The sequence below is a fragment of the Mesorhizobium sp. WSM4887 genome, from assembly GCF_029625865.1.
In the GTDB taxonomy this organism is placed as follows: Bacteria; Pseudomonadota; Alphaproteobacteria; order Rhizobiales; family Rhizobiaceae; genus Mesorhizobium.
The window spans coordinates 955421-1012572 of record NZ_JARTVP010000002.1 but is presented as its reverse complement, the minus strand read 5'-3'; the positions used below and the strand labels follow the sequence as shown (position 1 = coordinate 1012572).

General features: G+C 65.3%; 49 protein-coding genes and 1 pseudogene (1 of these 50 cut by a window edge). 21 read left to right on the top strand and 29 right to left on the bottom strand.

Annotation, left to right across the window (positions count from 1 at the left end; all coding sequences use genetic code 11):
- The first annotated feature begins 291 nt into the window (after positions 1 to 291).
- From P9230_RS13160 to P9230_RS13150, 3 genes are read left to right on the top strand one after another with little or no spacing between them, the layout of a single operon-like run.
- Entirely contained in the window at positions 292 to 1770 is a 1479-nt protein-coding gene (locus tag P9230_RS13160) for an efflux RND transporter periplasmic adaptor subunit (RefSeq protein WP_278119369.1), read from the top strand.
- 29 nt (positions 1771 to 1799) lie between these two features.
- Positions 1800 to 4901: a multidrug efflux RND transporter permease subunit gene (locus tag P9230_RS13155; RefSeq protein WP_278119484.1), complete on the top strand. Its 3102-nt coding sequence runs from the start codon at positions 1800 to 1802 to the stop codon at positions 4899 to 4901.
- Complete coding sequence (locus tag P9230_RS13150) at positions 4898 to 8116, top strand: efflux RND transporter permease subunit (protein WP_278119367.1); 3219 nt, start codon at positions 4898 to 4900, stop codon at positions 8114 to 8116. The genes P9230_RS13155 and P9230_RS13150 overlap by 4 nt, the downstream gene beginning before the upstream one ends.
- Before the next feature lie 298 nt (positions 8117 to 8414).
- Here the strand turns inward: P9230_RS13150 and P9230_RS13145 are convergent, their stop codons facing one another.
- The gene (locus P9230_RS13145; protein WP_278119365.1) at positions 8415 to 8705 is read right to left on the bottom strand and encodes a muconolactone Delta-isomerase family protein; all 291 of its coding nucleotides are present in this window, start codon (positions 8703 to 8705) and stop codon (positions 8415 to 8417) included.
- A gap of 116 nt (positions 8706 to 8821) precedes the next feature.
- Here P9230_RS13145 and P9230_RS13140 point away from each other — a divergent pair, with 116 nt between their 5' ends.
- The gene (locus P9230_RS13140; protein ID WP_278112012.1) at positions 8822 to 9712 is read left to right on the top strand and encodes a LysR substrate-binding domain-containing protein; all 891 of its coding nucleotides are present in this window, start codon (positions 8822 to 8824) and stop codon (positions 9710 to 9712) included.
- A 70-nt stretch (positions 9713 to 9782) separates the two neighbouring features.
- On the opposite strand, the gene P9230_RS13135 is transcribed toward P9230_RS13140, so the two are convergent.
- Positions 9783 to 10394, bottom strand: coding sequence for a TIGR00730 family Rossman fold protein (locus P9230_RS13135; protein ID WP_066997348.1), 612 nt, complete (start codon positions 10392 to 10394; stop codon positions 9783 to 9785).
- Positions 10395 to 10510: 116 nt separating this feature from the next.
- Here P9230_RS13135 and P9230_RS13130 point away from each other — a divergent pair, with 116 nt between their 5' ends.
- The 4 genes from P9230_RS13130 (at position 10511) to P9230_RS13115 (ending at position 14943) form a co-directional block, all read left to right on the top strand.
- Positions 10511 to 12106, top strand: a complete 1596-nt coding sequence (locus tag P9230_RS13130; protein WP_278119363.1) for a LysM peptidoglycan-binding domain-containing protein — start codon at positions 10511 to 10513, stop codon at positions 12104 to 12106.
- A 125-nt stretch (positions 12107 to 12231) separates the two neighbouring features.
- Positions 12232 to 12579 (top strand): metalloregulator ArsR/SmtB family transcription factor, encoded by a 348-nt coding sequence (locus tag P9230_RS13125; RefSeq protein WP_067321203.1) that lies wholly within the window; start codon positions 12232 to 12234, stop codon positions 12577 to 12579.
- A gap of 7 nt (positions 12580 to 12586) precedes the next feature.
- A complete protein-coding gene (locus tag P9230_RS13120; RefSeq protein ID WP_278056420.1) occupies positions 12587 to 14470 on the top strand; it encodes an ABC transporter ATP-binding protein/permease in 1884 nt (627 codons plus the stop codon).
- Positions 14471 to 14601: 131 nt separating this feature from the next.
- Entirely contained in the window at positions 14602 to 14943 is a 342-nt protein-coding gene (locus P9230_RS13115) for an antibiotic biosynthesis monooxygenase (RefSeq protein ID WP_127215985.1), read from the top strand.
- On the opposite strand, the gene P9230_RS13110 is transcribed toward P9230_RS13115, so the two are convergent.
- Positions 14922 to 15080 carry a hypothetical protein gene (locus P9230_RS13110; protein ID WP_245457090.1) on the bottom strand — a complete coding sequence of 53 codons (159 nt, stop codon included), beginning with the start codon at positions 15078 to 15080 and terminating at the stop codon, positions 14922 to 14924. The genes P9230_RS13115 and P9230_RS13110 overlap by 22 nt on opposite strands.
- A gap of 90 nt (positions 15081 to 15170) precedes the next feature.
- On the opposite strand from P9230_RS13110, the gene P9230_RS13105 reads away from it, so the two are divergent.
- Positions 15171 to 15968: a phosphatidylserine decarboxylase gene (locus P9230_RS13105; RefSeq protein WP_082953739.1), complete on the top strand. Its 798-nt coding sequence runs from the start codon at positions 15171 to 15173 to the stop codon at positions 15966 to 15968.
- A 75-nt stretch (positions 15969 to 16043) separates the two neighbouring features.
- A complete protein-coding gene (locus tag P9230_RS13100; RefSeq protein ID WP_245457363.1) occupies positions 16044 to 16787 on the top strand; it encodes a phosphatidylcholine/phosphatidylserine synthase in 744 nt (247 codons plus the stop codon).
- Positions 16788 to 17031: 244 nt separating this feature from the next.
- On the opposite strand, the gene P9230_RS13095 is transcribed toward P9230_RS13100, so the two are convergent.
- The gene (locus tag P9230_RS13095) at positions 17032 to 19254 is read right to left on the bottom strand and encodes an AMP-binding protein (RefSeq protein ID WP_127325461.1); all 2223 of its coding nucleotides are present in this window, start codon (positions 19252 to 19254) and stop codon (positions 17032 to 17034) included.
- Positions 19255 to 19558: 304 nt separating this feature from the next.
- Positions 19559 to 19966: a 4-oxalocrotonate tautomerase family protein gene (locus tag P9230_RS13090; protein ID WP_066997323.1), complete on the bottom strand. Its 408-nt coding sequence runs from the start codon at positions 19964 to 19966 to the stop codon at positions 19559 to 19561.
- Between the two features lie 114 nt (positions 19967 to 20080).
- Here P9230_RS13090 and P9230_RS13085 point away from each other — a divergent pair, with 114 nt between their 5' ends.
- Positions 20081 to 20935 (top strand): LysR substrate-binding domain-containing protein, encoded by an 855-nt coding sequence (locus P9230_RS13085; RefSeq protein ID WP_127325460.1) that lies wholly within the window; start codon positions 20081 to 20083, stop codon positions 20933 to 20935.
- A 147-nt stretch (positions 20936 to 21082) separates the two neighbouring features.
- Here P9230_RS13085 and P9230_RS13080 read toward each other — a convergent pair whose 3' ends face one another.
- From P9230_RS13080 to P9230_RS13065, 4 genes are all read right to left on the bottom strand, one after another.
- A complete protein-coding gene (locus tag P9230_RS13080) occupies positions 21083 to 21982 on the bottom strand; it encodes a DMT family transporter (RefSeq protein WP_082954141.1) in 900 nt (299 codons plus the stop codon).
- A 55-nt stretch (positions 21983 to 22037) separates the two neighbouring features.
- Positions 22038 to 22934 (bottom strand): DMT family transporter, encoded by an 897-nt coding sequence (locus P9230_RS13075; protein WP_095800088.1) that lies wholly within the window; start codon positions 22932 to 22934, stop codon positions 22038 to 22040.
- A gap of 141 nt (positions 22935 to 23075) precedes the next feature.
- A complete protein-coding gene (locus P9230_RS13070) occupies positions 23076 to 24578 on the bottom strand; it encodes a peptidase S10 (protein WP_095800087.1) in 1503 nt (500 codons plus the stop codon).
- A 118-nt stretch (positions 24579 to 24696) separates the two neighbouring features.
- A complete protein-coding gene (locus P9230_RS13065) occupies positions 24697 to 25173 on the bottom strand; it encodes a VOC family protein (RefSeq protein WP_278119357.1) in 477 nt (158 codons plus the stop codon).
- A gap of 186 nt (positions 25174 to 25359) precedes the next feature.
- Here P9230_RS13065 and P9230_RS13060 point away from each other — a divergent pair.
- A pseudogene (locus P9230_RS13060) lies at positions 25360 to 25511 on the top strand (OsmC family peroxiredoxin); the annotation flags it as partial.
- 89 nt (positions 25512 to 25600) lie between these two features.
- Here P9230_RS13060 and P9230_RS13055 read toward each other — a convergent pair.
- The 14 genes from P9230_RS13055 to P9230_RS12990 form a co-directional block, all read right to left on the bottom strand.
- Positions 25601 to 25825 (bottom strand): hypothetical protein, encoded by a 225-nt coding sequence (locus P9230_RS13055; RefSeq protein ID WP_067001363.1) that lies wholly within the window; start codon positions 25823 to 25825, stop codon positions 25601 to 25603.
- Between the two features lie 130 nt (positions 25826 to 25955).
- Positions 25956 to 26597 (bottom strand): hypothetical protein, encoded by a 642-nt coding sequence (locus P9230_RS13050; protein WP_067330239.1) that lies wholly within the window; start codon positions 26595 to 26597, stop codon positions 25956 to 25958.
- A gap of 76 nt (positions 26598 to 26673) precedes the next feature.
- The gene (locus P9230_RS13045) at positions 26674 to 27417 is read right to left on the bottom strand and encodes an SDR family NAD(P)-dependent oxidoreductase (RefSeq protein WP_067001369.1); all 744 of its coding nucleotides are present in this window, start codon (positions 27415 to 27417) and stop codon (positions 26674 to 26676) included.
- Positions 27418 to 27444: 27 nt separating this feature from the next.
- Positions 27445 to 28926, bottom strand: coding sequence for an amidophosphoribosyltransferase (gene purF / locus P9230_RS13040; RefSeq protein ID WP_278119355.1), 1482 nt, complete (start codon positions 28924 to 28926; stop codon positions 27445 to 27447).
- Positions 28927 to 29055: 129 nt separating this feature from the next.
- The gene (locus tag P9230_RS13035; protein WP_095800084.1) at positions 29056 to 29736 is read right to left on the bottom strand and encodes a CvpA family protein; all 681 of its coding nucleotides are present in this window, start codon (positions 29734 to 29736) and stop codon (positions 29056 to 29058) included.
- 27 nt (positions 29737 to 29763) lie between these two features.
- Positions 29764 to 31182, bottom strand: coding sequence for a DNA repair protein RadA (radA, locus tag P9230_RS13030; RefSeq protein ID WP_095830298.1), 1419 nt, complete (start codon positions 31180 to 31182; stop codon positions 29764 to 29766).
- Between the two features lie 230 nt (positions 31183 to 31412).
- Positions 31413 to 32903 (bottom strand): replicative DNA helicase, encoded by a 1491-nt coding sequence (locus P9230_RS13025; RefSeq protein WP_067330253.1) that lies wholly within the window; start codon positions 32901 to 32903, stop codon positions 31413 to 31415.
- Between the two features lie 269 nt (positions 32904 to 33172).
- On the bottom strand, positions 33173 to 34138 hold the full coding sequence (locus P9230_RS13020) for a small ribosomal subunit Rsm22 family protein (RefSeq protein WP_278119352.1): 966 nt from the start codon (positions 34136 to 34138) through the stop codon (positions 33173 to 33175).
- 1 nt (position 34139) lies between these two features.
- Positions 34140 to 34463, bottom strand: a complete 324-nt coding sequence (locus tag P9230_RS13015; RefSeq protein ID WP_278119350.1) for a YnfA family protein — start codon at positions 34461 to 34463, stop codon at positions 34140 to 34142.
- A gap of 71 nt (positions 34464 to 34534) precedes the next feature.
- Positions 34535 to 35818: a cyclopropane-fatty-acyl-phospholipid synthase family protein gene (locus P9230_RS13010; protein WP_066995637.1), complete on the bottom strand. Its 1284-nt coding sequence runs from the start codon at positions 35816 to 35818 to the stop codon at positions 34535 to 34537.
- Positions 35819 to 36049: 231 nt separating this feature from the next.
- Complete coding sequence (gene rplI / locus P9230_RS13005; RefSeq protein ID WP_278119348.1) at positions 36050 to 36634, bottom strand: 50S ribosomal protein L9; 585 nt, start codon at positions 36632 to 36634, stop codon at positions 36050 to 36052.
- A gap of 207 nt (positions 36635 to 36841) precedes the next feature.
- Positions 36842 to 37090: a 30S ribosomal protein S18 gene (gene rpsR / locus P9230_RS13000; protein WP_006203718.1), complete on the bottom strand. Its 249-nt coding sequence runs from the start codon at positions 37088 to 37090 to the stop codon at positions 36842 to 36844.
- Complete coding sequence (gene rpsF, locus P9230_RS12995; protein WP_066995640.1) at positions 37090 to 37584, bottom strand: 30S ribosomal protein S6; 495 nt, start codon at positions 37582 to 37584, stop codon at positions 37090 to 37092. Before rpsF ends, rpsR begins: the two co-directional genes overlap by 1 nt.
- A gap of 360 nt (positions 37585 to 37944) precedes the next feature.
- Positions 37945 to 39891 carry an LTA synthase family protein gene (locus P9230_RS12990; protein WP_278119346.1) on the bottom strand — a complete coding sequence of 649 codons (1947 nt, stop codon included), beginning with the start codon at positions 39889 to 39891 and terminating at the stop codon, positions 37945 to 37947.
- Between the two features lie 257 nt (positions 39892 to 40148).
- On the opposite strand from P9230_RS12990, the gene fabD reads away from it, so the two are divergent.
- The 7 genes from fabD (at position 40149) to gmk (ending at position 47042) form a co-directional block, all read left to right on the top strand.
- Positions 40149 to 41090, top strand: coding sequence for an ACP S-malonyltransferase (fabD, locus tag P9230_RS12985; protein WP_127246212.1), 942 nt, complete (start codon positions 40149 to 40151; stop codon positions 41088 to 41090).
- A gap of 307 nt (positions 41091 to 41397) precedes the next feature.
- Positions 41398 to 42135, top strand: a complete 738-nt coding sequence (gene fabG / locus P9230_RS12980) for a 3-oxoacyl-[acyl-carrier-protein] reductase (protein WP_127246211.1) — start codon at positions 41398 to 41400, stop codon at positions 42133 to 42135.
- A gap of 314 nt (positions 42136 to 42449) precedes the next feature.
- Positions 42450 to 42686, top strand: coding sequence for an acyl carrier protein (locus tag P9230_RS12975; RefSeq protein ID WP_006203723.1), 237 nt, complete (start codon positions 42450 to 42452; stop codon positions 42684 to 42686).
- 34 nt (positions 42687 to 42720) lie between these two features.
- Positions 42721 to 43983, top strand: coding sequence for a beta-ketoacyl-ACP synthase II (gene fabF / locus P9230_RS12970; protein WP_067330280.1), 1263 nt, complete (start codon positions 42721 to 42723; stop codon positions 43981 to 43983).
- Between the two features lie 103 nt (positions 43984 to 44086).
- A complete protein-coding gene (gene mltG / locus P9230_RS12965; protein ID WP_278119343.1) occupies positions 44087 to 45316 on the top strand; it encodes an endolytic transglycosylase MltG in 1230 nt (409 codons plus the stop codon).
- Positions 45317 to 45471: 155 nt separating this feature from the next.
- Positions 45472 to 46362, top strand: a complete 891-nt coding sequence (locus P9230_RS12960; protein ID WP_127242093.1) for a YicC/YloC family endoribonuclease — start codon at positions 45472 to 45474, stop codon at positions 46360 to 46362.
- A 5-nt stretch (positions 46363 to 46367) separates the two neighbouring features.
- Positions 46368 to 47042, top strand: a complete 675-nt coding sequence (gene gmk, locus P9230_RS12955) for a guanylate kinase (RefSeq protein WP_066995702.1) — start codon at positions 46368 to 46370, stop codon at positions 47040 to 47042.
- A 48-nt stretch (positions 47043 to 47090) separates the two neighbouring features.
- Here the strand turns inward: gmk and rsmA are convergent, their stop codons facing one another.
- The 6 genes from rsmA to lptF form a co-directional block, all read right to left on the bottom strand.
- Positions 47091 to 47951 (bottom strand): 16S rRNA (adenine(1518)-N(6)/adenine(1519)-N(6))-dimethyltransferase RsmA, encoded by an 861-nt coding sequence (gene rsmA / locus P9230_RS12950; protein ID WP_278119341.1) that lies wholly within the window; start codon positions 47949 to 47951, stop codon positions 47091 to 47093.
- The gene (gene pdxA / locus P9230_RS12945) at positions 47948 to 48982 is read right to left on the bottom strand and encodes a 4-hydroxythreonine-4-phosphate dehydrogenase PdxA (RefSeq protein WP_278119339.1); all 1035 of its coding nucleotides are present in this window, start codon (positions 48980 to 48982) and stop codon (positions 47948 to 47950) included. Before pdxA ends, rsmA begins: the two co-directional genes overlap by 4 nt.
- Before the next feature lie 78 nt (positions 48983 to 49060).
- Entirely contained in the window at positions 49061 to 49987 is a 927-nt protein-coding gene (locus P9230_RS12940) for a peptidylprolyl isomerase (protein WP_066995711.1), read from the bottom strand.
- Positions 49988 to 50193: 206 nt separating this feature from the next.
- Positions 50194 to 52608, bottom strand: coding sequence for an LPS-assembly protein LptD (locus P9230_RS12935; RefSeq protein ID WP_278119337.1), 2415 nt, complete (start codon positions 52606 to 52608; stop codon positions 50194 to 50196).
- The gene (gene lptG / locus P9230_RS12930) at positions 52608 to 53690 is read right to left on the bottom strand and encodes an LPS export ABC transporter permease LptG (protein WP_095800075.1); all 1083 of its coding nucleotides are present in this window, start codon (positions 53688 to 53690) and stop codon (positions 52608 to 52610) included. The genes P9230_RS12935 and lptG overlap by 1 nt, the downstream gene beginning before the upstream one ends.
- 2 nt (positions 53691 to 53692) lie before the next feature.
- Positions 53693 to 54892: an LPS export ABC transporter permease LptF gene (gene lptF, locus P9230_RS12925; protein ID WP_095800074.1), complete on the bottom strand. Its 1200-nt coding sequence runs from the start codon at positions 54890 to 54892 to the stop codon at positions 53693 to 53695.
- A gap of 349 nt (positions 54893 to 55241) precedes the next feature.
- On the opposite strand from lptF, the gene P9230_RS12920 reads away from it, so the two are divergent.
- Both P9230_RS12920 and P9230_RS12915 read left to right on the top strand, forming a co-directional pair.
- On the top strand, positions 55242 to 56768 hold the full coding sequence (locus P9230_RS12920) for a leucyl aminopeptidase (protein WP_278119334.1): 1527 nt from the start codon (positions 55242 to 55244) through the stop codon (positions 56766 to 56768).
- A 7-nt stretch (positions 56769 to 56775) separates the two neighbouring features.
- Positions 56776 to 57152, top strand: the 5' portion of a protein-coding gene (locus P9230_RS12915) for a DNA polymerase III subunit chi (RefSeq protein ID WP_067330305.1). The gene runs 73 nt beyond the window's last position; the window shows 377 of its 450 coding nt (coding positions 1-377); its start codon is at positions 56776 to 56778; the stop codon falls past the right edge of the window.

Genomic DNA, 57152 nt, shown 5'->3' with positions numbered 1-57152 from the left:
CGCCGCACGGGCCGGGTTCACCCCTTAAAGCCTTGTCATCATTGGCCGGGGCGGCGCGGTCGGTCACTCCCACGCGATGGGGGCACGTCCCGAACAGCCCGCCCCGGGCGTGCATTTTTGAGTGTGGTCTTCAACCTAACCCATTCAATTCTTACGGGAATTTAATGTCGGGCGCAATTGCATGGCCGGGTTCCGGCGTTATGTTCCCGGCCGGATTGCGTCTTGGGCCAGTGACGCTGGCCAAGGACGTGGTCGACCTGGCCGCTTGCGGTTCGATGGATAGGTGACAAAGTGGACGACGAAGTCGCCAGCCGGCTACAGCCGCTCCGTGAGCCGATGGCAGACATCAAGCCGGTGGTCGTGCGTCGCCGGCGCCGCGGCTGGATGGTCGCGCTGCTGCTGGTGGCGGCTGGAGCGGGCGTCGCCTTCTGGCTTCATCCAGCGCCGGTGCAGCAGCAAGGCGCGCGCGGGGGCGGACGCTTCCGGGGCGGCGATCTCGGCGCGCAGCCGGTCGCCGTCGCCTCGGTGACGCAGGCCGACATCCCGATCACGCTGGAGGCGCTGGGCACGGTCACCTCACTGTCGACGGTGACGGTGCGCCCGCAGGTCAGCGGGCAGATCACCGCGATCGCCTTCACCGAAGGGGAGATGGTGAAGAAGGGCGATTTTCTTGCCCAGGTCGACGACCGCACTCTCCAAGCCTCGCTGCATCAGCTGCAGGGCCAATTGAAGCACGATCAGGCGCTGCTGAGCGATGCCAGGCTCGACCTCGACCGCGATCTGAAGCTGACCTCCAACGCCATCACGCAGCAGGCGGTCGACCTGCAGCGCGCGACCGTGCAATCCGACGAGGGCACGGTCATGTCCGACCAGGCGCAGATCGAGGCCGTCGAGGTCAATATCGCCAACAGCCATATCGTTGCACCTGCCGACGGCCGCATCGGCCTCAGGCTGGTCGATCAGGGCAATTACGTCACGCCTTCCGACAGCACCGGCATTGCGGTGATCACCGAGATGCAGCCGATTTCGGTGCTGTTCTCGCTGCCCGAAGACACCCTCGCCGAAGTGCTGGAACAGTCGCATGGTAATGCCGGGCTCAAGGCCACCTTGTTCGACCGCAACGACACCAAGCAGATCGCCGAAGGCACGCTGCAGACGATCGACAACCAGATCGATCCGACCACCGGCACCGTGAAGCTGCGCGCCGTGTTTGCTAACGCCGACGGCGGGCTTTATCCCAACCAGTTCGTCAACGTGCATCTCCTGGTGCGCACGCTGACCGGCGTGACGGTGCTGCCCAACGCCGCCATCCAGCACGGCGCTCCAGGCACTTTCGTCTATCAGCTCAACGACGACAGCACTGTCTCGGTGAAGACCGTTTCCCTTGGCCCCGGCGACGCCTCGGTCACGCAATTGCTGTCGGGCCTTCCGCCGGGCGCCAAGGTGGTCGTCGATGGCGTCGACCGGCTGAAGGACGGCGCCAAGGTGACCGTGCCTGACAACAGCGCCGCGCCGACCGCCGGCGCTGGATCTCCCGCGCAGCCGCAAGCGGAGGGTAGGGGCAGCGGGGCCGCCGCGACCAGCAATACGTCTGCCGTCAACCCCGGCAACGCGCCCGCGATCTCGAGCAGCCAGCGCCAAGGTTCGGCAGGCGACGGCGCGGACGCATCGGGCGATGCCAACCGCAAGCACCACCGCCACCATCGTCGCGACGGCAGCGGCAATAGCGGTAGCAGCGGAAATGGTGGCGACACCGGCGAAGCCCAATGAGCACGCCGAGCGGTCTCGTCTCCGGCTGGCTGAACCCGTCGCGGCCGTTCATCCTGCGGCCGGTGGCCACCACGCTGATCATGGCCACCATCCTGGTGGTCGGCATGATCGCCTATCTCTTCCTGCCGCTCTCGGCCTTGCCTGAGGTCGACTACCCGACGATCCAGGTGCAGACCTTCTATCCCGGCGCCAGCCCGGAGGTGATGACGACTTCGGTCACGGCACCCTTGGAGCGCCAGTTCGGCCAGATGCCGGGGCTGGAGCAGATGTCGTCGGGGAGTTCGGCCGGCGCCTCGGTCATCACGCTGCGCTTCAGCCTCGACCTCAGCCTGGATATTGCCGAGCAGGAGGTTCAGGCGGCGATCAACGCGGCCGGCAACCTTCTGCCCGCCGACCTGCCGGCGCCGCCGATCTACGCCAAGGTGAATCCGGCCGATGCGCCGATCCTGACGCTGGCGATCACCTCGAAGACGCTGCCGCTGACCGAAGTCGAGAACTATGCCGAGACGCGGCTGGCGCAAAAGATCTCGCAGCTCCCGGGCGTCGGGCTGGTCAGCATCTCCGGCGGCGAGCGGCCGGCCGTGCGAATCCGCGTAAAGCTCAAGGCGCTGGCCGCCATGGGGCTCAACATCGACGATCTGCGCACCACCATCGGCGCGCTCAACGTCAACACGCCGAAAGGCAGCTTCGACGGGCCGGCGCGTTCCTACACCATCAACGCCAACGACCAGATCAGCGACCCCAAGACCTATGCGGATATGGTCGTCGCTTACCGCAACGGCGCGCCGGTCAGGCTGGGCGAGGTCTCCGATATCATAGAGGGGCCGGAGAACTCGAAGCTGGGCGCTTGGAAAAACCGCTCGCCGGCGATCCTGCTCAACATCCAGCGCCAGCCCGGAGCCAATGTCATCCGCGTCGTCGACTCGGTGAAGGCGCTGCTGCCGCAGCTTCGCGCCGGCCTGCCGGCGGCGGTCACCGTCGAGCCGCTGACCGACCGCACGACCACCATCCGTGCCTCAGTCCATGACGTCGAGTTCGAGCTGGCGACGGCGGCGCTTCTGGTCGTGCTCGTCACCTTCCTGTTCCTGCGCAACATTCCGGCGACGATCATTCCGAGCCTGTCGGTGCCGCTGTCGCTGATCGGCACGTTCGCGGTCATGTATCTTTGGGGCTTCAGCCTCGACAATCTGTCGCTGATGGCGCTGACCATCGCCTCCGGCTTCGTCATCGACGACGCCATCGTCATGATCGAAAACATCTCGCGTTTCATCGAGCATGGCGACGATCCGGTCACCGCCGCGCTCGAAGGCTCGGCCCAGATCGGCTTCACCATCATCTCGCTCACCGTCTCGCTGATCGCGGTGCTGATCCCGCTTCTGTTCATGGGGGACGTCGTCGGCCGCCTGTTCCACGAATTCGCCATCACGCTTGCGATCGCCATCGTCATTTCGGCCATCGTCTCGTTGACGCTGGTGCCGATGATGTGCGCCAGGCTGCTCAAGCCGCCGTCCGAACGCAGGCAGGGCGCGCTGGCGCGCGGCGCCGAGGCCGGCTTCGACGCTGTCGCGAATGGCTATGCCGCCGCCTTGCGGTGGGTGCTCGACCGTCAGGCGCTGACGCTGCTGGTCGCCGCAGCCACGCTTGCGCTCACCGTTTATCTCTATGTTGTCATCCCGAAAGGCTTCTTCCCGGTTCAGGACACCGGCGCGATTTCGGCGGTCACCGAGGCCGCGGGCTCGGCCTCCTACGCCGACATGGCAGCGCACCAGCAGGCGCTCGCCGATGTCATCCTCAAGGACCCGGATGTCGCGAGCCTGTCGTCCTTCATCGGCGTCGACGGCCAGAACATGACCGCCAACAGCGGCCACATGCTGATCAATCTCAAGCCGCGCGACGAGCGCGCGGCCGATGCCAGCGCGATCATCCGGCGGCTGGCTCGGGAGACCGACGTCGTGACCGGCATCGCGCTGCACATGCAGCCGGTGCAGGACCTGAGCGTGGACTCCACCTCCAGCGCGTCGCAGTACCAATACGTTCTGCAGGATTCGGATCCGGCCGAGCTGGCGACCTGGACATCAAAGCTCACCGATAGGCTGGCGGCACTTCCCGAACTCGCCGACGTGGCCAGCGACAGCCAGCAGAGCGGGCTTGCGGTCGACATCACCATCGACCGAGCGACGGCGGCACGCTTCGGGATTACGCCAGCGACCGTCGACAACGCGCTCTACGATGCCTTCGGCCAGCGCATCATCTCGACCATCTTCACCCAGTCGAACGAATACCGCGTCATCCTTGAAGCCGATCCTTCGGTCGGACAGACGCCGGCTTCGCTGGGCTCGATCTACCTGCCGTCCTCCGGTTCCGGCCAGGTGCCGCTATCGGCGATCGCCAATATCAGTGTCCGGCAGGCGCCGCTGCTGGTGAACCACCTTGCCCAGTTCCCGGCCGCGACCATCTCCTTCAACCTCGCCCCGGGCGTGTCGCTCGGCGACGCCACCGCGGCGATCAGCAAGGCGGAACATGACATGCAGCCGCCCGCCGGCCTGGTCACCGGCTTCCAGGGCGCCGCGCTTGCCTTGCAAAGCTCGCTCTCCAACGAGCTGCTGCTGGTGCTCGCGGCAGTCGCCACCGTCTATGTCGTGCTTGGCGTGCTTTATGAGAGCTTCATCCACCCGCTGACGATCCTCTCGACGCTGCCCTCGGCAACCGTGGGCGCGCTGGTGGCGCTGATGCTCGCCGGCCACGATCTCGACGTGATCGGCATCATCGGCATCGTGCTCTTGGTCGGCATCGTCAAGAAGAACGCCATCATGATGATCGACTTCGCCCTGCAGGCCGAGCGCCTGCAGGGGCTGGACCCGCGCGAGGCGATTTACGAAGCCTGCTTGCTGCGGTTGCGGCCCATCCTGATGACGACGATGGCCGCGCTGTTCGGGGCGCTTCCGCTCCTGCTCGGCGGCCTTGCCGGCTCGGAATTGCACCAGCCGCTCGGCATCACCATCGTTGGCGGGCTGATCGTCAGCCAGGTGCTGACGCTCTTCACCACGCCGGTGATCTACCTTGCCTTCGATAGACTGACGCGGTCGGGGGCGCGTGAAGCGAGAGCGCCGGCCGGCGGGCTCACGCCGTGAACCTCTCCGCGCCCTTCATCGCTAGGCCGGTCGCCACGACGCTGCTGGCCATCGGATTGGCGGCGGCGGGCCTGATCGCATACGTCAATCTTCCCGTCGCGCCGCTGCCCAAGGTGGATTTCCCGACCATCTCGGTGCAGGCCTCGATGCCAGGCGCCAGCCCCGACACGATGTCGACCGATGTCGCGGCGCCGCTCGAACGCCATCTCGGCCAGATCGCCGGGGTTTCCGAGATGACGTCGCGCTCCGGCACCGGCTCGACCAATGTTGTGCTGCAATTCGACCTCGATCGCGACATCAACGGCGCCGCGCGCGACGTTCAAGCCGCCATCAACGCCGCGCGCGCCGACCTCCCGTCCGATCTGCGCAGCAACCCGACCTACCGCAAATACAATCCCGCCGACGCGCCGGTGATGATCCTGGCGCTGACCTCGCGCACACTCACACCCGGTCAGCTCTACGATGCCGCCGCGACCGTGCTCCAGCAGCGCCTCTCCCAGGTCGAGGGCGTCGGCAATGTCGATCTCGGCGGCTCGTCGCTGCCCGCCGTTCGGGTGGAGCTCAATCCGGGGGCGCTGTTCCATTACGGCATCAGCCTGGAGGATGTGCGCGCCGCACTTGCCTCGGCCAATGCCCGCAGTCCGAAGGGCTTCGAGGAGGACGGCGCGCTCCGCTACCAGCTCTACACCAACGACCAGGCGAGCCATGCCGCCGACTATCGCGACCTGGTGATCGCTTGGCGCAACAGTGCGGCGGTGCGCCTCGCCGACATCGCAGATGTCGAGGACTCGGTCGAGGACGTGCGCAATCTCGGCCTCGCCAATGGCGTGCCGGCCGTGCTTTTGGTGCTCTATCGCGAGCCCAACGCCAACATCATCGACACGGTCGACCGCGTGCGCGCGCTGATCCCGACACTGCAGGCTTCGGTGCCGGCGGATGCGCGCCTCAGCATCGCGTCGGACAGCAGCCTCACCATCCGCGGCTCGCTGCGCGACACCGAGCTGACGCTGGTGCTGGCGGTGCTGCTGGTCGTCTTCGTGGTGTTCTGCTTTTTGCGCGACTGGCGCGCGGCGCTGATCCCGAGCGTGGCGCTGGTCGTCTCGATCCTCGGCACCTTCGGAGCGATGTACCTGCTCGGCTACACGCTCGACAATCTGTCCTTGATGGCGCTCACCATCGCCACCGGCTTCGTCGTCGATGACGCCATCGTGGTGCTGGAAAACATCATGCGCCACATCGAGGACGGCATGCCGCGCGGCCGGGCGGCGCTGGTCGGCGCTCAAGAGGTCGGCTTCACCGTGCTGTCGATGAGCGCTTCTCTCGTCGCCGTGTTCCTGCCGATTCTGTTGATGGGCGGCATACTCGGCCGCCTGTTCCAGGAATTCGCCATGACCTTGTCGCTGGCCATCGCCATTTCGCTGGTGCTGTCGCTGACGGTGACCCCGATGATGTGCGCGCATTTTTTGCGCGCGGGTGCAGTCCGATCGGAGCGCCGTTCCATCCTCGCACGCTTCGGCGAAAGCGTCTTCGAGCGCGTCCGCGCCGGCTACGGCCGCTCGCTCGCCTGGTCGCTCGACAATGCCGAGGCGATGCTCATCATCCTGATCGCGGCCGTCGCGCTCAATGTCTACCTCTATACGATCGTGCCGAAGGGCTTCTTCCCGCAGCAGGACACCGGCGAGCTGATCGGCGGCCTGCGCGCCGACCAGGCCATTTCCTTCCAACTGATGCGGCAGAAATTCGAGCGGCTGGAGACGATCCTGAAGAGCGACCCGGCGGTGGCGAACGTCGTCGGCTACATCGGCGGCCGCCAGACCAACTCCGGCTTCGTCTATGTCAACCTGAAGCCGAAGGGCGATCGTGCGCCGCTGCAAGCGGTGCTGGGGCGGCTGCGCGCGCAGCTCAGGCAATTGCCCGGCGCGCAGCTCTTCCTCAACCCGCGCCAGGAGATCAGGGTCGGCGGCCGCCAGAGCCTCGCCACCTATCAATACACGCTGCAGGCCGATACGACCGCGGATCTCGACGAATGGGCGCCGAAACTCGTCGAATTGCTGAAACAGGCGCCGGAGCTAACCGACGTCAATTCGGACCGCGACGAGGCCGGGCTCGAAACCAACATCACCGTCGACCGCGAGAGCGCGGCCCGGCTCGGCCTGACGCCGGCGAGCATCGACAACACGCTTTACGACGCCTTCGGCCAGCGCCAGGTATCGACCATCTTCAACGCCCGCAACCAATATCACGTGGTGATGGAAGTCGCGCCGCGCTATCTGCAGGATCCGAGCGCGCTCAACGGCATCTATGTCAGCACCTCGGGCGCGGCGGCGAGCGGCACGCAGAAGACCAACGCGCTGGCCGGCAGCCTGTCGGGCTCGCTGCAGAATCAGGCGACCAATGCGATCGCCGTCACCGGCCACGGCAGCGCCTCGAGCGGCGCCGCCGTCAGCACCTCGGCCGAGACCATGGTGCCGCTCGCCGCCTTCAGCACTTACGGTCCGGCGACCACGCCGCTTTCGGTCAACCACCAGGGCCACTTCGTCGCCACGACGATCTCGTTCAACCTTGCCGATGGCGCCACGCTCGGCGACGCCTCGGCGGCAATCGACCGCGCCATGGCGGAGCTGAAAATGCTGGTGTCGATCCACGGCTCGCTTGCCGGCACGGCACTCGCCTTCCGCTCCAACCTGCTCAACGAGCTTCTGCTGATCGCTGCCGCGCTCGCCACGATCTATGTCGTGCTCGGCGTGCTCTACGAAAGCTACGTGCACCCGATCACCATCCTGTCGACGCTGCCTTCGGCCGGCATCGGCGCGCTGCTCGCGCTCATCGTCACCGGCATGGAATTCGACGTGATCTCGCTGATCGGCATCATCCTGTTGATCGGCATCGTCAAGAAGAACGCCATCATGATGATCGACATGGCCTTGCAGGCCGAGCGCCAGGAAGGGCTTGCGCCGCGAGAAGCCATCCACAAGGCGAGCCTCCAGCGCTTCCGGCCGATCATGATGACGACCTTTGCGGCTTTGCTCGGCGCATTGCCGTTGGCGCTCGAGACCGGCACTGGGGCGGAGCTGCGCCAGCCGCTCGGCATCGCGATCGTCGGCGGCCTCATCGTCTCGCAGCTTCTCACGCTCTACACCACGCCGGTCGTCTATCTCTATCTCGACCGGCTCAGCGCCCGCGGACCGATGCTGCGAGTGGCGCCGGCGGAGTGATCGGGCACCGCGACCTTTGAGTTGTTCGACCGCGCGAAGCGAAACAGTTCGGCCCGGCGCGCCTTCATCTCCCTCAACGCTACCCGAGGCGGTTGATCGTGAGATCTGGGCCATCGCTTGGTGAACTGGCAAGATGCTTCATCATCGGATGCGCCCTCGAAGGGCGCGACCAGTTCCTGCTCACCCGGCAATTGCCCAAGCGCTATACAGGGGCGTCGCGGGCGGGCCTTTGGCGTCGCTTCCTTGGTCGCTCATAGGTGCTGCCGGGTGAGCGGCAGCACCTCTCTTCATCCCGGTCTCAACGCTTCGGGCCGAAGCCGGGATAGGGATTGAGCGGCACGATCGCCGCGATGTCCATCATTCCGGCCTCGACCAGCGGCAGGGTGGCGAGATGGTCGCGCACCTCCTTATCGTCGGCAGCCTCGAACATCATGCCGCTGCCGGGGATGTCACCGCGGTTCCAGACCTGGCGCACGGCGCCTTGCGCATAGAGCGTGCGCCGCTGCTCGGCTTCGCCCGGAAGCAGCGGCGCGAAATCGCTATCGCTGAACTTTTCGGTGTTGCGGGTGAGAAGGGCAAAGAACTGCATGGCGGTCTCCTTTGTGGCCGGTTGATGCGGCAGATATCGCGCCGGCTGGTCAGACTGTCCAAGACTGATTAGGATAAAGTTCAGACCTTGAAGGACTTAAATCATAGAGACGCAGAATGCTCGACCTGCGGCAGATCCGCTATTTCGTCGCCGTCGCCGAGGCCGGCAATGTCGGCCGCGCCGCCGAGCAGTTGCATATCTCGCAGTCCCCCTTGAGCCGGCAGATCATGCACCTCGAGGAGCAACTCGGCGTCACGCTTTTCGAGCGATCGAAGCAGCGCGTCCGTCTCAACGCCGAGGGCAGGGCTTTCCTTGCCGAGGCGCGCGCTCTGCTCGTCAATGCCGCGCGGCTGGAGGAGCTCGGCCGCAAGCTTGCAAGCGGCGCGACCGGTAGCCTCGCCATCGGCTACGTCGAGGGGGCGGTGCATGCCGGGCTGATCGCCGCGATGCTCAGGGAATTCCGCCGCGAGCGGCCGGATTTTCATCTGCAACTGAGAAGCCGCCGCACGGCCGCGCAGTTCGAGGATCTGCGCCAGCGCGTGCTCGACCTCGGATTCGTCTACGCGCCGGCGCCGCAAGGCGATCCGGATATCGAGAGCATGCTGGTGCGGCGCGAACCGCTGGTGCTGGCGATCCCCGAAGGCGATCCGCTTGTCGATGCGAGCGACATCAGGCCCCGCCATCTTGACGCCCGCGTCTGGATCACCGTCGTGCGCCAACCCGATGACACCAACCGCGCGCAGTTCCTGGCGGCCTGCATGGAGGCCGGTTTCGTGCCCGACATCGCCTACGAGACGGCCGATCCCTTGACCTCGCTCGGCCTGGTCAGCGCCGGGCTGGGCCTAGCGACGGTACAGGAAAGCCTGCAAAGCGCTGCGCCGGCCGGCATCGTCTTTCGCGACCTGCCATGGTTCAAGCGCAGCGTTGAAATCCATCTCGCCTGGCGGCGCAATGACCGGAGGGCGGTGATTGAGGATTTGAGGAGGACGGTGAACGGTGAATGGTGAATAGCGAATGGTTGCTATCTGGCGGTGGACAGATTTCGGCTCACGCGATCCGCACTATTCACCATTCACCTTACATTTTGTCGATCACCGCCTGCACACCTTCCGTCGGCGCGTCGACCGACGAGCCCGCCACCATGATGGCGGCGACGATGGCCTCGGGGTCGTTGACCACCAGCGGCTTCACCCTATGTGCGGTGTGGATGAAGCCTTCGCCCGACATGTGCTCGATGAGCGCCAGCATCGGGTCCCAGAAGGCCTTGATGTTGGCGAACACGATCGGCTTGCGGTGATGGCCGAGTTGCGCCCAGGTCATGATCTCGACGATCTCCTCGACCGTGCCGATGCCGCCCGGCAGCGCCACGAAGGCGTCGGATTTCTCGAACATCCTGTGCTTGCGCTCGTGCATGTTGTCGGTGATCACCAGCTCGTCGAGCTTGTCGAGAGCGGTCTCGGTCGCCTCCTTGTTGATCAGGAAGCGCGGGATGATGCCGGTCACCTTGCCGCCGGCCTTGAGTGCCCCGTCTGCGACGGCGCCCATGATTCCCTTGGTGCCGCCGCCATAGATCAGGCGCAGGCCGGACTTCGCCAGCGAGCGGCCGAGCAGGTGGCCGGCCTTGACATAGGCCTCGTCGCGGCCCGGAGACGAACCGCAATAGACGCAGACGGATCGAATCGTGTTCATGTCATGATTGGTGATAGGGACGGTTGGCGCGGTCAAGCCCAAGGACGGGCTTTTTCTTGTGAGCTTGGTGAAAACACGCTAGACCGGCGTTAGGTGGCTAAGGGGCAGAAAAGATTATGGCTATCAATTCTTCCAAGGCGTTTTTGTTCGCGGCGGGCGGCGTTGCCGTCGTCGCGGCGGTCGCCTACGGGTCGGGCGCGCTCGACCCATACATCAACAAGCAGAATCCGCCGCAGGTCGCGTCGCTGCCGCAGGCAGGCACGAAGCCGGCCGAATCCTCAAGCACCTCCACCGAGGCGCGCGTACCGCAGGCGCAAGCCCCGGCCAATACAATGGCGCCGGCCAACAACACGATGGCGCCGGCCAACAAGATGGTGCCCGCCAACAATGCAACGGCGCCTGCCAACAACGCGACGGCCCCGGCGGAATCCGCCCCGGCCGCTCAGGCGCCGGCCGCCGCAGGACCCACACTGCCAACCTTCGATGTCGTGCGCGTCGAAGGCAATGGCTCGATTGTCGTCGCCGGCAGCGCGGCGCCCAATGCCAAGGTCGAGGTCCTGAACGGCGGCACGGTGCTCGGCTCGACCGATGCCGGTCCCGATGGTGCCTTCGCCATCGTGCTCGACGATCCGCTGAAGCCGGGCGACTACACGATCACGCTGCGCTCGACCGCTGGCGGCGTCGCCGTCGCCTCGGCGCAGACCGCCGTCGTCTCGGTGCCGCAGAGCCCGACCGGCCAGGTGCTGGCGATGGTCGAGGAGCCCGGCAAGCCGTCCGAATTGCTGACTATTCCGCAGCCCGCGGCCAAGCCGGCGGCAACTGCCGCCACCGGTCAGGCAGCCGCCCCGGATCCGCAGGTCCCGGCCGCAACCGCGCCGGCGGCGTCTGCCCCGGCGGCGCCGCCGGCTGCAACGGCACCGGCAGCTACGGATCAGGCTTCGGCTCCCGCGACCCAGAACGCCGCCGCAGACGAACCGAAGATCGCCGTCGAGGCGGTTGAGATCGACGGCGGCAAGATCTTCGTCGCGGGCAGGGCCGATCCCGGCCGCAAGGTGCGCGCCTATGCCGACGATGTACTGCTTGGCGAGGCGAAAACTTCGCCTGACGGCCATTTCCTGATCGAGGCGGCGCGCGACATTCCGGTCGGCAACCACACCATTCATGTCGACGGCCTGGCCGACGACGGCGTCAAGGTCGTCGCCCGCGCCGCTGTCCCGTTCGAACGCGAGCCCGGCGAGTCGATTGCCGCCGTCGCGCCCAACCAGACCAAGCCCGCCGACAGCAAGCTCGCCCAGGGTGCGGGGTCCCAGCCCGCGGAGGCGAAGTCCGGGGCGGCCAATCCCGCCGAGACGACGGCGCCGGCCACCGCTACCGACGAAGCGGGCAAGCCCGCCGCGACCGCCGACACGTCGGCCGAGGTCGCCGAAGCGAATCCTGCGGCCGACGTGCCTGAAACCATGGCGCCGAAGCTCGAACACGTCGATGGAGCCGTCATCATCCGCCGCAACGATACGCTCTGGCGCATCTCGCGGCGCGTCTATGGCCATGGCGTGCGCTACTCGACCATCTATCTCGCCAACCAGGATCAGATCCGCAATCCCGACCGCATCTGGCCCGGTCAGGTCTTCAAGGTCCCCGGCAAGTCGAAGGAAGGCGAGCCGGCCGACATGAAGGCCATGGGTGACCAGATGACGGCGCCAAAGACGGAGTAAGAGCGCAATCCCCCTCGTGGGGATGTCCGGCAGGGCAGAGGGACGCCGGCGTTCGACACTTCCTACCGTGCTACCCATCCGCCTGGCTTGCCCTCTCATCCTCCATCGTTTATCGGCGATGAACGATGACCGAATCCCTATCCGTCAACCGCGCCCTCAATAGCCGAGCCCTCGACAGCCGCGGCATCGCCACGCGGTTCGCGGCGCTGTCGCATCCGGCACGCATTGAGATCCTGAAGCATCTCTCGGCCAGTAGCTGCTGCTCCTGCCGCGAGGTGGTCGATCATCTCGATCTCGCCCAGTCGACCGTTTCGCAGCATCTGAAGATCCTGGTCGAAGCAGGGCTCGTCCGCTTCGAGGCGGATCGCCAGCGTTCACGCTACGCGGTGGACCGCGCTACGCTCGCCGAGGTCTCGGCGTCGCTCGCGGCCCTGGTCGATTCCTGCTGCGGCGAAAGCATGAAAGAAAGCTAAGAACAAAATGGCCGACAAGACCGTCTCCGCCGAAACCGGCACCCTCACCACTCTGCGCAATCTGTGGCCCTATATGTGGCCGGCCGACCGTGCCGACTTGAGAGCCCGCGTCACCTGGGCGACGCTGCTTCTCGTCGTCGCCAAGGTCACCCTGGTCGCCGGCCCCTATTTCTTCAAATGGGCAACCGATGCGCTCGCCCACGCCTCGAAGACGCCGCCGCCGCTGCCCGCCTTCATGCTCGCGCCGGTGATGCTGGTCATCGCCTATAATGTGCTGAGGCTGGTCCAGCTCGGCTTCAACCAGCTGCGCGACGCGCTGTTTGCCCGCGTCGGCCAATACGCGGTGCGCCAGCTTGCTTTCCGCACCTTCGTCCACATGCATCAGCTGTCGCTGCGCTTCCATCTTGAGCGCCGCACCGGCGGTCTGTCGCGCATCATCGAGCGCGGCACCAAGGGCATCGAGACGATCGTGCGCTTTGTCATGCTGAACACGGCGCCGACCATTCTCGAATTCGCGCTGACGGCCGGCATTTTCGCCTACACCTATGGCTGGAAATACGTCGCCGTGGTCGCGGTCACCGTGTGGATCTATGTCTGGTTCACGGTCAAGGCCAGCGACTGGCGCATCTCGATCCGCCGCGACATGAACGAAAGCGACACCGACGCCAACACCAAGGCGATCGACTCGCTCTTGAATTTCGAGACGGTCAAATATTTCACCAATGAGCGCATGGAAGCCGAGCGCTTCGACCGCTCGATGGCGCGTTATGAAACCGCCGCCACCAAGACCTGGACCTCGCTCGGCTGGCTTAACTTCGGCCAGGGTCTCATCTTCGGCCTCGGCACGGTCGTCGTCATGTGCATGTCGGCGCTGGAGGTGCAGGCCGGCACGCAGTCGGTCGGCGATTTCGTCTTCATCAACGCCATGCTGATGCAGCTGTCGGTGCCGCTCAACTTCATCGGCTTCATCTATCGCGAAATCCGCCAGGGCTTGACCGATATCGAGCACATGTTCGACCTGCTCGACGTGCCTCAGGAGATTGTCGACAAGCCGGACGCCAGGCCGTTGAAGGTGAGTGCCGGCAAGGTCGAGTTCCGCGACGTGCACTTCTCCTATGATTCAAACCGCAAGATCCTGAAGGGCGTCTCCTTCGAGGTGCCGGCCGGCAAGACGGTCGCCATCGTCGGCCCCTCCGGCGCAGGCAAGTCGACCATCTCCAGGCTTCTGTTCCGCTTCTATGACGTGCAGCGCGGCCAGGTGCTGATCGACGGCCAGGACATCCGCGACGTCACCCAGGAGAGCCTGCGCGCGGTGCTCGGCATGGTGCCGCAGGACACGGTGCTCTTCAACGACACCATCGCTTACAACATCCGCTATGGCCGCATCGGCGCCAGCGAGGAGGAGGTGCGCAAGGCCGCCGAACTCGCCCAGATCGGGCCGTTCATCGAAAAACTCCCCGACGGCTACCGCTCGATGGTCGGCGAGCGCGGCCTGAAACTGTCGGGCGGCGAGAAGCAGCGGGTCGCGATCGCCCGCACGATCCTGAAGGCCCCGCCGATCCTGATGCTGGACGAGGCGACCTCGGCGCTGGACACCCAGACCGAGCAGGAGATCCAGGCGGCGCTGGACCTCGTTAGCAAGGGCCGCACCACCCTTGTGATTGCCCACCGGCTGTCGACGGTGATCTCGGCCGACGAGATCATCGTGCTGAAGGACGGCCAGATCGCCGAGCGCGGCACCCACGCCGCACTCTTGCGCCAGCAGGGCCTCTATGCCTCGATGTGGGACCGCCAGCGCGAGGCCACCGAAGCCGAGGAGCGCCTGCGCATTGCGCGTGAAAGCGACGAGTTCGGCGTGATCGTACGGAGAAGGACGTCGGAGGTGAGCTAGCGCCTACTTCCCCTTCTCCCGTAAGGGAAAGAGGAAAGGGTAAAAAATTCTGTTGACCTCAACCTAGCTTGAGCTTGCAAACCGGCTCCGAACCCCTGCGAAGCAAGCCTTCCAAGAACGGAGACCGATCGATGAATAATAAAGATCAACGCGCTGGCAGCGTGTTCCGGGTCGACAAATTCGTCGTGCCGGCGGAAGCGCGCGACGAGATCCTCGGCAAGGTCAGGATGACGCACGAATTGCTGCGCCAGCAGGACGGCTTCGTGCAGGACTTCCTGCTCGAGCAGTTCTCCGGCCCCGGCGAATTCAACATCGTCACCATGGTCGAATGGGAAAGCCAGGCCGCGGTCGACAACGTCGTGCCGATCGTCAAGGCCGCGCACGAGCGCATCGCCTTCAGCCCTCAGGCAACGATCGCCCGCCTCGGCGTCAAGGCGGATATCGCGCACTATCAGCGCGTGCCGGAGGTGTAAGACGGCCAGCCTGCGCCGGGTGCAGGCGCGGCGACGCCCAGTACCTGGCCGGTGCGGGCGTCGCCGACCATGTTCTCGAAGCCGCGCCATTCGGCGGCGGTGATGAACAGCGTCCTGCCGTCGGCACCGCCCAGCATGCAGGCAAAGCAGCCCCGATCGACCTCGACCTTGTCGATTTCGCACCGCCCTCGCGCACCCTGACACAGGCCGGCGCTAAAATCACGGCTATGAGTCCCTCGCTATTCGCCTCTCCCATTGTTGCGTTGCGGGGAGGGGGGCTTTCCGCTATTCAGACCGGACCTGAAACAGCGACCGCCCCAAGCCCTATGACTCTTCTCGATACGATCAAGAATACGTTCGTTCCGATCCATCGCGAGGGCTATCCCTTTATCGCCGCCTTCGGCGCGGCAACGCTGTTCCTCGGCTATTTCTCCTCGATCCTGTTCTGGCTCGGGCTGATCCTCACCGGCTGGTGCATCTATTTTTACCGTGACCCAGAGCGCGTCACGCCGGTCGACGACCGGCTGGTGGTCAGCCCGGCCGACGGCGTGGTTTCGGCGGTCGGGCCTGCCGTGCCGCCGCGCGAGCTTGGTCTGGGTACGGGCGAAATGACCCGTATCTCGGTGTTCATGAATGTCTTTTCCTGCCATATCAACCGCGCGCCGGTGCGTGGCAGGATCACGCGGATCGAGCATCGTCCCGGCAAATTCCTCAATGCCGAGCTCGACAAGGCAAGCTCCGAGAACGAGCGCAACGGCCTGGTCATTGACAGCCCCAACGGCACCATCGCCGCCGTGCAGATCGCCGGCCTTGTGGCGCGCCGCATCGTCTGCTGGGCCGAGCAGGGCGGCTCGATCGGCATCGGCGAGCGTTTTGGCCTGATCCGCTTCGGCTCCCGCGTCGACGTCTTCCTGCCGTCGAACGCCGTGCCGCGCGTCGCCGTCGGCCAGACGGCGGTAGGCGGCGAGACGGTGCTTGCCGAGTTCGGCGGCGCGGCGGTCGCCCCGCTGGTCAGGATTTCCTGAGCGGTGGGCGCGCCTTTCAAGAAGTTCGAGGCACACGCCAGCGGCGGCCCGCGCATCCGCGAGATCCCGATGCGCATGGTGCTGCCCAATCTGGTGACCGTTCTTGCGATCTGCGCCGGCCTTTCCGGCATCCGCTTCGCCTTCGAGGACCGCTTCGAGCCGGCGGTGGTCATGGTGCTGCTCGCCGCTTTCCTCGACGGCATCGACGGCCGCTTGGCGCGCATGCTGAAGGCGACCTCGAAGTTCGGCGCGCAGATGGATTCGCTGGCCGATATCGTCAATTTCGGCGTCGCGCCGGCGCTGGTGCTCTATGCCTTCCTGCTCGACCGCGCCGGCTCGCCGGGCTGGATCGCGGCGCTCCTGTTCACCATCGCCTGCGGCATGCGGCTCGCTCGCTTCAATGTGCTGGCCGACGACACCGATCAGCCGGCCTGGCAAACCGAGTATTTCGTCGGCGTCCCGGCGCCGGCGGGCGCGGTGCTGGTCATGCTGCCCTGTTATCTCTACTTCCTGCGGCTCGGCCTGGAACCGACCCGGCCGGCGGCCTTCGTCGCCACCGGCTTCACCGTGCTCGTCGCCTTCCTTTTGGTCAGCCGGCTGCCGGTCTATTCGGGCAAGAGCGTCAAGGTGCCGGGAGACAGAGTGCTTCCGGTCATCCTCGGCGTGGTGCTCTACATCCTGCTGTTGATGGCCTATCCCTGGTACACGCTGACGGCATCGGTCGCCGGCTACCTCGTCTTCCTGCCGTTCTCGGTGCGGGCCTATTCGAAGCGGGCCATGCGCGAAGGCGAGAAGGTGCCGCCTTCCGATATCGGGTAAGCACTGCGCCCTATCTCCCCCGTTGTGGGGGAAATAGCCATTTCAACATCTTAGCGAAGCTAAGTGTTGGAAATCGCAAGAGAGGGGAAAGCGCCTAACATGAGAAGTTGGCGCTCTACAAGAAGCAGCCTCCGCGCCCTACGAGACCCCCTTCTCCGGTATTTTCCAAGCACTTGCTCGGGGACAAGCCCGCTCGCGAATGCAGGAAAATGCTTTCTCCCCCACAAGGGGGGAAATAACCGCGCTAGGCCGCTACCCCCAATCCCAGCCGGTCGATCGCCAGCTTCCGCGCCGACACGTAATCCGTCTTGCCGGAACCCAGCACCGGGATTTCTTCCACCTTGATGATGTCATTGGGCACCATCAACTCGGCCGCGCCCGCCTTCTTGCCGAACTGGCGCAGCTCTTCGGCATTGGCATCGTCGGCCGTGGTGACCAGCACGATGCGCTCGCCGCGCCTCTTATCGGGCACCGCCACCGCGGCATGGCGCTGTTCCGGCCATAGCGACTGCACCAGCATCTCGACCGCGCCCAGCGACACCATCTCGCCGGCGATCTTGGCAAAGCGTTTTGCCCGCCCTCGGATGGTGATGAAGCCGTCGCGGTCGACCGAGACGATGTCGCCGGTGTCGTGCCAGCCCTCGAGCGGCTGCAACTCGCCGGGGCGGTCGGCGGTCATGTAGCCCATCATCATGTTCGGCCCGTCGAGCCAAAGCCGGCCGCCCTCGCTGATGCCCTCGACCGGCTCAAGCTTCATACGGATCGCCGGCAGCAGCCGGCCGACCGTGCCGTCGCGATTGTGGATGGCGGTGTTCACCGCCACCACTGGCGCCGCCTCGGTCAGCCCAAAACCTTCGATGATCGATGCCTGGAAACGGTCACGGTAGGTGCGCCTTGTCTCGGGCTTTACCGCTTCAGCGCCGGCAACAACGAAACGCAGGCTGGAGAAATCGCCGTCCTTGGCAGTGCGGGCATAGTTGGCGAGGAAAGTGTCGGTGCCGAACATGACGGTCGGCTTCACCTTGCGCGCGATCTCCGGAATGATCTTGTAGTGCAGCGGCGAGGGATAGAGGAACAGTTTCACGCCGGTTACCAGCGGCAGGATAGTGCCGCCGGTCAGCCCGAACGAATGGAAGACGGGCAGCACGTTGAGCAGGATATCGGCCGGCGAGATCGTGATGCGGGCCTCGGCCTGCATGGCGTTGGCGAGAAGGTTGCGGTGCGACAGCACCACCGCCTTCGGCGTTCCTTCCGAGCCCGAGGTGAACAGGATCACCGCTGGTTTCGACGCCTGCTGCCGCTGCAGCGGAAAACGCCAGAAAAGCGCCGCCGCGACCTTGTCGAGCAAGGTCACGCTCTCGCGCACATCCTCCAGCCACAGCATCTTGGCGCCGCCCGCCTCGACGGCGGCGACGATGTCGTCGATGGCGGCCTTCTCGATGAACGCGCGAGAAGAGACCACTGTGCGAATGACCGCCGTGCGGATCGCGGCGGTGACGCTCGCCGGGCCGGCGGTGTAGTTGATCATCGCCGCGATGCGGGCCGCCGAGATAAGCCCGACAAAGGAGAGCACCACGCCGTTGGCATTGGGCAGGAGCAGGCCGACCGCTTCGCCGGGCGCCGTCACCGCTTCGAAGCGGCGGCCGAGCACGCGCGCGCCGATGAACATCTTGCGATAGCTGAGCGCGCCCGAAATCACGTCCTCGATGATCGGATGCGAGGCACCGACGCGATCCGCCGCGTCGCGCATGGCCAGGAACAGGCCGCGGTCGAGATTGCTGCCGTAGAGCCGCGCCTCGGCAAACCGGTCGAACAGGGCGTTGGTGTTCGACGCCATGTCGGGGTTGCGAGCCACCAGCTCGGCCACGGTCATCGGTTCCAGCACGCTGAGCGACAGGCGCGGGAACCAGTGACGCGGCGCCTTGTCGGCCGGCGTCAGCGACATCGGCAGGTCGCGCGCACCGGCGACGAAGATCGGCACGATGCGGGCGTCGGCCTGCATGGCGATGCGGGTGATGGCGCGGAACAGCCGGAACGACTTGACGTCCGGCTCGACGTCGTCGGGCAGATAGACCGCAAGCCGGCCCTTGCCCTTCAGCACGCGCACCAGCCGCCGGCTGACGAAGAGATGTTCGGCATTGAAGGCGATGGTGCGGGCAAGCTCGCGCCACGGCTCCAGCCAGGGCGAGCGGGCCGAGGCCTCGTCCAGAATGTGCAGCGTGTCGTCAGGCAAGAGCGACAGCATCAGCGCCGGCTCGATGCGCGATTGGTGCGAAACGACATAGATCACCGGCGTGCGGGCATTGCGGGCAATGCGGATGCGGTCGTCGGCAATACGGTAGGCGAGCTTGAACGGCACGTAGAGCAACGCCTGGGTAAAGCGCAGATCGAGCCGGAACCTTTCGATCACGCCAATCAGCAGCCAGGCAAAGACAAGACCGGCAAGCAGCGCCAATGTCAGGATCATGCCGCTCTCTCCCAACGTCCTCCACGGTGCGGCTCTTGCGCGGCCGCTTCGGTGGCAGAAGGTAGCGGAAGTGGGGGCAAGGTCAATGTGGGGCTGGTAGGGCGCTCCCTTCTCCCCTTGCGGGAGAAGGTGGCCGAGCGAAGCCCGGACGGATGAGGGTATTGGACGGGTCGCTTCGCTGGATATGTAAGTGCCTGAAAGCAATCGATTCTTCCAGGCCGTGCTTCTTCCAAAACCTCTCATCCGTCTCGACGCTGCGCGCCGACCCACCGTCTCGCACAGGGGAGCGGGGAAAGGCGTGCCGCTACGCCACCTTCAGTCTCCCGCTGATGAAGCGGAACTCCTGGCTCTTGCCGCCAAAGCCGTAGGCCGCCGCCGGAACCTCATGCACCAGCGCGTAGCTTTCCTCATGGACGCCGCCGAGCAGGCGGCCGAAGGCGTCGAAAATCGCCTTGAGATAGGCTTCGAGCTCGAGCTTGGTGTTGGTGCCGTCCACCACCTTGATGTCGAGCCAGAAGGTGCTCGTGCCATGCTCGGCCAGCGACTTGCCGCCGGCGAACCAGTGCTGCGGATCGACGTAGCTGACCGCAACCGCGGTGATGGTCGGGTCCTTGCGCAGATGCGTGGCCGTAATCTCGGTGATCTCCTTCGCGATCGCGGCGGAACGCTTTGCGTCGGGCTCGCCAGTGACGCTGACATTGATGATCGGCATTTTTCTCTCCTTCGCTTCTGACGGCTTCGCGCCGGCCGATGAAGGGACCGTGCCACCAGCCATTCATCAAAAAAATCGAATTGTTTTTGACAATCACTTCGATATTATCGAATTATGAAAACTCTCGATCCCGACCTGCTCAAAACCTTCCTCGCCTTCGTCGATGGCGGCTCCCTGGCCAGGGCGGCGTCCGCTGTTGGCCGCTCCCCATCCGCCGTCACGGCGCAGATGCAGCGGCTGGAGGAGGTCGTCGGCGAGCCGCTGCTCGCGCCCCAGGGACGTGCGCGCGGGCTGACGCCTGCCGGCGAGGACCTTGTCGGACACGCCAGGCGCATCCTTGCCGTCCACACCGAGGCCTGGCTGGCGCTGAAAGGCGCGCGCGTCGGCGGTCGCATCGCCATCGGAACCACGCAGGACTTTGCCGATCATGGCCTGCCGGAGCTGTTGCGCGCCTTCGCCGCCAGCCATCCGCGCGTCAGGATCGAGCTGCGCGTCGGCCGCTCCCTGGAGCTCGGGTCCGCGCTGCAGGCGGGCCAGCTCGATCTCGCGATCACCATGCGCCATGCGCCATCCCCGGATGAAGCGTTCCTGATCAGCGAGCCGATGCTGTGGCTCTGCTCGGAAAAAGGGCTGGCGACGCGGCAGGACGTGGTGCCGGTGGCGCTGCTCGATCCATATTGCGGCTTCAGGGAGGCTGCGCTCAATGCACTCGACGCCGCCGGCCGCCGCTACCGCATCGCTGCCGGCAGCTCCAGCCTTGCCGGCCTGCGCAGCGCGGTCAATGCCGGCATCGCGCTGACGCCGCGCACCCGGCGTCTTGCCCATTCCGGTATCGTGGAAGCGTCTCCCCATCTCGACCTGCCGCCGCTGCCAATGGCCGGCTTCGCCATCCGGCTCGGCCGCGAGGCGGCTCGTCCGGCGCGGGATCTCGCGGAGCTTCTGGGCACCGGCCTGGCGCTGCCGCCCTGAACGGCCAGGAACGCCCAAAGAAAAAGCCGACCTTTTTGCGGGTCGGCTTCTAGTCGGACGGGTCGAGGGGTTTGGGGGGACTTGGGGGGTGACCCGTCGATCTAACAATGCCTGAGTCGGGTGATGGTTCCGTGACCGCGAAAAAATTTACGAACGCGTCGATTTGGCTCTCGACCAGTCGCGTGCGGCGTGCGCGAAAACCGCGCAAAGCACGATCGCGCCGCCGACGATGCTGGCCAGCGGTGGGAATTCGCCGAGGAACAGCAAGGCGAACAGGATGGCGAACGGCACTTCGGCCGAGCCGAGCAGGCCGGATTCGGCGGCGGGGATAAGCCGCGAACCTTCGGTCCACAGGATCGAGGCCAGCGCGAAGGAGCAGCCGAAGGTGGCAAGCAGCACCATATCGCGGGTCGAAACGGCAACCGGGTCGGTGACGAACCAGCCGAGGACGAAGAGCAGGAAGGCCGACACCGCGCCGGCCCAGACGACGGGCGAGTCGCGAAAGGCGCGCACCATGATCATGTAGAGCGCGCTGCCGGTGGTCATCAAAAGCGCCAGCCCGTCGCCGAACAGGTGGCCGCTGCCAAAGCCGCCGCCCACCATGACGGCGACGCCGCATAGCGACACGGCCGCCGCCAGCATCGTCTGCAGCCGGAATTTTTCCCGCACCAGCAGCAAGGCAAGCAGTGCGGCTATGAAGGGTGAGGTGGCGTAGATCACCGCGACATTGGCGACATAGGTGTATTTGAACGCCGCGATGAAGGCGATGCTGGCGGCAGCCCCCTCGACCGCAAGCAGCCAGCCGCGCCAGCCGAGCCTGAGGCTCTCGCGCCCGCCCGAGCGGCGGCGGCGCCACAGCACGTAAAGAGCAATCAGGATCGAGCCGAAGAAGCCGCGCCAGCAGGTGATGGTCAGCGGATCGGCATGGATCGACTTGGTCAGCACGCCGGTGAGCGCGAAGGCGACGGCCGAGGCCGAGACTAGCACGACGCCCAGCATGCGCTCGGCTGTGGCGTCGGCGGTGCCCTTGGCAAGCTTTTCAGGCATGTCGACCGTATCCGTCATGGTACCAGACTATGCCGCTCCTGCTGACAGCCTTCTGTCATGAGTCCTCGACCCGTTTGCGGAAATGCTCGTTGCCGACGATCAGCAGGCCGGCGCCGATGATCAAAGCCGCGCCCGTGAAAACTTCGGTTCTCGGCACGTCGCCCCAGATGGCGAAGCCCAGCGCAAACGCCCAGACCAGCGAGGTGTATTCGAATGGCGCCACGATCGACACCGGCGCCCGTTTCATGCCCTCGAACAGCATGTATTGCGCGACGCCGCCGAGCGCGCCAACGCTCATGAGAAGCATGAGTTGCGGCGCGTCGGGCATGCGCCACCAGATCAGCGCCGGCACTGCCGAAAAAAGCAGGAAGTAGAAATTGTTGAGCACCAGCTGGATCGTCGTGCGCTCCTGCATCGCGGTCTTGCGCAAGAGCACCACGGCGATGCCCCACAAAAGCGCTGCCGCCAGCACAAGCAGCACCGGCACGGAGAAGCCGAGACGCGCCGGGTCGCAGGCGATGAAGACGCCAACGAATCCGACGAACACCGCCGCCCAGCGCAAGAGCGGCACGGTCTCGCCCAGCATCACCACTGAAAGCACGGTGACGATGATCGGCGCGGCGTAGTAGATGGTGGTGAGCTCGGCGAGCTGCAGCGAGCGTGCCGCGTTGTAGTAGCAGAGCCAGGCCGCGAGCGTGAACGCGCTGCGCACCAGCATCGGCCGCACGATGGGCGAGTTTGCGGTGTCGGCGAACAGCGTCCGTCTGCCGATCGCGCCGCAGGCGGCAAGGACGGTGACCGAGCGGAAGAACATGATCTGCCACACCGTCATGCCGGCCACCAACAGCTTGATCGAGGCATCCTGCGCCGAAAACAGGAAATAGGCGGCCGCGGTGAACAGGATGCCGGCCAGCACCCTTTCGCGGCTTTCGAGGACGACGACATCGGCCATGCGGTATCGATTTGCCAGCGTGGAGGCGGCTCCGCCCCATCGGATCCACTTCTGCCAGCTATACGGGCGAAAGCTTCTACGGCGCTGTTCCAGCGCGGCGCTTGCGTTGGGGCAGAGCCCTCGTGGCCGATCGAGAAGCGCTTACTGCGTCGCCTGGTAGAGCTCGGAGGCTGCCTCCTTCAGCGCGCGCCTTCCGTCGGGCCTGAGGTACATCATGTGGCCGCCCTCCACGACATCGAGCCGGATCGGTTTGGCGTCGGCGAGCGAGGGAAGCTGGTTCACCAGATAGCGCGAAGCGAGATAGGGCGTCACCAGGTCGGTATAGCCGTTGACGATGACCACGCCGAGCGAGGGGTTGAGCGAACGCGCCCGCTGCAGGTCGTTCATCGCCCCGGCATAGCCTTGCCCCGAGGTGCCGTACTCCCAATTGCGACTGATCTCGCCGTTGAGCAGCCGGTAGCTGACATCCGTGCGATAATTCAGTTCGTTACGGGCGTAAGCGACAAAGGCCGAGGTCAGCACCGGCACACTGCGGTCAAGCACCGGGTCCGGGCCTTCTATGCGGGCGCTGCCCGGCGAGATATCGGCGGTGCTGATCGTGGCATCGTAAGGGCTGAGCACCTTGCCCTTGGCGCGCTGGAACTCGCGGGTGAACAGGCCGGTAGGGACACGGGCGAAATTGCGCTCGACGAGATCGAGCGGCAGGCCGGTGATTTCCGCCACGCGCCCGCTGGCGAGCTTGCCGCCTTGCTCCAGCCCGCTGGCGAGAGCCGTCAGATAGTCGCCAAGCGCATAGCGTTCGACCTCGGCCAGTCTGTCGCGCAGCGCCTCGCCGCTGACGCCGTCGGCGCGAAGCCGCACCGCCGCCAGCGAAGGCAGTTCGAGCGCCCAGTGCAATTGATCGAATTGGTCCGGCCGCACCAGCATGAACTCCAGCGCCGGCGAGATCAGCACGATGCCGGAGGGGCTCAAGCCGACATCCTCCTGCAGCGTCCTGGCGAGCAGCGCGGCGCGAAAGCCGCCATAGCTTTCGCCGGCGAGGAAGAGCGGTGAAGCGGTGCGGCCGTTCTGCGCCAGATAGAGCCGTATGAAAGCGCCGACCGAGCTGGCGTCCTGGTCGACGCCCCAGAACCCTTTCGTGTCCTGGCCCGGCGCTTCGCGGCTGTAGCCGGTGCCGACCGGATCGACGAAGACGAGATCGGTCATGTCGAGCCAACTGTCCGGATTGTCGATGAGCCTTTGTGGCGGCGGCAGGAATTGGCCGTCGGCAGCGGTCGCAACGATGCGCGGGCCAATCGCGCCGAGATGCAGGTAGGCGGAGGCCGCGCCCGGCCCGCCGTTGAAGACGAAGGTGATCGGCCGCTCTTTGGCCGGGGCAGGCGACTGCTGCGTGTAGGCGACGTAGAAGATCTCGGCCGTGACCTCGCCCTTGCCGGAAAGCAGCGACAGCGTGCCGGCCTTGGCCTGGTAGTCGAGCTTGCGCCCGCCAAGGGTGATCGAATGCTCGGTGACCTGCGGCGGCGGCAAAAGCGACAACACGCCGCCGGCCGGCGCCGGCCGTTCAGGTGTTTCGGCGCCGACTGGCTGCGCAAAGGCTGTGAGCGCCAGGAGGATGAAGGGCAGGAGCTTCAACTTGGACCGCATGCGACCTCCGCGGGAATGACCCCGCAAAGGTATGGCCGGGGCGGCCGAAGTCAAAGGGGATAGGCTTGGCGCTGCGTTGGAACTTCGATCTCTCCCGTCGCGGGGGAGATTGGCAGCTTCACCCCCCAAACGCTCGCTCCAGCGCCGCGACATCGATCTTCACCATGCCCAGCATCGCCTCGGTGGCGCGTTTGGCGCGTTCGCGGTCGGGATGTGCGGCCATGTCGCCGAGGATTTTTGGCACGATCTGCCAGGACAGGCCCCAGCGGTCCTTCAGCGAGCCGCATTGCTCGGGCTTGCCGCCATTGCCGAGAAAGGCGTTCCAGATGCGGTCGATCTCGGCCTGGTTATCGAGCTCGACGAGGATCGAGAAGGAATGGTTGAACGGATCGAGCGGACCGGCTTCGAGCGCGACGAAATTCTGGTCGTCGAGCACGAATTCGATGATCTTGACGCTGCCGGCGGGGCCGCTCGGATTGTCCGCCGGCACATCGGTCGTGCGGCCGATCGCTGAATTGGGAATGGTGGCGACATAGAATTCCACCGCTTGCCGCGCGTCCTTTTCGAACCACAGATGCGAGGTCACCTTGGCCATGCTGGATCTCCTTCCTGTCTGGCAACGGCCCAAGGACGATCGAGTTTCGCTCGACCCGACAGGGTATCTCGCTTTCGAGTTTGGAAATCGGCGACGGTGTCGTCCGATGCCCGGCGGGGCAGAGGCGCGCTGTCCCGCCAGCATCTCCGTGCTGTCAAGGCACCGAAAACTGCGGAAGGGATGCAAATGGACGCCACCGCATCTGCAGGCACCGCTGAAGGAGGCTCGACCAGGTCAAGGCGCTGATCACACTCGGGGCCAGAGGCAGGCTCGACGGTCAGTTGATCGCCTGCAAGGTGGAGGCGCTTGCGGTGGCGGAACTCCATTCGGCGACAGGAGCCGGCGCGCCAACGCGCGACGACCCCTTCCGGCCGCTTCCCGGCCACTTCCTCCTCACAAGGGCTCACGAGGGGGAGATCAGCTGGCGCTACTGTGCCGATGGCACTTCCGCATCCCCTTCGTCGGTGAAAGGCGAGGCGCTCGGCACGCACTGCACGGCCCAACCCTGCGGCGTCGGTTGCTTCTGATATTCGGCAATCGCGTTGGTGCACTGTTCGCGGGTGTCGAAGGTGCTGGGCAGCACCGCCATGCCGCCCTGCGGGCCGGCGATCACAAGATACCAGACCAACGCTACGCTGGGGGTGGCAGCCATGGGAATTCCTCTTTGCTGGATGTCGGAGTCGGGTCGATGCTAGCAACTCCCAGCAAATGGCGAAAGCAGGGCGGCGGCATACGCTCCCCCGCCCTGGTCACAGACCCGTGAACGACCGCTGGCCGGACGCTTATTCGACAGCGAAGCAGTAGAACAGGCCGTCGCCGCCCGTGCCTCTCAGCGCCTCCTGGCTGCAGCCGCCGCGCGAAGCATGTGAGGAATTCCACGACTTCGCCGCGGCCGATTCGTCGAGGCCGACTCGGTCGTGATGGCCCGTCATGGCTGCCCCTTCCGCGCCGCTCATCGTCCAGTCGCCGCAGGTCTGGTCGGCGATCTTGGTGCCATCGGGCTTGGAGCCGGTCAGCACGTCGTGGCGGTTGGGCTTGTCGCCGCGGCCGTTGACGACTTCGCCCTTCTCGGTAAGCGCCGTCTGCTTGCTGATGGCGTTGGCGTCGCTGTGCAGCGAGGCGACGTCGTCGGCGATCTTCTCGCCCTTGGCATTGAACCAGGGACCCTTGCCGATGCGGTCGCGCGCATCCTCGGCGCTGGAGGAGAGATAGGCGTGCCAGGTCTTGCCGGTGACACCGGCCGCTTCTGCCAGCGAGGCGCAATGCGCGTCCGCACCCTTGAGGCCGCCGAGATCGGCGCCCTTGCCGGAGCCGACGCTGGTGACGAAGAAGCTCATCTTGGCGTCTTGCGACAGGGCCGCGCCTGCCGTGGCGGCGAGTGCGGCGGTAATGGCGGTGGCGGCAACGAGAAGAAGTCTGCGCATGTCGGTCCTCCGGTTTCGAATGTTCTACATTCGAAGAACGTAGCGGGAGGTCTGTTTCATCCGCCTTGAGGCAGGTTTATTCCGGTTGCCGATAGGCGACGAAACGGTTGTGCCTGGCCTGGAAGATCAGCCCGGTTTCCTTCAAGTCCGGGCTTGCCAGCGGCACGATGCGTTTGGCGATCTCGGACGGATGCGGCAGCGTCTCGGGATCCTCGCCCGGCATGGCCTGAGCGCGCATTGCGGTGCGGGTGGCGCCCGGATCGGCGGCGTTGACCCGAAGCGGCAGGCTCTCGGTCTCATGCGCCCAGGAGCGCATCATCGTCTCCACCGCGGCCTTGGAAGCCGCGTAGGGCGCCCAGAAGGCGCGCGCCGAGTGCGCCGCGTTGGAGGACATGATGATCGCGCGTCCGGCGTCGGAGAGCCGAAGCAACGGATCGACCGAACGGATCAGGCGCCAGGTCGCGGTGACGTTGACGGTCATTACCTTATCGAAGGTTTTTGCTTCGACATGGCCGATCGGCGAGATCACCCCGAGTATACCGGCATTGGCGACCAGGATGTCGAGCTTTCCCCAGCGCTCGTGGATCGCGCCGCCCAGCCGGTCGATGCCCGCCATGTCGGCGAGGTCGAGCGGCACCAGCGTGGCCTGTCCGCGGCCGTCGGCCTTGATCGCATCGTCAAGCTCTTCCAGCCCGCCGACGGTGCGGGCGACCGCGACGACATGCGCGCCGGCGGCAGCCAGTTCCCTGGCGATGAAGTAACCGATGCCGCGCGAGGCGCCTGTGACGACCGCGACGCGGCCGGAAAGGTCGAGGGTCATGTGAGGGATTCCGTGGGGTGGACCGGCTTACGACCCGCCGCTCGCCAGCAGCGACAGCGTGCGCACGTTGTCGTGGCCTTCGAAGTCGAGCAGGCGGGTAGGATACTGGCCGGTGAAGCAGGCGTCGCAGAATTGCGGCTGGTCGTTGTCGCGGCGCGCCTCGCCGACGGCGCGGTAGAGCCCGTCGATTGACAAAAACCCGAGCGAATCGACGCGGATGAACTCGGCCATCTCCTCGACCGACATGCGCGATGCCAGAAGCTTCGATTTCTCCGGCGTGTCGACGCCGTAGAAGCACGATGCGCTGGTCGGCGGCGATGCGATGCGCATATGCACCTCCTTCGCGCCGGCGTCTCGCACCATCTGCACGATCTTTTGGCTGGTGGTGCCGCGCACGATGGAATCGTCGACCAGCACCACGCGCTTGCCCTCGATCATGCGGCGGTTGGCGTTGTGCTTGAGCTTCACGCCCATGTGGCGGATGGAATCGCCCGGCTGGATGAAGGTGCGGCCGACATAGTGGTTGCGGATGATGCCAAGCTCGAAGGGAATGCCCGCGGCCTGGCTGAAGCCGATCGCGGCCGGCGTGCCGGAATCCGGCACCGGCACGACGATGTCGGCCTCGACCGGGTTTTCCTGCGCCAGCTCCGCGCCGATGCGCTTGCGGACCTCATAGACGTTGCGGCCCTCGACCGAGGAATCCGGCCGCGCGAAATAGACATATTCGAAGATGCAAAAGCGGGTCTTCTGCGGCTCGAATGGGAACAGGCTCTCGATGCCCTTGGAGGTGATGACCACCATCTCGCCCGGCTTGATGTCGCGCACGAAACGAGCGCCGATGATGTCGAGGGCGCAGGTTTCCGAAGCGAGTATCCAGGCGCCGTCGAGGTCGCCGAGCACCAGCGGACGGATGCCGAGCGGATCGCGGCAGCCGATCATCTTCTTGGCCGTCATCGCGACCAGCGAGAAGGCGCCCTCGACCTGACGAACGGCGTCGATGAAACGCGAGTTCAAATCGCGCTCCTTGCTGGTGGCGACCAGATGCAGCAGCGTCTCGGTGTCGGAGGTGGAGGAGAAGATCGAGCCCTGTTTCTGCAATGCGCGCTGGACGGTGAGCGCATTGGTGAGGTTGCCGTTATGGGCGACGGCAAGGCCGCCTTCGGCCAACTCGGCGAAGAAGGGCTGGATGTTGCGCAGGCCCGCGCCGCCGGTGGTGGCGTAGCGGGTGTGGCCGATGGCGCGGTTGCCCTGCAGGCGATCGATGACGTTCTGTTTGGTGAAGGTGTCGCCGATCAGCCCGACATGACGCTCGACGTGGAACTGGGTGCCGTCATAGGAAACGATGCCGGCGGCTTCCTGACCGCGATGCTGGAGCGCGTGAAGCCCGAGTGTGACGATGGCTGCCGCGTCCTGCCGGCCGTAAATGCCGAACACGCCGCATTCGTCATGGAAATGGTCATCGGCCTCGGCGGAAAGGACTTTGCCTGCGTCTGCCGTTGAGTCTGCCATCTGGGGCTCAAGCTCCGCTAAAACCGCCATATAAGGCGATCGCTCATCGAACGCAACGCATGCGATGCCGCATCCATAACATGCCCCAGGCCAGTGCCGGAACTGGCCTGGTTTCAGTTTGCCGGCGCCTCAGTTTGCCGGCGCCGGGGTGGCGGGAGCCGGGGCGGGGGCTGGAGCCGGCTCATTGTCGGCCGGCGCTGCGCCTTCGCTGTCGTCGGGCGCCGTCGCGCTGTCGTCGCCGGTCGCCGGCGGTTCGGCCGCGGGCTGGTCGGTGGTCGCCGGCGCGCCGGCCTGGGGCGTGCCCTTACGCGTGTATTTGTTGACCAGCTCTTCCGTGTTCTCGGGCAGCACGCTTTCGAGCTTGGCGCCGATCGTCTCGAGCAGCGGCCGCGACTTGGCGTTGGCAACCCAGGCGGGCGCCTTGGCGCCGGCCAGCCAGTTGAAGAACAATAGCGCCACCGCGACGACCAGGATGCCGCGCGCCGCGCCGTAGAGGAAACCGAGCGTGCGATCGAGCGCGCCGATGCGCGAATCGATGATCCAGTCGGCAATCTTCATGGTGATCACCGAGACGACGATCAGCGCGATGACAAAGACGATGCCCGCCGCCGCGGCCATGGCGATCTTGTCGTTGTCGACATAGGGCTGAACGTACGGCAGGACCGGCTTGTAGAAGAAGAAGGCCGCCGCCGCAGCCGCTGCCCAAGATACCACCGACAGCACCTCGCGGGAAAAGCCGCGCACCATGGCAAGCATCGCCGAGACCAGGGTGAAGCCGACGAGAATTCCGTCAAGCAGCGTAATCGGCATATCTTTCGCCCCACATCATGAGCTGCATCACTCCCCCTCGTCGGCGCGACTGCGCCGTGAGCCGGCTATGCGCGCCACCAGGTCGGCAAGCTCGGTGGGCTGGAAAGCGCCGGCCGCGATTCCCCCGGCCCCATTACCGCCAACGACTTCCTCGCTGCCGAGCGGCAGCACCGCGCTTCCGAAACCCAGCTTTTCGGCCTCTTTAAGGCGCTGCTGCGCATGCGCAACCGGCCTTACCGCGCCCGAAAGGCTGATTTCGCCGAAATAGACGCAATCGGCGGGAAGGGCAAGACCGGTGAGCGACGAAACCAATGCTGCGGCGACCGCGAGATCGGCCGCCGGTTCCGAGATGCGGTAGCCGCCGGCGACATTGAGATAGACGTCGTGCTGGCCGAAGCGGACGCCGCAATGCGCTTCCAGCACCGCCAGCACCATGGAGAGCCGCGCGCCGTCCCAGCCGACGACGGCGCGGCGCGGCGTGCCGAGCGAAGAGGGCGCCACCAGCGCCTGGATCTCGACCAGCACCGGCCTTGTGCCTTCCATGCCGGCGAAGACGGCGGCGCCGGGCGACTTCGCATGCCGCTCGCCGAGGAACAGCTCGGATGGATTGGCGACCTCGCGCAGGCCCTTGTCCGACATCTCGAAGACGCCGATCTCGTCGGTCGGCCCAAAGCGGTTCTTCACCGTGCGCAGGATGCGGAAGTGGTGGTTGCCTTCGCCCTCGAAATAGAGCACGCCGTCGACCATGTGCTCGACGACGCGCGGGCCGGCGATCTGGCCTTCCTTGGTGACATGGCCGACGAGCACGATCGCGGCGCCGGTGGATTTCGCATAGCGGATCATCGCCTGGGCGGCCGCGCGCACCTGGGTGACCGTGCCGGGCGCCGAATCGGCAAGATCGGTCCACAGCGTCTGGATGGAATCGAGGATCACCAGGTCCGGCCGCTTGCCGTCGGCGATTGTCGCGAGGATGTCCTCGACATTGGTCTCGGCGGCGAGTTCGACCGGCGTCGAGGCGACACCGAGGCGCTGAGCACGCAGCCTGATCTGCGCGACAGCTTCCTCACCCGAAACATAGACGATGCGGTGGCCTTTCGAGGCCAAAGCGGCTGCGGCCTGCGTCAGCAGCGTCGACTTGCCGATGCCGGGATCGCCGCCGACCAGAAGGGCGGAGCCGCGCACGAAGCCGCCGCCGGTGGCGCGGTCGAGCTCGCCGATGCCGGAGACGATGCGCGGCGCGTCCTCGATGTCGCCGGCCAGGCTGGTGAGCACCACGGCGCGGCCCTTGCGGGCATTGCGGGTGTTGGCCGGCCCCGAGCCGATGCCGCCCGCGGTGCCTTCCTCGACCAGCGTGTTCCACTCGCCGCAGGCGTCGCATTTGCCGGCCCAGCGCTGATGCACCGAGCCGCAATTCTGACAGATGAACTGAACGCGCGATTTGGCCATTAGCGTTGGGCCGATCGCAAATTTTCGAAGGCCGGCGTTCCCGCCCACCCCCCTCTGGCCTGCCGGCCATCTCCCCCGCAAGGGGGGAGATCAGCAGCTTGGCCGCCGGCGCTCTTCTTGCAACGGCGGCGATTGGCGAAGGTCGTGGCGACAGCCAATCTCCCCCCTTGCGGGGGAGATGTCCGGCAGGACAGAGGGGGGTGTGACGGAGCGCTGACGTGGGCCAAAAACTACTCAAACCTCTCCGGCAAATGATGCTCCTCGGCCAGGTCCGAGAACCGCGTGAACTCGCCATGGAAGGCGAGGCTGACGGTGCCGGTCGGTCCGTGACGCTGCTTGGCCACGATGCACTCGGCCTTGCCGCGCGCCTCGTTCATCTCGTTTTCCCACTTGATGTATTCGTCGGTGCCGAGCTTCGGCTCGCGGTTCTTGAGGTAGTATTCCTCGCGGTAGACGAACAGCACCACGTCGGCGTCCTGCTCGATCGAACCGGATTCGCGCAGGTCCGAGAGCTGCGGCCGCTTGTCGTCGCGGCTTTCGACCTGACGCGACAGCTGCGACAGCGCGATGATCGGCACGCCGAGCTCCTTGGCTAGAGCCTTCAGGCCCGTGGTGATCTCGGTGATTTCCTGCACGCGGTTCTGCGAGGCGCGCGCGCTCGAGCCCTGCATCAGCTGGATATAGTCGATGACGATCAGGTCGAGGCCGCGCTGGCGCTTCAGCCGCCGCGCCCGCGCGGAGAGCTGCGCGATCGAGATGCCGCCGGTCTGGTCGATGAACAGCGGGATCTTCTGCATCGTCTGCGAACAGGCGACCAGCTTCTCGAAATCCATCTCGGAGATTTCGCCGCGGCGGATCTTCGATGACGAGATTTCGGTCTGCTCGGAGATGATGCGGGTGGCGAGCTGTTCCGACGACATTTCGAGCGAGAAGAAGCCGACCACGCCGCCATTGGCCGCCTTGAAGGTGCCGTCGGCCTGCTGCGCCGGTTGATAGGCCTCGGCGATATTGAAGGCGATGTTGGTGGCCAAGGAGGTCTTGCCCATGCCGGGGCGCCCGGCAAGCACGATCAGGTCGGAAGGCTGCAGGCCGCCCATGCGGCGGTCGAGATCGCGCAGGCCTGTGGCGATGCCTGACAGATGGCCGTCGCGCATATAGGCGGCGTTGGCCATGTCGACGGCGGTTTTGACCGCGTCGTTGAAGCTCTCGAAGCCGCCGTCGTAGCGGCCGGTCTCCGCGAGCTCGAACAGGCGCCGCTCGGCGTCCTCGATCTGCTCCGAGGGCGACATGTCGACCGGCGCGTCATAGGCGATGTTGACCATGTCCTCGCCGACGGTGATCAGCGCCCGGCGCGTGGCGAGGTCGTAGATGGCTCGTCCGTAATCGGCCGCGTTGACGACTGTGACCGCCTCGACGGCGAGCCGCACGACATACTGCGCCACCGTCATGTCGCCGACCTTCTCTTCCGCCGGCAGGAAGGTCTTCAGCGTGATCGGCGTCGCGATCTTGCCCATGCGGATGAGCTCTGCCGCGACCTCGAAGATCTTGCGGTGCAGCGGCTCGTAGAAATGCGCGGGCTTGAGGAAATCCGAGACGCGGTAGAAGGCGTCGTTGTTGACCAGAATTGCGCCAAGCAGCGCCTGCTCGGCCTCGATGTTGTTCGGTGCCTCGCGGTAGAGCGGTTGCTCCGCCACGCCGAGCTTGCGCGCTGCTTCAGCCATGATGTCCCCGATTTCGATCCCGCTTCCTCGATATCAGAACTGGAAAAATCGGTGTTGACTTATCTGCAACAGTGAGGTTCCAACCGGCTTCGATGCTCGCGATTCACAACCGAAATTTTTCCGTGGAAAGAATCGTCATTGACTCGAATCGAAGTGCGCAACCCTAGCGGGCCTCGAGCGAGAACAAAACAGGAAAATGCGATGCCGGCTATGTCAGTCGTGGCAAGCTCGTGTGCGCCGTGTCGCCTCGCCCCTGAATCACAAGCGGCTCAGCCAAGCGTGTCGCCCCAGTCCGCCCGCCTCGCCGCCTTGAAGACATCGCCGTCGCGCTTGCTGGAGAGGCGCTCCCCGGCATGGCCGTTGGGCTGGCAGAGCTTGAGCACGACTTTGCCCGAACCGCCCTTTGGCGGCGCGATCACTCGTGACGCGCGCGCCGGCGCCGGCAGTCGCGAGGCGGCGAGGTAGATGAACTTCTCGTCCTCCCACGGCACGTCGGCGTCCTTGGCGAGCCGATGCAGCCGCGAACGCGCGACGCGGCGCGAGAAATGGCACCAGTCTGGCGGAGCGAGCGGGCAGGGCGCCTCGTGCGGGCAGGGCGCCGAGACATGCGCGCCGGCTTCGATGAGCTGCCGGCGCGCGGCAAGGATACGCTGCCAGCCGGCCGGCGTGCCGGGCTCGACGATCAGCAGCGTGTCGGCCGTCAATCGCCAGAGCCGGTCGACGAGTTTTGGCAGCGAGGCCGGCGCGATCTCGTCGAGCACATAGGCGACGCTGATCAAGTCCGCCGGGTCGAAACCGTCGAGATCGATGGTGGCGTCGCCGGCTACCCAGCTCGCGCGGGCAGCGATCGCGCCGGCGGCCAGCGACTGGCCGACCTTGCGCACCGCCGCGCTTGCCTCGACCAGAACCGCCCGTTCGAGCTCCGGCCAGGTATCGGCCGTGGCCCAAAGCATGGTGCCAGGACCGGCGCCGATATCGAGCAGGCTTTTCGGCGGGAAATCCGGACGGGCGTCCGCCAGCGCGTCCAGGCAAGCGCGAACGGCGGCATAGGTGGCGGGCAGCCTGGTCGCCAGGTAAGCCTTCACCGCCATGTCTTCGCCCATATGCAGGCGGCCGTCACGCAACTCAGCGCGATAGCGTTCCGAAAGCGTTCTCGCGGCCTGTTTCAGCGCCGGCAGCGGTACTTTTTCGAGCAGGCTGTCGACGCCTTGCCGGAGCGCGGTGGGCAGTTCCAATTCAGGCTCCTCTTGGCGCGAGCAGGATCACCGAGGCGCCGACGATCGAGAGCGCGGCGCCGGCGAGGTCGAAACGGTCGGGGCGCACGCCTTCGGGTAGCCAAAGCCAGCCGAGCGAAGCGCCAATGTAGATGCCGCCATAGGCGGCGTAAGCGCGACCGGCGGCGCTCGTGTCGACCAGCGCCAAAAGGAAGCCGAACAATGCCAGCGACGCCAGACCTGGCACCAGCCAGAGCGGCGACTTCCCCAGCCGCCACCAGGCCCAGAAGCAAAAGCAGCCGGCGATCTCGGCAAGTGCCGCCGCGATGTAGATTAGGTAGTTCATGAAAAAGGCCTCGCGAACGAGACCTTTTTCGTGGCGTCAGGCCGCAATGGCAAGCGGCAATCGCCGCCGTTCTATTCCACCTTCTTGCGGCGGGTCGGCTTGACGGCGGGCGTCGCCGGCTCCTGATGGCCGAGGTCGCGCAATTCCAGCGCCTTCTCGCATTTGGCCATATAGTCGCGCGTCATCGGCAGCGTGTCGTTCTTCTTGGCGATCTGGAACTGGAAGATCACCAGGTCCTGCCAGCGGAAGGCGGCTTCCGAGGCCGCGAGGTAGAACTCCCACATGCGGCAGAAGCGCTCGTCATAGATAGCCTTAGCCTTGTCGCGGTTGGCGGCAAAGCGCTGGCCCCAATGCTTCAGCGTGTCGGCGTAGTGAAGCCTGAGAATCTCGATGTCCGTGACGATAAGGCCTGATTTCTCAATCGCGGGCAGCACTTCCGACATCGACGGGACGTAGCCGCCTGGGAAGATGTATTTGCGGATGAAGGCGCTGGTCGCCCACGGCACGCCGGACCGGCCGATGGTGTGGAGCAGCATCACGCCGTCGGGCTTGAGCAGCGTCGCCGCCTTGTCGAAGAAAGTCCGGTAGTGGTTGACGCCGACATGCTCGAACATGCCGACCGAGACGATGCGGTCGAAGCGTTCGTTGAGCGCGCGATAATCCTTGAGGTCGAAATGCGCGCGGTCCTGCAGGCCCAGTGCATGTGCGCGGTCGGTGGAGACGCCCTGCTGCTCGGTGGATAGCGTCACGCCCTGCACGTCGACGTCGAAGGCCTTGGCGAGATAAAGCCCGAGGCCGCCCCAGCCGGAGCCGATATCGAGCACCGTCTGGCCGGCCTTGAGTCTCAGCTTGGCGGCGATGTGGCGCTTCTTGGCGACCTGCGCTTCGTCCAGCGTCATGTCGGGCTGTTCGAAATAGGCGCAGGAATACTGCATGTCCTCGTCGAGGAAGAGCTTGTAGAGTTCGCCGGAGAGGTCGTAGTGGCGCTGCACGTTGCGGCGAGATCTCGACGCCGTGTTGATCTGCTGCAGGCGGCGGAAAGCATGGCGCAGACCTTCGATGGCCTTCGACCAGGTCACGTCGATGCCGCCGCTGCCCATATTCTGGAAAGCGATCCGCATCACCCCGAGGACGCCGCCCTCGGGGATGTCCAGTTCGCCGTCCATATAGGCTTCGGGCACGGCCAGCATCGGATCGAAGGTGATCGCGCGCTCGGCATGCATGGTCTTGATGTGGATGTGTACCGGTTCGCCGCTGCCGTCGCCGAACTTATGCGTCGTGCCTTTCGGCCCGGTCACTTTGAGGTCGCCGGTCCGCACCAGCCGTTCGAGAACGTGTTTCAACAGGATGTTCATGACCAAATGTCCCCTCAGACGGACCATCCGGCAGTCGGACCGAATGCCAAATCGAAAGTTGCCACAGCGCATCGCCCGCGTCCAATCGACGCGCCACGCCGTAATCTGCAACAAGATATAGGGATTAGAAAAGTTCCTATTGGCACAAAAAAGCCCGGGTCGAAGACCCGGGCGTTGGTCCAGTCGGCGCTGGACGCAGGAGGAGCCGGAGCACGGCTCCTGCCTTGTCGATCAGGCGTTGTCCTCGCCGCCTTCGAATTCGGCGTTCGGGTCGAAGAAGTTCTCCGGCCGGGCGTTGTCGTTGATGTCTTCGCCATAGATGGCTTCGGCCGTCGTCAGCGTCTCGCCCTTGGCCTGGCGCTCCGCCTCATCGGCCGAGCGGGCGACGTTGAGCGTCACTGTGACCTCGACTTCAGGATGCAGCGCGATCGCCACGTTGGAGAGGCCGATGGTCTTGATCGGCTGGTTGAGCTCGATCTGGTTGCGGCTAACGGTGAAGCCCTCGGCGGTCAGCAGTTCGGCGATGTCGCGGGTCGACACCGAGCCGTAGAGCTGGCCGGTCTCGCCGGCCGAGCGCACGACGATGAAGCTCTTGCCGTCGAGCTTCTCGGCGATCTGCGCAGCCTCCGACTTGCGCTCGAGGTTGCGGGCTTCGAGCTGGGCGCGCTGGCCCTCGAACTTCTTCTTGTTGGCTTCGTTGGCGCGCAGCGCCTTGCCCTGCGGCAGCAGGAAGTTGCGGGCGAACCCATCCTTGACCTTGACGGTTTCGCCCATCTGGCCGAGGCGGGAAATGCGCTCGAGGAGAATGACTTCCATGGTTTCGTTCCTTTGGTTGGCGCCATCGCGGATGACGGCGGATTCTTTGGGAACAGGTCAGGAAGCAAATGGCGTCTTCGCCGGTGTCGCTGTCCTGCCTGTTTTGGCAGTTAGAGGTTTATGGCCTCAACTCGGGATTTGAGCCTGCCCGTTGCGGCGCCCGTCGCCGTGGGCCGAAGCGGGCGGCAAGCCGCCCGCATCAATAGCTTAGCGAACCACGTAGGGCAGCAGGCCGAGGAAGCGGGCGCGCTTGATCGCCTTGGCGAGCTCGCGCTGCTTCTTCTGGCTGACGGCGGTGATGCGCGACGGCACGATCTTGCCGCGCTCGGAAATGTAGCGCTGCAGCAGACGCACGTCCTTGTAGTCGATCTTCGGAGCGTTGGCGCCGGAGAACGGGCAGGTCTTGCGGCGGCGATGGAACGGACGCCGGGTCGGGATCTGGTTGATGTCGACCATTATTCTGCACCCCCTTCAACGTTTTCGCGCGGGCGGCGCGGACCACGGTCGCCGCCATCACGGTCGCCGAACGAGCGCGGGCCACGGTCGCCGCGGTCGCGGTCGCCGAACGAACGCGGGCCACGGTCGCCACGGTCGCGGTCGCCGAAGCCGCCGCGCTCGGAGCGCTCTTCGCGCTTCTGCATCATCGCCGAGGGGCCTTCCTCATGCGCCTCGACCTTGATGGTGAGGAAGCGCAGCACGTCTTCCGACAGGCCCATCTGGCGCTCCATTTCGTTGAGCGCGGCTGGCGGGCAGTTGATGTCCATCAGCGTGTAGTAAGCCTTCCGGTTCTTCTTGACCCGGTAGGTGAGGGACTTCAGTCCCCAGTTCTCGATCCGGCCGACCGATCCGCCATTGGCGGCGATGACGCCCTTGTACTGTTCGACAAGCGCATCAACCTGCTGCTGCGACAGGTCCTGCCGGGCAAGAAACACATGTTCGTAAAGAGCCATTATGTTTTTCTGCCTTTCTTCGTTTCTCTCACCGGCCCTCGCGGCTAAGCCTCTGCAACTTGTCTGACCCGGTCGCAAAGGCGCGCGGGGAAGAAAGGAGCATCACGAGACGGTCGAGAGCGGAGACACGGGAGGCCCAAAGCGCTTCTGGCTTCATGACGCGGCCCTCTAAGGCCACGGCCCTCCGTTCAGCCCCCAGCAAGGACCGGCAGATTGCCGGCGTCTATACAGCAATTCGTGAGGAAGGCAAGGGCGGCAGAGAGGGCCGGCGGCTCCGCAGTGTCGCAGGCCTGGCGGCGCTTGTGGGAATTGGCTGACCCGCCGGCCGCAGGTCAGCCATTTCGTCGGAAGGCGATCCACTCAACTCATATGCGCGACGAGCGGGACTACCGTCTCGGGGAAGAAGTCGGGCGCGACCCGGCGCTTGCCGAACATCATGTCGTACTGGATCAGCCGGAAATCGTTGATCTTCGGATCGATCTTCTTCTGCCGCGCCCAGTCGGGCGTCGCCTCGCCGGAGGGCGACAGCAAAAGGTTGCGGTCGACCACCCGGTAGTGCTCGCGCAGCGCGCCGAGGAAGCCGGTGTAATAGGGGTGGGTGATCCCGGCCGTAGTCAGGATATGATAGGGCAGGAAGGCGGGGCTCACCGAGCCCAGATTCTCGACCGGACCGGAGCGGTTCGACCAGATGATCAGCGGCGTGTCGTGATGCTCGAGCGCCGCCTCGGGCGTCGGCTCCTTGCGCGGCGCGACATTGTCCTTGAGGAAGCCGGTCTCGACATACACCGGGCCGAGCGGCGGCAAGTGGTCGCCGAAGAAGGCGATGATGGTCGGCCGCTCGCGCTTCTTCGCCCAGTCGATCAGGCGCTGCAGGCCGCGATCGGCGTCGGCCGAGCCTTCGGCGTAGGAGAGCAGCGATTCCCGCGCCCACGTGCTGATCGGCGCGTCGACGCTATGTGTCGGATTGTAATAGCGGTAGGGCTCGTAGGGCCCGTGGTTCTGCAGGCTGACCGCGAACAGGAATACCGGCCCGTCGCTGGCCTCGGCCTCGCGCATGATCTCGTCGGTCATGGCCGCGTCGGAGGCCAGCGGCCCGCGCTTCTCCATCGGCGGCAGCGTCTCTTCCGAGCGGAAGTCGCTGAAGCCGAAATCGGCGTAGACGGCGCCCCGGTTCCAGAACCAGTTGGTGCCCGGGTGGATGGCGCGCGCCCTATAGCCTTCGCTCTTCAGGAAAGTCGCCAGCGACGGCGTCGGCGTGCGCACATATTGCTGATAGGGAATCGAGCCCGCCGGCAGGAAGGCGTTGGAGAAGCCGGTCAGCGCCTCGAACTCGATATTGGCGGTCATGCCGCCGAATTCCGGCGAGAACATCGAGCCTGAGCGCAGCGCGCGCACCGTCGGGATCGGGTCGGGCTTGATGCTGACGCCGGGAAGCTCCGTCGGATCCCAGAAGGATTCGCTCATCACCACGATGATATCGGGCTTCTGGTCCGGCACCGAGGCGGCAACCCCGGGACGCGCGATCGCATCCATCGTCTTCTCGGAATAGCCGGGCGGGGCCGAGACATGCGCCATTGGCACGTTGAGCGCGAAGGCGAGCGCGAAGCCGTTGGAGGCATAGTTCTCCTTCTGGTCCCACATGATCGGGATGATCTGCAGCCTGTCGCGCGTCCACGAGAAGGTGGCGTAGTCCATGATCGAGACGAAGAAGGCGAGCAGCGGCACGGCAAGCGTCAAGCGCGCCAGCCGTCCCTTGCGGCTGAGGATCGGCACACGCCGGCGCCAGAGCCGCCAGCCATAGACGAGCAGCGCGAGGCTGGCGACGATCGCCGCCGCAAGCAGCACGGCCGTCCAGGGGCGCTCGCGCACCAGAAGCGGCATCAGCGCCATGATCTGGCGGGCATAGAGGAAATCGGTCGGGTAGAGCGGATCGCCCAGATAGTGCGATTTCTGGTGACCGACAAAGGCCAATGCCAATGTCACCGGCGCGACGATCATCAGGCTTTGATGGCTGCGGCCGAGAATGGCGTCGAGCCCGATCAGCACCAGCGAAAAGACGATGATGGTGGTCCAGCCGGGCTTGAAGGGCTGCAGGAAGAAGTCGACGGTGCCGAAGAAGTCGCCGCGCACGATCCATTCGATGGCGAACACCAGAAGGGCGGAGGCAAGCAGCGTCGCCAGGCCGTAGCGGACAATCGGCCATCTGCGCCCCGGCAGATAGCCGGTGGACGGATCGTCTTCCAAAAATTGCGGCGCGGGTTTGGCCGCGCCTTTCCTGATCCTAGCCACTTTGCTTCCCCGGCCCATGTCACGCGTCTTCCACTCGCGTCACGCCACTGTCATCGAAATGTCACACAAAGCTAGCGCCTGTAGCGGAAATAAGAAGAGCCAGCAAACGATTCGTGAGCGGTTTTCATCAGGTGTGATCGCCAAAAAGCCTTTCAGAACAGGGAACTCGGCCGTTCTCCCGGCTGGAACAGCCGCTGAACTGGTGCTTGCGGGCTTGACTTGGCCGTCCGCCTTGCGCCAGAGGCAGGGAAAAACCAGCCGCTGGAGACGCTAACATGGCCGTCGCATTCACCTTTCCGGGACAGGGCAGCCAGGCCGTCGGCATGGGCAAGGACCTCGCCGATGCCTTTCCCGAGGCGCGCCGCGTCTTCGAGGAAGTCGATGAGGCGCTCGGCGAGAAACTGTCGAAGCTGATCTGGGAAGGGCCGGAAGAAACGCTGACGCTGACGGCCAATGCCCAGCCGGCGCTGATGGCGGTGTCGCTGGCGGCCGTAAGGGCGCTGGAATCCCGCGGTTTTTCGCTGAAGGACAAGGTGGCTTATGTCGCAGGCCATTCCCTCGGCGAATATTCGGCGCTTGCCGCAGCCGGCTTCGTTTCGGTGGCCGATGCCGCGCGACTGCTGCGCACCCGCGGCAACGCCATGCAGGCGGCGGTGCCGGCGGGCGAGGGCGCCATGGCTGCCATCATCGGGCTGGAGCAGGCTGATGTCGAAGCCGCCTGCGCCGAAGCGGCACAAGGCTCTGTCTGTCAGATCGCCAACGACAATGGCGGTGGCCAACTGGTGATTTCCGGCGCCAAGGCGGCCGTCGAACTGGCGGCGAAGCTCTGCGCGGAAAAGGGTGCCAAGCGGGCGCTGATGCTGCAGGTCTCGGCACCTTTTCACTCGGCATTGATGACGCCAGCCGCCGATATCATGCGCGAGGCGCTGGGCGGGGTCGCGAAAAGCGCGCCGGTGGTTCCCATCGTCTCAAATGTTTCGGTCACGCCGACCAGCGACCCGGATGAGATTGCCCGCCGCTTGGTCGAGCAGGTCGTCGCCCGCGTGCGCTGGCGCGAGACGGTGGAATGGTTCGGCGCCAAAGGTGTCGCGACGCTTTACGAGGTTGGCGCCGGCAAGGTGCTGTCGGGCTTGGCGCGACGCATCAACCGCGATATCGCGACCGGCGCCATCGGCGCGGCCGCGGAAGTCGAGGCGGCGCTGGCAACTTTAGGATAAACGGGAAACTCTTGCTGGCAGGTGCGGCATTCCTACTTCCATCCGTCTTTCTCCCGAAGTCGAGCATCGCCTCGACGATCTCGTGGCGATGACTGATCGAAGCAAAGCCGAATACCTGCGTGACTTCGTTGAACGTGGACTCGAAGATCTCGAGGACTATTACTGGGCTGCGGAAGTGCTGGAGCGGATCGAGGCTTGGTGAAGAATCGGTCGTGAGCGCCGAGAACTTCTGATATGGCCTGGACAACATGACAAAATGCGGAACGAGGGTCGCTCGCGGGGCGTCCGGAAGAATGAGGTTGAAGCAATGTTCGAACTGACCGGCCGTAAGGCGCTCGTCACCGGTGCATCGGGAGGCATCGGTGAGGCGATCGCCAGGGTGCTGCACAGCCAGGGCGCGATCGTCGGCCTGCACGGCACCCGCGTCGAGAAGCTGGAAACGCTGGCCGACGAGCTCGGCGACCGCGTAAAGCTCTTCCCGGCGGATCTGACCAACCGCGACGCGGTCAAGGCGCTCGGCCAGAAGGCGGAGGCCGATCTCGAAGGCGTCGACATCCTGGTCAACAATGCCGGCATCACCAAGGACGGCCTGTTCGTGCGCATGTCGGACGCCGACTGGGATTCCGTGCTCGAGGTGAACCTGACCGCCGTGTTCCGGCTCACTCGTGAACTCACCCATCCGATGATGCGCCGCCGCCATGGCCGCATCATCAACATCACCTCGGTGGTCGGCGTCACCGGCAATCCCGGCCAGACCAATTACTGCGCCTCCAAGGCCGGCATGATCGGCTTTTCCAAGTCGCTGGCGCAGGAGATCGCCACCCGCAACATCACCGTCAACTGCGTCGCCCCAGGTTTCATCGAATCGGCCATGACCGACAAGCTCAACGACAAGCAGAAAGAAACCATCATGGCGGCGATTCCGACCCGGCGCATGGGCACCAGCGCCGAGGTTGCCTCGGCCGTCGCCTATCTCGCGTCCAATGAGGCGGCTTATGTCACCGGCCAGACCATCCACGTGAATGGCGGCATGGCGATGATCTAGGGTATTTGAGATTCAGGTGATGCCGGCCTGCAAACGGCGGCTTCCTGCGCTTCCGCTCCGGCCCTCGCAAGCGGCCATTTTCGGCTCGGCTTGAGCTGAATCTCACACACCCGGGCGACCGAGCCCCGGGCGCCTGTGAAAACAGCCATTTCGGCTTGGACGCCCGCTGTTTTTCGTGTAATGCGGCCGGCAACCCGGCGGTTCGGGCAAAAACCGGTCCTGTGGCGTTGCGTTTCCCACAAGACCATCTTTCAGCTTGATTAGCGGCATTCCGCCCGCTAACGAAGACAACACAACGTAAGACGAGGCCCCAAATGAGTGACACCGCAGAGCGCGTCAAGAAGATCGTCATCGAGCATCTCGGCGTCGATGCCGACAAAGTGACGGAGCAGGCGAGCTTCATCGACGATCTGGGCGCGGACAGCCTCGATACGGTCGAACTCGTGATGGCGTTCGAAGAAGAGTTCGGCGTCGAGATTCCAGACGACGCCGCCGAGACCATCCTGACTGTCGGCGATGCCGTGAAGTATATCGACAAGGCCTCGGCCTGAGGCTTTCCGCGGGTATCGCCGGGGAGGACCTGCGATGAGGCGAGTCGTCGTCACGGGCCTTGGCCTGCTTTCGCCGTTCGGCATGGGTGTCGAGCACAGCTGGAAGGAACTGCTTTCCGGCCGCAGCGCCGCCTGCCGCATCACCGAATTCGAGGTGGACGACCTTGCCTGCAAGATCGCCCACGTCATTCCGCGCGGCGACGGCTCGAACGGCACCTTCAATCCCGAGGCCGTGCTCGAGCCGAAGGAACTGCGCAAGATCGGCGACTTCATCCTCTACGGCATCGCGGCGGCCGACGAGGCGCTGGCCGATTCCGGCTGGAAGCCCGAGACGCATGAGGACCAGTGCGCCACCGGCGTGCTGATCGGTTCGGGCATCGGCGGCATCGACGGCATCGCCGAGAACGCGATGATCCTGAAGGAGCGCGGCCCGCGCCGCATCAGCCCGTTCTTCATCCCCGGACAGATCATCAACCTGGTCTCCGGCCAGGTTTCCATCCGGCACGGGCTGAAAGGCCCGAACCATGCTGTCGTAACCGCCTGCTCGACGGGCGCGCACGCCATCGGCGATGCCGCGCGGCTGATTATCTGGGGCGATGCCGACGTCATGGTGGCCGGCGGCGCCGAAGCGCCGATCACCCGGCTTTCGATGGCAGGTTTCGCCGCGTGCCGCGCGCTCTCCACCGAGCGCAACGATGCGCCCGAGATCGCTTCGCGCCCCTATGACCGCGACCGCGATGGCTTCGTCATGGGCGAGGGCGCCGGCGTCGTCGTCCTGGAGGAGCTCGAGCACGCCAAGGCGCGCGGCGCCAAGATCTATGCCGAGGTCACCGGCTACGGCCTGACCGGCGATGCCTATCACATCACCGCCCCGGCCGAGGACGGCGACGGCGCCTTCCGCTGCATGGCGGCGGCGCTGAATCGGGCGAAGCTCTCGCCCGCCGACATCGACTACATCAATGCGCACGGCACCTCGACCATGGCCGACACGATCGAGCTCGGCGCCGTGGAGCGGCTGGTCGGCAATGCCGCTTCCAAGATCTCGATGTCGTCCACCAAGTCGTCGATCGGTCATCTGCTGGGCGCTGCGGGCGCCGCGGAAGCGATCTTCTCGATCCTCGCAATCCGCGACAACATTGCCCCCGCCACCATCAACCTCGACAATCCGGAACGCGAGACGGCGATCGATCTCGTGCCGAACAAGCCGCGCCAGCGCCAGATCGATGTGGCGCTGTCGAACTCCTTCGGCTTCGGCGGCACCAACGCCTCGCTCGTCTTCCAACGTTACGATGGCTGAACATTCAGCCTACCGGCAGGTCCGCCGCCTGCCGTCATTTTTGCCAAATTTGCCCCTACACTTCGGCTAGGGGATTCGTTGCAAGATCAGACGGTAGGGCGCCATGAATACAAATCCGGGCGGCGGTGGAGAATTCGGACAGCGTCAGGCGCAAGGACCGATCGTGCCCAAGACAGCCGCCGAGGCGCTGCGCCCCGAGGCTGGCACGCCGCCGCCGTCGAAACGCTCGCGCGCGTCGCGCAGCCAGGTCGTCGTATTCCTGAATTTCTTCCTTTCGTTGGTCATGCTGGTCGTGCTTGCCTCGGGTGCCGCACTCTATTTCGGCATGCAGGCCTTCATTGAGCCGGGTCCGTCGGCCAATGGCGACACCTTCATGGTCAAGCCGAACACCGGCGTTCAGGAGATCGCCGACCAGCTGGAGCGGCGCGGCCTGGTCAGCGATGCGCGCATCTTCAGGCTGGGGGTGCGTGCCACAGGCAACGATTCCGCGCTGAAGGCCGGCGAATACGCCATCAAGCCGCGCGCCTCGATGCGCGACATCATGGAGCTGTTCAAGAGCGGCAAGTCGGTAATGTATTCGCTGACCATCCCAGAGGGGCTCACGGTTGAGCAGGCGCTGCAGCGCGTGGCCGAGCAGGAGGCGCTGACCGGCGACATGCCGGCGGCCATGCCGCCCGAGGGCAGCATCGCGACCGACACGCTGCGCTTCACGCGGGGCGCCACCCGGCAGCAGATGGTCGACAAGCTGGTCGCGGACCAAAAGAAGCTGGTCGAGGACGTCTGGACGCATCGCGCGCCCGACCTGCCGATCGCCAATATGGAGGACTTCGTCATCCTGGCCTCGATCGTCGAGAAGGAGACGGGCAGGGGCGACGAGCGCTCGCGCGTGGCCGCGGTCTTCCTCAACCGGCTCGCCAAGGGCATGCGGCTGCAGTCGGATCCGACCATCATCTACGGCCTTTTCGGCGGCAAGGGCAAACCGGCCGACAGGCCGATCTATCAGTCCGACATCGAGAAGCAGACGCCGTATAACACCTATCTGATCAAGGGCCTGCCGCCGACGCCGATCGCCAATCCGGGCCGCGCCGCACTCGAGGCGGTGGCCAATCCGTCGAAGACCGACGACCTTTATTTCGTCGCCGACGGCAATGGCGGCCATGTCTTTGCCGCGACGTTGGAAGAGCACAACCAGAACGTCGCCCGCTATCGGGCGGTGCAGAAGAAGCAGGCCGATGCGGCGGCCAAGGCCTCCGGCCAGACGACGGCGCCGGCCACTCCCGACGACGGTGCCAGTGCAGGCGCCAGCGGCGAAAATGGCGACGCGGCCCAGTAGGCCGCGCTGATTGCCGGATCTGGCCCGCCTCCTTTGACGCCGGGCCGTATTCATGTTTTGAGGGGACATCCGACGCTGGCCAGAGGTCCGGCGTCTTGCTAGGGGCGCATGCTCGGGCATTCGCGCCGGGCCTGCGTCAAGGGGTGACACGCATCATGAACGTGCAGAGCATGACCGGTTTCGCGCGAGCCGTCGCTGAGCTCGACGGCACGTCGATCGCCTGGGAAGTCAAATCGGTCAACGGCAAGAGCGTCGAGGTCAGGCTGAGGCTGCCGCAGGGTTTCGACCGGCTGGAGCCCGCTGTAAGGCAGACCGTGCAGAAGCGCTTCGCGCGCGGCAATTTCCAGGCAACGCTGACTGTCGCGCGCGCCGCCGCCCAGCAGGCGCAGCCGGTGGTCAACGAGGCGTTCCTGAAGGACCTGGCGGGACTGGCCAAGCGCCTCCAGGAGCAGTTCGGCACCGCGCCGGCGACGGCTGACGGTCTGCTGGCGCTGCGCGGCGTGCTCGACATCCTGGAGACGGTCGAGACCGAGGAGGAGCGCGCCGCCCTCGACGCGACGATCCTGTCGGCGCTGGACATGGCGCTGGCCGGATTGGAGCAGGCAAGGCAGAGCGAAGGTGCCGCGCTGCGCAAGTTGTTGTCCGGCCATATCGACGCCATCGAGGCGCTGACGCTGAAGGCCGAGGCCGACCCGTCGCGCGAGCCGGCGGCGATCCGCGAGCGCATCACCGAACAGGTCCGCCTGCTGATGGATGCGTCGGCCAATCTCGACGCGGTCCGTCTGCATCAGGAAGCGGCCTTCCTCGCCACCAAGGCCGATATCCGCGAGGAGATCGACCGGCTGAAGACGCATGTCGCATCAGGCCGCGCGCTGCTTTCCAGCGGCGGCGCCGTCGGCCGCAAGCTCGATTTTCTGGCGCAGGAATTCAATCGCGAATCGAATACCTTGTGTTCCAAGTCGAATGCCGCCGCGGTCACCGCGATCGGGCTGGAGCTCAAGGCGGTGGTCGACCAGTTTCGCGAGCAGGTTCAGAATCTGGAGTGACGGGGATGGTTGCCAAGGAGCCTACGGCCGCCAGGGATCTGGGGTCCCGCATCCGCCGCCGCGGGCTGATGCTGGTGCTGTCGTCGCCGTCGGGCGCCGGCAAGTCGACGATTGCGCGCAATCTTCTGGAAAGCGATTCGAGCCTGGAGCTGTCGGTCTCCGTCACCACCAGGCCGCGTCGCGGCTCGGAGATCGAGGGCGTCCATTATCTTTTCCGCACCATGCGCGAGTTCGAACGGCTGCGCGATTCCGACGCGCTGCTCGAATGGGCCGAGGTGCACGGCAATTTCTATGCGACGCCGCGCGAGCCGGCCGAGGCAGCACTTGCCGAAGGCCGCGACATGCTGTTCGACATCGACTGGCAGGGCGCCCAGCAGCTCAAGGAGAAGATGCGCGCCGACATTGTCTCGATCTTCATCCTGCCCCCTTCGATGAAGGAGTTGAAGGCGCGCCTGAAGCGCCGCGCCGAGGACCAGGAGCAGGTCATCGAGACCAGGCTGAAGAATGCCCGCGTCGAGATCGAGCACTGGAAGGAATATGACTTCGTCATCGTCAACGACGATCTCGACCGCGCCTTTGCCGAGGTGCGTGCAATCGTTACAGCCGAGCGCCTGCGCCGCGACCGTCGGCCGGGCCTGTTCGATTTCATCTCGGGCTTGCTGGACGAGAAGACGGAGTGAGAGGCAGTGCCTCCCCTTCTCCCACAAGGGGAGAAGAAGGCCGGCGGGCTACAGCGCGTTCGTCAACCTTACGAACTCTTCCACACTCAGCGTCTCGGCCCGGCGCGTCGGGTCGATGCCGGCGCGGGTGAGCAGGGCCTCTCCGCCCAAGCTCTTCACGCTTTGCCGCAGCATCTTGCGGCGCTGGCCGAAGGCGGCTTCGGTGATGCGGCCCAGCCTCTTGCCGTCGGTGGGCAGGGGAGATGGACGCGGCACCAGATGCACCACCGAGGACGTGACCTTCGGCGGCGGAGTGAAAGCCTGCGGCGGCACGTCGAAGGCGATCTTTGCCTCGGTGCGCCAGCCGGCAAGCACGCCGAGCCGGCCATAGGCGTCGCTGCCCGGGCTTGCGGTGATGCGCTCGGCCACCTCGCGCTGGAACATCAGCGTCATCGATTGATAGAAGGGCGGCCAATCGACCGTTGTCAGCCAGCGGATCAGAAGCTCCGTACCGATGTTGTAGGGCAGGTTGGCGGCGATCTTCACCGGGCCGCCGCCCGCCGTGCCGGCAAGCGCGGCAAAATCCGTCTTCAGCGCATCGCCGGGAATGACCTCGAGCCGGCCGGGATAATGGCCGGACACCTGCGCCAACGCTTCCAGACAGCGCTCGTCGCGCTCGATGGCGATCACCCGTTTGGCGCCGTTGAAGAGCAGCGCCCGCGTCAGCCCGCCGGGGCCGGGCCCGACCTCGATCACGGTCGTCTCGCTGAGGTCGCCGGCCGCGCGCGCGATCTTGCTCGTCAGATTGAGGTCGAGCAGGAAGTTCTGGCCGAGCGCTTTCTTCGCCTGCAAACCGTGGCGCTCAATCACCTCGCGCAGTGGCGGCAATCCGTCGATGGTCGTGCGCCCCCCGCTCAAATCGAGCCTCATGCCGCCGCAGTCCGGCGGCCGCTGTCGGCGAGGCGGCGCGCCAGCCTCAGCGCCGCGATCAGGCTGTCGGCGCGTGCAATGCCCCTGCCGGCGATGTCGAACGCCGTGCCGTGGTCCGGCGAGGTGCGGATGAAGGGCAGGCCGAGCGTCACATTGACGGCCTCGTCGAAGCCCAGCGTCTTGGCTGGGATCAGCGCCTGGTCGTGATACATGCAAAGGGCTGCGTCATAGCCGGCGCGTGCCTGCGGATGGAACATCGTGTCGGCCGGCAGCGGCCCGACGGCGTCGATGCCCTCGGCCTGAAGCGCCTCAACGGCAGGCAGGACGATCGACAGATCCTCCGCGCCCATCGCGCCGCCTTCGCCGGCATGCGGATTGAGCCCGGCGATGGCGAGCCTGGGCCGCGCGATGCCGAAGCGGCTCTCGAGGTCGGCCGCGGTGATGCGTCCTGTGGCCACGATCAGCTCGCTCGTCAGAACCTTCGGCACCTCGGCAAGCGCGATGTGGATGGTGACCGGAACCGCGCGCAATTCGGGCCCGGCAAGCAGCATTACCGGCGTCACCTCGGCGCCGGTGTGGCGCGAGGCCAGATGCGCCAGGTATTCGGTGTGGCCGGGAAAGCGAAAGCCGGCGTCGTAGAGCGGCTTCTTGGCGATGGGACAGGTGACCACCGCTGCGGCGCGGCCGGCGAGGCAGTCGGCGACGGCGCGGTCGATCGCTTCGATGGTGCCCGCGGCATTGGCCGAATTCGGCTTTCCGGGACTGTCCAGATGCCGGGCGTAGAGTGGCACGACGGGCAATGCGCGGGGAAAGTGGTGTGCCGCTTGCCCCGGCAAGGTCTCCATGATCGCCACGTTGGCCCCGATCTGACGCGCCCGCGCCTTGATCAGGGCAGGGTCGGCGAGCAGGTAGAAGGGCGGCACGCCGGCGCTGTCGCCCGCCTGCCAGGCGGTGATGGCGATCTCGGGCCCGATGCCGGATGGATCGCCGACGCTGAGCGCCAGCGGCGCGTCGGTCCTACTTGCGCTCATGGCGTAACGTGGGGCGCCATGCCTGCTTCGAAGCAGGGCGGGTGGCTCGAGCCTTGTTCTGTCATGCGCCGCAACGGCCTATCGCTCGACGATGGTGGCCTTCTTGCGCAGTTCCTCGACATATTTCTTGCTGAGCTCGTCGGCGTCCTTGTCGTTGCTGCCGCCTTCGGCCTGGAACACCATCTGGGCGGCCTTGTCATCGGAAACCTCGCGCGAGGAACAGATACCGATGAACTCGACGCCGCGTTCGGTCTCGCGCGTCGGCGTCGCCCCTCCGACCTTGGTCGCCTTGATCTGTTCGGCCCAGTCCGACGGCAATTGTGGCGCCAGCACGCGGCCGAGATCGCGCACCGTGACGTCGATCAGCCCCTTGGCGAATTCGCGCGTGGTGTTGCAGCCGTTGAAGCGGGCACGCATGGCGTCGGCCTCGCGCTTGCGCTTGGCAAGCGTAGCCGAGCGCTCGGAAGCGGGCACCACGAAGATGACCTGCTGCAGCATATATTCCGTGGCGCTCGGCTTGGAGCCGCCCTTGTCGAGCATGCGGCGGACCGCGTCCTGCTCGGTCACCGAGCCACCCTCGCCGGAGCGGTAGCGCGCGCCAAGCGCCTGGTTCCAGGCCATCTGCGCGCGGATGAACTCCTTGAAATGCTCCTTCGTAACGCCGGACTGCGCCATGACGGCGTCGAGCTTCGCGAGCGGCATCTTGTTGTTGGAGGCAAAACGCTGATAGGCGGCGTCGACCTGCTGGTCGGTGATTCGGATGCCGAGCCGCTTGGCCTCGGCAAGCCGCAGCGTCTGGTCGATCATTTCCTTGGCCGCGTCGCCTTTCTTGCGCTGCAGCTTGAAGAATGCGGCGCGATGGGCGATGTCGCCGGTGGTGATCGGTATGTTATTGACGACATATTTGATCTGGCTGGCGAATGCCGGCGGCGTCATTGCCGCGATCGAAACCGAGGTCGCCGCCACCAGCAGCGCGAATCCTGCCGAAAACAGGTATTTCCTCATCTCACCTTCCCAATTCCTATCCGCCACGACGGCGCCGCACGTCCTCCGAACGCATGCGCTATGTGGTCGACCCCATGCCCGTCCTATGCGGCGAAACAATGTCGCCGGCGCATGACCCCGAGAATCGGCCCCACTCTCGAAGGATCACGCGCCAATCCAAGCTTCACGCCGGCGACGGCGCACGCCGTGACCGGCGCTGCCTCCGCTTACTGGATCGTGTCGACGCCGCTGGTCGACGAGCCGAAATCGCCGAGCGTGCGGAACGACAGGTTGAAGCCGATATTCTGCGACACCTCCTTGGTGACCGTATCGCGCGTCTGCGAGAACGTCATCACATAGGTGAAGCAGGAATCGTTATAGGCGAAGCCGACGCCGTCCTTAACCAGGACGCTTGTCTCCAGATCGTAGGTGCCGGTGCCGAAGACCCGCCAGCTCTCGGCCAGGTGCGTAGAGGCTCCGAGCGTGACCTCGTGGCGGTCCGTGGCGAAGCCGTAGAGCGGCTGCGCCTGGATGAAGGCATATTTGGCGCTGAGCGAAACCGGCAGGCCGGAATAGGCCGCCTTGATCTCCGCGCGCCTGACCTCGAATGTCTGCTCGTCGAACCGGCCGCTGAGCGAGCCGGAGAAGCCGCTCGGGCTGTTGTAGCCGATGAGGCCGACATAGTCGGACTTGGCGGTCTGCAGGCCCGAATAGGCGCCGACATTGACGAGGTCCGGCGCGTCGAAGGAGTTCTCGCCGCCCAGTTGGTAGGATTGGCCGAAGATGGCGTTGGTGCCCCAGCCGTTTCCATAGGCGCCGGAGTAGCGGAAGCCGACATTGGCGCGCGTGCCGCCTTCGATGCGATCGTAGCCGGAGAACTTGTCGCGTTCGAACAGGGTCGTGGCGTCGAAGACGAAGCTCTGCGCGTCCTCGTTCGGAATGGCCAGCCCGCCGACATATTGCTCGTTCGGGCGCACGAAGATCTGCGCTGTCGGTTCCAGGACATGACTGGAGTTCGACATCGAGAACAGGAGAGGCCAGCGCATCTCCAGGCCGAGCGTGGCCATGTAGCGGGCGAGCGAGGAGCGCATATCGACATCCTCGCCGAGATTCGCCGCCATCTGGTTGACCGCCGCCAGCGATTCGGATGTGGTCGACACATAGCCGGCGTCGCCACGGAAGGCGAGCAGCGGCGTCAGCTGCAGTCCGTCATCGGTGGTGAAGGTGCGCTTCCATTCGGCCTCCGCCGTCAGCCGGCTGGACTGGCCCTCGAGGCCGCGCACGTTGTTGATGGAAGTGTCGTCGAGCGGATTGGCCAGCACCGCGTCCAGCCGGTCGCGGCTGATGACGCGCGCATTGACGTTGAGCGACAACTGCCCGCCCGCCACCGACATGTCGGGGATATAGGCGTAGTCGAACGACGGCAGCACCCAGGGCTGCTTGGCGGAGCGCGCCGTCGGGTCGCTGGACAGCGTGTCTTCCTGCACCTCGAACCGCATTGCCCTGACATCGAAATAATTACGGTCGCTCAGGCCCGTCAGATAGATCGACGACTGGTGGACGAGGTCGTTGTAGCCGTCGATGTTATAGGTGCGCGAAAAATTCTTGTCGGTCTGCAGCAGCACGTCCCAGCCGAAGTTCCAGCGCTCGTTGATGGCGAACTGGCCCTTGGTGCCCATCATGCCGCGGAACTTGTTGGGATCGTTTGGCTCTCCCGAATCGACGGTAAAGCGATTGCCCGTGCCGATGAAGGCGTCCGGATCCTGCTGATTGATGCCGGCGATTTTCAGGCTGTATTCGCCATTGTTGAAGCGCTGCCGCCATTCGGCCTCGCCGAGGAAGCCCTGCTTGGTGTAGCCGCTGCCGGTGACGGTCAGGTCATAGGTCGGCGAGAGCGCGAAATAGTAGGGTACTTTGAGGCCGACGCCGAGGTTGTTGTTGTAGACGATGCCGGGGATCAGGAAGCCGCTCTTGCGCTTGACCGTCGGGTCGGCGATCTCGAAGGCTGGCAAATAGGCAAGCGGATAGCCGAAGAACTCGAAATTCGCATTCTCGAAGCGAACCGTCTTCTTCTCGCCGTTCCAGATGATCTTCCTCGCCTTGACGCGCCATGTCGGCGCCGAGTCGGGCTTGTCCTCGCAAGGCTCGCAAGCGGTGTAGATGCCGTTGTGGAATGTCGTCAGCACGCCGCCCATGCGTTCGGCGCTTTCGGCGGCGAAATAGGCCTTCTCGACCGTCTCGACGCGCAGCGCGTTGACGAAGCCGTCGGCGAAATCGTCGGTGATGTCGATATGCTCGGAATTGATCTTGGTGCCGTCGCTGTTGATGAGCTCGACGGCGCCGCTGGCGACGAGGCGCTTGGTATCGCGGTTGTACACGACGCGCTGGGCGACGAGCTTGTTGCCGCCATAGTCGATCTGCACGCCGCCGACGGCCGTCACCGTGTGCTTGTCGTTGTCATAGACGAGCGTATCGGCGGCCAGCAGCATCTGTGTGCCGGAGGGAACAGGCTTCGCCGTGATGGTCTGCGCCAGCGCCGGCACCGTCGGTACCACGCAAGCGAACAAACATGCCAAGGCTGTCGCCCCATAAAGGCGTGCCAGGCCGGCCTGCCTATGGCTGCGCAAACCAGCCTCCCTCACTAGCCGTCTTCCTTGTATAGCAGAAAAGTCACCCCGAAGAACATAGCCACGACAACCGGAACCCATGCAGCCACCATTGTAGGCACGAATCCGGCGACCCCGAATGCCTTGACCAGTACCGAAACGACATAAAGCAGAAAGCCGGCCAGGACGCCACCCAGAATCATCGTCGCCGACTGCCCCATCCGCGCAAATCGCATTGAAACTGTTGCCGCAATCAGCGTCATGGCGACGAGGAGAAACGGCAACGCCACCAGCGAATCAAACTGCATGGCGAAGGCATTTGCCTTGAGGCCGAAGGAGCGGGCAACCTCGATCTTTGCCGGCAGCTCGTAGAACGGAATGGTTTCCGGGCGAGCCAGGCGTTCCTGCACGAATTCCGGCTTGAGGTTGGTGGCCACGCGGTCGGAAGCCTCGGCACGGATGTTGCCGTCCTTGAACAGCTTGACGTCCTGCAATTCCCAGTAGCCGTCGCGCAGGAAGGCGCGCGCGGCGTCCTTGCGCTCGACGATGTTGCCCTGCTGGTCGAGCACGAAGAATACCGCGTCCGCCATCTCCAGCCCCTGGTTGAGGATGGCGCGGGCGCCGATGATGGTGTCGCCGGAGTTGGTCTTTTGCCTCAGCCAGGGCGTCGTGTCCTCCGCGACGGCGTTCGACTTGCCGGCGCGCAGCTGGTTTTCCATCTGCTCCGACCAGGAAAATCCGTGCGCGGCGATCGGGTTGAGCACGCCGACCGACAGCAGCCCGAACATCAGCGCGCCGACGCAGCACGGGAACAGGAACTGCCAGGCCGAAACCCCCGCCGAGCGCGCGATGACAAGCTCGTAGCGGCGGTTGAGCGACACCAGCGTCGCCATCGCCGAAAACAGCCCGACGAAAGGCACCGTCTGCAGCATGATCATCGGCATCCTCAGCGCCGAAATGGCGAAGGCGGTGCCGTAGGTGAAGCCCGGCAGTCCGGTCGTGCGCCCCGAAAGTTCGGTGAAATCGATCAGGAACACCAGCGCCAAAAGGCCGAGGAAGAACCAGATGGTGATCGACACGTAGCGGAAGAAGAAATAACGGCCCAGCGTCCAGCCCATCGTCAGGCTCCCTGGCCGGAGGTGCCGCGCCGGGCGAGCCACAGCTTGAGCGCCGTCCAGCCCTCGCTGACGCGGCCGGCGAGATTCGTCATCCAGTCGGCCCAGGCGGCGGGCAGTTCCATGCTCCGCGACGAGACGATGAACCAGGCGGAGACCGCCGACGCCACGATGGGAACCGCGTAGACCATATAGGCGTAGTACCAAACCTTGTCGGCCTTGCCGGCGGCGAAGAAGCCAAGCCAGCGGACGAAAAGGGCGATAGCGATTGCCGTGATCAGCGGATGGATGCGCGCCTCGCGGTGCGAGCGCGCGTCGCCCGCGACCGCAAGCGCGATCAGCGCGAAGACCAGCGAATAAGACCATTCGGAGAAGCGCTGGTTGACCTCGGCCGTATAGCCGCCCGGATTGCGCTGGTACATCTTGTCGTTGGGATCCGGGTCGAGCAGGTATGGCGTCGTCCGGTCCTTGGGCAGCAGCGTGATCTCGTTCGCCGCCGACATGAAGGCGGACAGGTCGAAGGCGTAGGAGGTGAAACGGATGACGGAAAGGTCGCCGGTCACCGATTTGCGGTTGATGACGCCGTCATTCATCATCAGCACCTTCTCGTCGCCTTTTTCGACGATGCTGCCGGTCTTTGCGTAATAGGTGAGGTTGGCGCCTTCCTCGCGCGAATCGGCGACGAAGATGCCGCCGAGCTTGTTGTCTGGCAGCCGTTCTCCGATCTGCAGGAACAGGCCGTCGTCGATCTTACGAAACGTGCCTTCCTGGATGATCAGTGACAGAAGGTCGGCGCGCGAGGCCGCCACCAGCTGCCGGTTCTTCTGCCTGGCATAGGGATCGACGCCGTTATCGACAGCAAAGGAAAAGACGCTGGCCGCCAGCGCCAGCAGAAGGATCGGCCGCGCGATCGCCCAACGCGAGGCGCCCGCGGCGTTGATCACCGCCAGCTCCGAATCCGTGTTCATGGCGCTCAGCGTCTGCGCCACCGCGACCACCAGCGCGAACGGCACCACGATCGGGACGATCGAGGGGATGATCAGGGCCGCGACTTCGAAGAAGGTCAACGCCGACTGGCCACTGTCGGTGACCAAGTCGATCTTGGCGAGCACCTGCGTCGTCCACACGATCGCCAGTGTCCACGCCAGCGCCGCCAGGAACATCGCGGTAGCGCGACGCATGATGTAGCGTTCAACGACCTTCATGAAGGCTTTTCTCGATTGTGCCGAACGGCATCATGCCCACCGACAAGGTAGTCATCCGCCGACGCCTGCACAACCGGGTCCATAGGCGGCTCATCTGGTTTGTCCTCTCCACGCCACGCGCCCGGCGCGGCGGAGTCTCCGCGTCAATGAATAAGAAATGCGAAACATTGATGGTTAACAACAGGTTGCGGCATAAAGCTTGCGTTCCGCCGCGACGAATCCTTGGTTGGTTTCGGCGCCGATATAGACAGCGATTTCGGCCAAAGTCTTGCCAAATGGCCGAAAACGACCAAATGTCGCGCACGCTTGAAAGCCGGTTCGCGGCGCCTCACCCCGGAAGCAGGATCTGATGACTTCGAGACCTTCGATTGCCTTTGCCAAATTCGCCGCGCCCAAAAATGGCAGCGTCTTCGTGCTTGCGGCCGACGGCGGCGGCCTTGGCGATGCCGCGAAGGCCTGCGACCCGGCTGGCGCATTGGCGCGCGCCTTTCCGGTCGCCGATTTTTCCGGCAAGTTCGCGAGCTCGGTGGAAGTGCTGGCACCGGAGGGAACCTCTGTCGACCGGCTGGTGGCCGTCGGCGCCGGCAAGGTCGCAAACCTCGACGACTACGCCTGGCTGAAGCTCGGCGGCGCGGTTGCCGCCGCGCTGCGCAAGGCTGTGGAAGTCGCTGTCATCCTCGATCTTCCGGACGTCCAGCCGGACGGCAGGCAGGCGGCGCACCTTGCCGCCGGCATCCTCCTGCGCAGCTACGGCTTCGACAAATACAAGACCAGGAAGGACAAGGAAGACGGCCAATCCGACGCGAAGGGGGCGGAGAGCAAAAAGGCCGAAACCGCAAAGCCGGCCAAGATAACCATCCACTGCGCCGACCCTTCCGCCGCCAAGAAGGCCTTCGCCGCGGAAGAGGCCGTTATCGAAGGCGTGCTGCTTGCGCGCGATCTCGTCAACGAGCCGGCCAATACGCTCGGTCCGGTCGAGTTCGCCGCTCGCGCGAAGGAACTGGAAGGGCTCGGCGTTGAGGTCGAGATCCTCACCGAGAAGGAGATGAAAAGGCTCGGCATGGGCTCGCTGCTCGGCGTCGCGCAGGGCTCGCCGCGCGGCGCCCGCATGGCCGTCATGCAGTGGAAGGGCGGCAAGGCCAAGGACGCGCCGATCGCCTTCATCGGCAAGGGCGTCACCTTCGACACCGGCGGCAATTCAATGAAGCCGGCCTCCGGCATGGAGGACATGAAGGGCGACATGGGCGGAGCCGCCGCGGTCACCGGGCTGATCCGTGCGTTGGCCGCCCGCAAGGCCAAGGCCAATATCGTCGGCGTCATCGGCCTGGTCGAGAACGCCGTCGACGGCCATGCGCAACGCCCGGGCGACATCGTCACCTCGATGTCGGGCCAGACCATCGAGGTCTTGAACACCGACGCAGAAGGCCGCTTGGTGCTCGCCGATGCGCTCTGGTACACCAACGATCGCTTCAAGCCGAAATTCATGGTCAATCTGGCGACGCTGACCGGCGCCATCATGGTCGCGCTTGGCCAGCACTATGCCGGCCTGTTTTCCAACAATGACGAGTTGGCCGGCAGGCTTTTCGGCGCCGGCCAAGCCACGCAGGAGCGGCTGTGGCGCATGCCGCTTGGTGCCGAATACGACAAGCTGATCGAGTCCAAGAACGCCGACATGAAGAACATCGGCGGCCGCTATGGCGGCGCCATCATCGCCGCGCAGTTCCTGCAGCGTTTCGTCAAGGACACGCCCTGGGCGCATCTCGACATCGCCGGCACCGCGATGGGCGCGCCGGCGAGCGAGATCAACCAATCCTGGGGCTCCGGCTTTGGCGTGCGGCTGCTCGATAGGCTGGTACGCGACCATTACGAAGGGTAAGGCTGTCGTGGCCGACATCCTGTTCTACCACCTGACCGAATCGACGCTTGAGGAAGCCCTGCCGGGCCTGCTCGAGCGCAGTGTCGAGCGCGGCTGGCGCGCGGTCGTGCAGACCGGCACGGAGGAACGGCGGGACGCGCTCGACCAGCATTTGTGGACGTTTCGCGACGACTCCTTCCTCGCGCACGCCACCGACCGCGAAACCTATCCGGCCGAGCAGCCGATCCTGCTCACCACGGGGGAGGGCAACCCCAACGCTGCCCAGATACGCTTCCTGGTCGATGGTGCGCACCCGCCCGAGCTTTCGGGCTACGAGCGCGCCGTCTTCCTGTTCGACGGCCACGACGCGGCGCAGCTCAAGGGCGCGCGCAGCCACTGGAAGAC

Coding starts and splice junctions, on each gene's coding strand:
- rsmA (WP_278119341.1), bottom strand. CDS start 47,951: ATGAGGCTCGATTTGAGCGGGGGGCGCACGACCATCGACGGATTGCCG.
- gmk (WP_066995702.1), top strand. CDS start 46,368: ATGGTTGCCAAGGAGCCTACGGCCGCCAGGGATCTGGGGTCCCGCATC.
- P9230_RS13085 (WP_127325460.1), top strand. CDS start 20,081: ATGAAAACTCTCGATCCCGACCTGCTCAAAACCTTCCTCGCCTTCGTC.
- mltG (WP_278119343.1), top strand. CDS start 44,087: ATGAATACAAATCCGGGCGGCGGTGGAGAATTCGGACAGCGTCAGGCG.
- P9230_RS13010 (WP_066995637.1), bottom strand. CDS start 35,818: ATGAACATCCTGTTGAAACACGTTCTCGAACGGCTGGTGCGGACCGGC.
- P9230_RS12960 (WP_127242093.1), top strand. CDS start 45,472: ATGAACGTGCAGAGCATGACCGGTTTCGCGCGAGCCGTCGCTGAGCTC.
- P9230_RS13120 (WP_278056420.1), top strand. CDS start 12,587: ATGGCCGACAAGACCGTCTCCGCCGAAACCGGCACCCTCACCACTCTG.
- P9230_RS13050 (WP_067330239.1), bottom strand. CDS start 26,597: ATGCGCAGACTTCTTCTCGTTGCCGCCACCGCCATTACCGCCGCACTC.
- P9230_RS13080 (WP_082954141.1), bottom strand. CDS start 21,982: ATGCCTGAAAAGCTTGCCAAGGGCACCGCCGACGCCACAGCCGAGCGC.
- P9230_RS13100 (WP_245457363.1), top strand. CDS start 16,044: ATGGTGCTGCCCAATCTGGTGACCGTTCTTGCGATCTGCGCCGGCCTT.
- rpsR (WP_006203718.1), bottom strand. CDS start 37,090: ATGGTCGACATCAACCAGATCCCGACCCGGCGTCCGTTCCATCGCCGC.
- pdxA (WP_278119339.1), bottom strand. CDS start 48,982: ATGAGCGCAAGTAGGACCGACGCGCCGCTGGCGCTCAGCGTCGGCGAT.
- P9230_RS13105 (WP_082953739.1), top strand. CDS start 15,171: ATGAGTCCCTCGCTATTCGCCTCTCCCATTGTTGCGTTGCGGGGAGGG.
- fabG (WP_127246211.1), top strand. CDS start 41,398: ATGTTCGAACTGACCGGCCGTAAGGCGCTCGTCACCGGTGCATCGGGA.
- radA (WP_095830298.1), bottom strand. CDS start 31,182: ATGGCCAAATCGCGCGTTCAGTTCATCTGTCAGAATTGCGGCTCGGTG.
- purF (WP_278119355.1), bottom strand. CDS start 28,926: ATGGCAGACTCAACGGCAGACGCAGGCAAAGTCCTTTCCGCCGAGGCC.
- P9230_RS13145 (WP_278119365.1), bottom strand. CDS start 8,705: ATGCAGTTCTTTGCCCTTCTCACCCGCAACACCGAAAAGTTCAGCGAT.
- P9230_RS13075 (WP_095800088.1), bottom strand. CDS start 22,934: ATGGCCGATGTCGTCGTCCTCGAAAGCCGCGAAAGGGTGCTGGCCGGC.
- P9230_RS12920 (WP_278119334.1), top strand. CDS start 55,242: ATGACTTCGAGACCTTCGATTGCCTTTGCCAAATTCGCCGCGCCCAAA.
- P9230_RS13130 (WP_278119363.1), top strand. CDS start 10,511: ATGGCTATCAATTCTTCCAAGGCGTTTTTGTTCGCGGCGGGCGGCGTT.
- rpsF (WP_066995640.1), bottom strand. CDS start 37,584: ATGGCTCTTTACGAACATGTGTTTCTTGCCCGGCAGGACCTGTCGCAG.
- P9230_RS13135 (WP_066997348.1), bottom strand. CDS start 10,394: ATGAACACGATTCGATCCGTCTGCGTCTATTGCGGTTCGTCTCCGGGC.
- P9230_RS13115 (WP_127215985.1), top strand. CDS start 14,602: ATGAATAATAAAGATCAACGCGCTGGCAGCGTGTTCCGGGTCGACAAA.
- P9230_RS13055 (WP_067001363.1), bottom strand. CDS start 25,825: ATGGCTGCCACCCCCAGCGTAGCGTTGGTCTGGTATCTTGTGATCGCC.
- P9230_RS12975 (WP_006203723.1), top strand. CDS start 42,450: ATGAGTGACACCGCAGAGCGCGTCAAGAAGATCGTCATCGAGCATCTC.
- P9230_RS13015 (WP_278119350.1), bottom strand. CDS start 34,463: ATGAACTACCTAATCTACATCGCGGCGGCACTTGCCGAGATCGCCGGC.
- P9230_RS13095 (WP_127325461.1), bottom strand. CDS start 19,254: ATGATCCTGACATTGGCGCTGCTTGCCGGTCTTGTCTTTGCCTGGCTG.
- P9230_RS13035 (WP_095800084.1), bottom strand. CDS start 29,736: ATGCCGATTACGCTGCTTGACGGAATTCTCGTCGGCTTCACCCTGGTC.
- P9230_RS13125 (WP_067321203.1), top strand. CDS start 12,232: ATGACCGAATCCCTATCCGTCAACCGCGCCCTCAATAGCCGAGCCCTC.
- P9230_RS12940 (WP_066995711.1), bottom strand. CDS start 49,987: ATGAGGAAATACCTGTTTTCGGCAGGATTCGCGCTGCTGGTGGCGGCG.
- fabF (WP_067330280.1), top strand. CDS start 42,721: ATGAGGCGAGTCGTCGTCACGGGCCTTGGCCTGCTTTCGCCGTTCGGC.
- P9230_RS13070 (WP_095800087.1), bottom strand. CDS start 24,578: ATGCGGTCCAAGTTGAAGCTCCTGCCCTTCATCCTCCTGGCGCTCACA.
- P9230_RS13110 (WP_245457090.1), bottom strand. CDS start 15,080: ATGCTGGGCGGTGCCGACGGCAGGACGCTGTTCATCACCGCCGCCGAA.
- P9230_RS13025 (WP_067330253.1), bottom strand. CDS start 32,903: ATGGCTGAAGCAGCGCGCAAGCTCGGCGTGGCGGAGCAACCGCTCTAC.
- P9230_RS13090 (WP_066997323.1), bottom strand. CDS start 19,966: ATGCCGATCATCAATGTCAGCGTCACTGGCGAGCCCGACGCAAAGCGT.
- P9230_RS13065 (WP_278119357.1), bottom strand. CDS start 25,173: ATGGCCAAGGTGACCTCGCATCTGTGGTTCGAAAAGGACGCGCGGCAA.
- P9230_RS12990 (WP_278119346.1), bottom strand. CDS start 39,891: ATGGGCCGGGGAAGCAAAGTGGCTAGGATCAGGAAAGGCGCGGCCAAA.
- fabD (WP_127246212.1), top strand. CDS start 40,149: ATGGCCGTCGCATTCACCTTTCCGGGACAGGGCAGCCAGGCCGTCGGC.
- lptF (WP_095800074.1), bottom strand. CDS start 54,892: ATGAAGGTCGTTGAACGCTACATCATGCGTCGCGCTACCGCGATGTTC.
- P9230_RS13045 (WP_067001369.1), bottom strand. CDS start 27,417: ATGACCCTCGACCTTTCCGGCCGCGTCGCGGTCGTCACAGGCGCCTCG.
- lptG (WP_095800075.1), bottom strand. CDS start 53,690: ATGGGCTGGACGCTGGGCCGTTATTTCTTCTTCCGCTACGTGTCGATC.
- rplI (WP_278119348.1), bottom strand. CDS start 36,634: ATGGAAGTCATTCTCCTCGAGCGCATTTCCCGCCTCGGCCAGATGGGC.
- P9230_RS13140 (WP_278112012.1), top strand. CDS start 8,822: ATGCTCGACCTGCGGCAGATCCGCTATTTCGTCGCCGTCGCCGAGGCC.